51 protein-coding genes are annotated in these 50579 nt (G+C 74.0%); 29 read left to right on the top strand and 22 right to left on the bottom strand.

Annotation, left to right across the window (positions count from 1 at the left end):
- On the bottom strand, positions 1-488 hold a 488-nt coding region (locus ABH931_RS37325), incomplete at its 3' end, for a TIM barrel protein (RefSeq protein ID WP_370123919.1).
- Positions 489-620: 132 nt separating this feature from the next.
- On the opposite strand from ABH931_RS37325, the gene xylB reads away from it, so the two are divergent.
- Positions 621-2048: a xylulokinase gene (xylB, locus tag ABH931_RS37330; RefSeq protein ID WP_370123922.1), complete on the top strand. Its 1428-nt coding sequence runs from the start codon at positions 621-623 to the stop codon at positions 2046-2048.
- Positions 2049-2126: 78 nt separating this feature from the next.
- Here the strand turns inward: xylB and ABH931_RS37335 are convergent, their stop codons facing one another.
- Both ABH931_RS37335 and ABH931_RS37340 read right to left on the bottom strand, forming a co-directional pair.
- On the bottom strand, positions 2127-3380 hold the full coding sequence (locus ABH931_RS37335; protein WP_370123924.1) for an FAD-binding protein: 1254 nt from the start codon (positions 3378-3380) through the stop codon (positions 2127-2129).
- A gap of 32 nt (positions 3381-3412) precedes the next feature.
- Positions 3413-4429 (bottom strand): LacI family DNA-binding transcriptional regulator, encoded by a 1017-nt coding sequence (locus tag ABH931_RS37340; RefSeq protein WP_370123927.1) that lies wholly within the window; start codon positions 4427-4429, stop codon positions 3413-3415.
- Between the two features lie 273 nt (positions 4430-4702).
- Between ABH931_RS37340 and araB the strand changes: the two genes are divergently transcribed.
- From araB to ABH931_RS37360, 4 genes are all read left to right on the top strand, one after another.
- On the top strand, positions 4703-6424 hold the full coding sequence (gene araB / locus ABH931_RS37345; RefSeq protein WP_370123930.1) for a ribulokinase: 1722 nt from the start codon (positions 4703-4705) through the stop codon (positions 6422-6424).
- Positions 6421-7122: an L-ribulose-5-phosphate 4-epimerase gene (locus tag ABH931_RS37350; RefSeq protein ID WP_370123933.1), complete on the top strand. Its 702-nt coding sequence runs from the start codon at positions 6421-6423 to the stop codon at positions 7120-7122. Before araB ends, ABH931_RS37350 begins: the two co-directional genes overlap by 4 nt.
- Entirely contained in the window at positions 7119-8633 is a 1515-nt protein-coding gene (gene araA, locus ABH931_RS37355) for an L-arabinose isomerase (protein ID WP_370123936.1), read from the top strand. The genes ABH931_RS37350 and araA overlap by 4 nt, the downstream gene beginning before the upstream one ends.
- 233 nt (positions 8634-8866) lie before the next feature.
- The gene (locus tag ABH931_RS37360) at positions 8867-9991 is read left to right on the top strand and encodes an aldose epimerase family protein (RefSeq protein WP_370123939.1); all 1125 of its coding nucleotides are present in this window, start codon (positions 8867-8869) and stop codon (positions 9989-9991) included.
- 6 nt (positions 9992-9997) lie between these two features.
- On the opposite strand, the gene ABH931_RS37365 is transcribed toward ABH931_RS37360, so the two are convergent.
- A complete protein-coding gene (locus tag ABH931_RS37365; RefSeq protein ID WP_370123942.1) occupies positions 9998-10903 on the bottom strand; it encodes a hypothetical protein in 906 nt (301 codons plus the stop codon).
- Positions 10904-11120: 217 nt separating this feature from the next.
- Between ABH931_RS37365 and ABH931_RS37370 the strand changes: the two genes are divergently transcribed.
- Positions 11121-11654, top strand: coding sequence for a DinB family protein (locus tag ABH931_RS37370; RefSeq protein ID WP_370123945.1), 534 nt, complete (start codon positions 11121-11123; stop codon positions 11652-11654).
- A gap of 167 nt (positions 11655-11821) precedes the next feature.
- On the opposite strand, the gene ABH931_RS37375 is transcribed toward ABH931_RS37370, so the two are convergent.
- Positions 11822-12553 (bottom strand): SDR family oxidoreductase, encoded by a 732-nt coding sequence (locus ABH931_RS37375; RefSeq protein ID WP_370123947.1) that lies wholly within the window; start codon positions 12551-12553, stop codon positions 11822-11824.
- 94 nt (positions 12554-12647) lie between these two features.
- Between ABH931_RS37375 and ABH931_RS37380 the strand changes: the two genes are divergently transcribed.
- Positions 12648-13499 carry a LysR family transcriptional regulator gene (locus ABH931_RS37380; RefSeq protein WP_370123950.1) on the top strand — a complete coding sequence of 284 codons (852 nt, stop codon included), beginning with the start codon at positions 12648-12650 and terminating at the stop codon, positions 13497-13499.
- Between the two features lie 20 nt (positions 13500-13519).
- On the opposite strand, the gene ABH931_RS37385 is transcribed toward ABH931_RS37380, so the two are convergent.
- Complete coding sequence (locus tag ABH931_RS37385) at positions 13520-14098, bottom strand: hypothetical protein (RefSeq protein ID WP_370123953.1); 579 nt, start codon at positions 14096-14098, stop codon at positions 13520-13522.
- On the opposite strand from ABH931_RS37385, the gene ABH931_RS37390 reads away from it, so the two are divergent.
- Positions 14082-14696, top strand: a complete 615-nt coding sequence (locus tag ABH931_RS37390; RefSeq protein WP_370123956.1) for a DUF1707 domain-containing protein — start codon at positions 14082-14084, stop codon at positions 14694-14696. The two genes, ABH931_RS37385 and ABH931_RS37390, sit on opposite strands and share 17 nt — an antisense overlap.
- A gap of 160 nt (positions 14697-14856) precedes the next feature.
- On the opposite strand, the gene ABH931_RS37395 is transcribed toward ABH931_RS37390, so the two are convergent.
- The 3 genes from ABH931_RS37395 to ABH931_RS37405 form a co-directional block, all read right to left on the bottom strand.
- Complete coding sequence (locus tag ABH931_RS37395; RefSeq protein WP_370123959.1) at positions 14857-15447, bottom strand: hypothetical protein; 591 nt, start codon at positions 15445-15447, stop codon at positions 14857-14859.
- A 57-nt stretch (positions 15448-15504) separates the two neighbouring features.
- Positions 15505-16308: a hypothetical protein gene (locus ABH931_RS37400; RefSeq protein ID WP_370123961.1), complete on the bottom strand. Its 804-nt coding sequence runs from the start codon at positions 16306-16308 to the stop codon at positions 15505-15507.
- Positions 16309-16542: 234 nt separating this feature from the next.
- Positions 16543-18525 (bottom strand): putative Ig domain-containing protein, encoded by a 1983-nt coding sequence (locus ABH931_RS37405; protein WP_370123963.1) that lies wholly within the window; start codon positions 18523-18525, stop codon positions 16543-16545.
- 316 nt (positions 18526-18841) lie between these two features.
- Here ABH931_RS37405 and ABH931_RS37410 point away from each other — a divergent pair, with 316 nt between their 5' ends.
- Positions 18842-20179: a recombinase family protein gene (locus ABH931_RS37410; protein ID WP_370123968.1), complete on the top strand. Its 1338-nt coding sequence runs from the start codon at positions 18842-18844 to the stop codon at positions 20177-20179.
- A 3-nt stretch (positions 20180-20182) separates the two neighbouring features.
- Here ABH931_RS37410 and ABH931_RS37415 read toward each other — a convergent pair whose 3' ends face one another.
- Genes ABH931_RS37415 through ABH931_RS37425 form a run of 3 tightly spaced genes read right to left on the bottom strand, consistent with a single transcriptional unit; the run spans position 20183 to position 23556 of the window.
- Entirely contained in the window at positions 20183-20404 is a 222-nt protein-coding gene (locus ABH931_RS37415; protein ID WP_370123970.1) for a hypothetical protein, read from the bottom strand.
- 15 nt (positions 20405-20419) lie between these two features.
- A complete protein-coding gene (locus ABH931_RS37420; RefSeq protein ID WP_370123972.1) occupies positions 20420-22744 on the bottom strand; it encodes a putative bifunctional diguanylate cyclase/phosphodiesterase in 2325 nt (774 codons plus the stop codon).
- The gene (locus tag ABH931_RS37425) at positions 22741-23556 is read right to left on the bottom strand and encodes an SAM-dependent methyltransferase (RefSeq protein WP_370123974.1); all 816 of its coding nucleotides are present in this window, start codon (positions 23554-23556) and stop codon (positions 22741-22743) included. Before ABH931_RS37425 ends, ABH931_RS37420 begins: the two co-directional genes overlap by 4 nt.
- Before the next feature lie 123 nt (positions 23557-23679).
- Here ABH931_RS37425 and ABH931_RS37430 point away from each other — a divergent pair, with 123 nt between their 5' ends.
- The 5 genes from ABH931_RS37430 to ABH931_RS37450 all read left to right on the top strand — a co-directional run bounded on the left by ABH931_RS37430 (position 23680) and on the right by ABH931_RS37450 (position 27896).
- On the top strand, positions 23680-25488 hold the full coding sequence (locus ABH931_RS37430; RefSeq protein WP_370123977.1) for a glycoside hydrolase family 15 protein: 1809 nt from the start codon (positions 23680-23682) through the stop codon (positions 25486-25488).
- A 134-nt stretch (positions 25489-25622) separates the two neighbouring features.
- Entirely contained in the window at positions 25623-25814 is a 192-nt protein-coding gene (locus ABH931_RS37435; RefSeq protein WP_370123980.1) for a hypothetical protein, read from the top strand.
- 57 nt (positions 25815-25871) lie between these two features.
- On the top strand, positions 25872-26765 hold the full coding sequence (locus ABH931_RS37440) for a helix-turn-helix domain-containing protein (protein ID WP_370123983.1): 894 nt from the start codon (positions 25872-25874) through the stop codon (positions 26763-26765).
- Between the two features lie 48 nt (positions 26766-26813).
- Positions 26814-27260 (top strand): hypothetical protein, encoded by a 447-nt coding sequence (locus ABH931_RS37445; RefSeq protein WP_370123986.1) that lies wholly within the window; start codon positions 26814-26816, stop codon positions 27258-27260.
- 45 nt (positions 27261-27305) lie between these two features.
- Entirely contained in the window at positions 27306-27896 is a 591-nt protein-coding gene (locus ABH931_RS37450) for a GNAT family N-acetyltransferase (RefSeq protein ID WP_370123989.1), read from the top strand.
- A gap of 11 nt (positions 27897-27907) precedes the next feature.
- On the opposite strand, the gene ABH931_RS37455 is transcribed toward ABH931_RS37450, so the two are convergent.
- From ABH931_RS37455 to ABH931_RS37480, 6 genes are all read right to left on the bottom strand, one after another.
- Positions 27908-28537 carry a TetR/AcrR family transcriptional regulator gene (locus ABH931_RS37455; RefSeq protein WP_370123992.1) on the bottom strand — a complete coding sequence of 210 codons (630 nt, stop codon included), beginning with the start codon at positions 28535-28537 and terminating at the stop codon, positions 27908-27910.
- A gap of 137 nt (positions 28538-28674) precedes the next feature.
- Entirely contained in the window at positions 28675-29160 is a 486-nt protein-coding gene (locus tag ABH931_RS37460; RefSeq protein WP_370123995.1) for a Rieske (2Fe-2S) protein, read from the bottom strand.
- A gap of 82 nt (positions 29161-29242) precedes the next feature.
- Positions 29243-30034 (bottom strand): inositol monophosphatase, encoded by a 792-nt coding sequence (locus tag ABH931_RS37465; protein WP_370123998.1) that lies wholly within the window; start codon positions 30032-30034, stop codon positions 29243-29245.
- Between the two features lie 92 nt (positions 30035-30126).
- Positions 30127-30792 carry a GNAT family N-acetyltransferase gene (locus ABH931_RS37470; RefSeq protein WP_370124001.1) on the bottom strand — a complete coding sequence of 222 codons (666 nt, stop codon included), beginning with the start codon at positions 30790-30792 and terminating at the stop codon, positions 30127-30129.
- A gap of 82 nt (positions 30793-30874) precedes the next feature.
- The gene (locus tag ABH931_RS37475; RefSeq protein ID WP_370124004.1) at positions 30875-31810 is read right to left on the bottom strand and encodes an acyl-CoA thioesterase; all 936 of its coding nucleotides are present in this window, start codon (positions 31808-31810) and stop codon (positions 30875-30877) included.
- Positions 31811-31911: 101 nt separating this feature from the next.
- Entirely contained in the window at positions 31912-32388 is a 477-nt protein-coding gene (locus ABH931_RS37480) for a pyridoxamine 5'-phosphate oxidase family protein (protein ID WP_370124007.1), read from the bottom strand.
- 88 nt (positions 32389-32476) lie between these two features.
- On the opposite strand from ABH931_RS37480, the gene ABH931_RS37485 reads away from it, so the two are divergent.
- Positions 32477-33289 carry an enoyl-CoA hydratase/isomerase family protein gene (locus ABH931_RS37485; protein WP_370124010.1) on the top strand — a complete coding sequence of 271 codons (813 nt, stop codon included), beginning with the start codon at positions 32477-32479 and terminating at the stop codon, positions 33287-33289.
- 117 nt (positions 33290-33406) lie between these two features.
- Here the strand turns inward: ABH931_RS37485 and ABH931_RS37490 are convergent, their stop codons facing one another.
- On the bottom strand, positions 33407-33754 hold the full coding sequence (locus ABH931_RS37490) for a protein phosphatase (RefSeq protein ID WP_370124013.1): 348 nt from the start codon (positions 33752-33754) through the stop codon (positions 33407-33409).
- Positions 33755-34010: 256 nt separating this feature from the next.
- Here ABH931_RS37490 and ABH931_RS37495 point away from each other — a divergent pair, with 256 nt between their 5' ends.
- On the top strand, positions 34011-34775 hold the full coding sequence (locus tag ABH931_RS37495) for a class I SAM-dependent methyltransferase (RefSeq protein WP_370124015.1): 765 nt from the start codon (positions 34011-34013) through the stop codon (positions 34773-34775).
- Between the two features lie 350 nt (positions 34776-35125).
- Here the strand turns inward: ABH931_RS37495 and ABH931_RS37500 are convergent, their stop codons facing one another.
- The 3 genes from ABH931_RS37500 to ABH931_RS37510 all read right to left on the bottom strand — a co-directional run bounded on the left by ABH931_RS37500 (position 35126) and on the right by ABH931_RS37510 (position 37379).
- On the bottom strand, positions 35126-36379 hold the full coding sequence (locus ABH931_RS37500; RefSeq protein ID WP_370124017.1) for an MBL fold metallo-hydrolase: 1254 nt from the start codon (positions 36377-36379) through the stop codon (positions 35126-35128).
- Between the two features lie 167 nt (positions 36380-36546).
- Complete coding sequence (locus ABH931_RS37505; protein ID WP_370124020.1) at positions 36547-36999, bottom strand: MaoC family dehydratase; 453 nt, start codon at positions 36997-36999, stop codon at positions 36547-36549.
- A gap of 47 nt (positions 37000-37046) precedes the next feature.
- On the bottom strand, positions 37047-37379 hold the full coding sequence (locus ABH931_RS37510) for a pyridoxamine 5'-phosphate oxidase family protein (protein WP_370124023.1): 333 nt from the start codon (positions 37377-37379) through the stop codon (positions 37047-37049).
- A 297-nt stretch (positions 37380-37676) separates the two neighbouring features.
- Here ABH931_RS37510 and ABH931_RS37515 point away from each other — a divergent pair, with 297 nt between their 5' ends.
- The 13 genes from ABH931_RS37515 to ABH931_RS37575 all read left to right on the top strand — a co-directional run.
- Positions 37677-38468: a hypothetical protein gene (locus tag ABH931_RS37515; RefSeq protein WP_370124026.1), complete on the top strand. Its 792-nt coding sequence runs from the start codon at positions 37677-37679 to the stop codon at positions 38466-38468.
- A 139-nt stretch (positions 38469-38607) separates the two neighbouring features.
- Positions 38608-39246: a hypothetical protein gene (locus tag ABH931_RS37520; RefSeq protein ID WP_370124027.1), complete on the top strand. Its 639-nt coding sequence runs from the start codon at positions 38608-38610 to the stop codon at positions 39244-39246.
- Positions 39240-40193: a hypothetical protein gene (locus ABH931_RS37525; protein WP_370124030.1), complete on the top strand. Its 954-nt coding sequence runs from the start codon at positions 39240-39242 to the stop codon at positions 40191-40193. The genes ABH931_RS37520 and ABH931_RS37525 overlap by 7 nt, the downstream gene beginning before the upstream one ends.
- A gap of 80 nt (positions 40194-40273) precedes the next feature.
- Entirely contained in the window at positions 40274-41020 is a 747-nt protein-coding gene (locus tag ABH931_RS37530; protein ID WP_370124032.1) for an SAF domain-containing protein, read from the top strand.
- A complete protein-coding gene (locus ABH931_RS37535) occupies positions 41020-42837 on the top strand; it encodes a hypothetical protein (protein ID WP_370124034.1) in 1818 nt (605 codons plus the stop codon). Before ABH931_RS37530 ends, ABH931_RS37535 begins: the two co-directional genes overlap by 1 nt.
- Positions 42827-44290, top strand: a complete 1464-nt coding sequence (locus ABH931_RS37540; protein ID WP_370124036.1) for a CpaF family protein — start codon at positions 42827-42829, stop codon at positions 44288-44290. Before ABH931_RS37535 ends, ABH931_RS37540 begins: the two co-directional genes overlap by 11 nt.
- Positions 44287-45183 (top strand): type II secretion system F family protein, encoded by an 897-nt coding sequence (locus tag ABH931_RS37545; RefSeq protein WP_370124038.1) that lies wholly within the window; start codon positions 44287-44289, stop codon positions 45181-45183. The genes ABH931_RS37540 and ABH931_RS37545 overlap by 4 nt, the downstream gene beginning before the upstream one ends.
- Positions 45180-46061: a type II secretion system F family protein gene (locus ABH931_RS37550; RefSeq protein ID WP_370124041.1), complete on the top strand. Its 882-nt coding sequence runs from the start codon at positions 45180-45182 to the stop codon at positions 46059-46061. The genes ABH931_RS37545 and ABH931_RS37550 overlap by 4 nt, the downstream gene beginning before the upstream one ends.
- A gap of 18 nt (positions 46062-46079) precedes the next feature.
- Positions 46080-46322 carry a hypothetical protein gene (locus ABH931_RS37555; protein WP_370124044.1) on the top strand — a complete coding sequence of 81 codons (243 nt, stop codon included), beginning with the start codon at positions 46080-46082 and terminating at the stop codon, positions 46320-46322.
- Positions 46319-46708, top strand: a complete 390-nt coding sequence (locus ABH931_RS37560; protein WP_370124047.1) for a TadE/TadG family type IV pilus assembly protein — start codon at positions 46319-46321, stop codon at positions 46706-46708. Before ABH931_RS37555 ends, ABH931_RS37560 begins: the two co-directional genes overlap by 4 nt.
- Positions 46705-47151, top strand: coding sequence for a TadE/TadG family type IV pilus assembly protein (locus tag ABH931_RS37565; RefSeq protein ID WP_370124050.1), 447 nt, complete (start codon positions 46705-46707; stop codon positions 47149-47151). The genes ABH931_RS37560 and ABH931_RS37565 overlap by 4 nt, the downstream gene beginning before the upstream one ends.
- A 29-nt stretch (positions 47152-47180) precedes the next feature.
- The gene (locus ABH931_RS37570; protein WP_370124053.1) at positions 47181-47576 is read left to right on the top strand and encodes a hypothetical protein; all 396 of its coding nucleotides are present in this window, start codon (positions 47181-47183) and stop codon (positions 47574-47576) included.
- Between the two features lie 7 nt (positions 47577-47583).
- The coding region (locus ABH931_RS37575; RefSeq protein ID WP_370124056.1) for a LysM peptidoglycan-binding domain-containing protein at positions 47584-50579 on the top strand (2996 nt) is incomplete at its 3' end.

Consider the following 50579-nt stretch of genomic DNA (forward strand, 5'->3'; position numbering starts at 1 on the left):
TCCTTGAGCCGGTCCAGTGCGACGCGCACGTCCTTGGCGGCGCCGGACTCCGCGCCCTCGCGTCCGCCCCAGGCGACGTAGACGCCGGCGCCGAGCTCGGCGGCGAGGTCGATGTTGCGCAGGGTCTTGCGCAGGGCGTAGCGGCGCACGTCGCGGTCGTTGGCGGTGAACGCGCCGTCCTTGAAGACCGGGTGGGTGAACAGGTTGGTCGTCGCCATCGGCACCCGCAGGCCGCCGGCGTCGAGCGCGGCGCGGAACCGCTTGACGGTGGCCTCGCGCTCGGCGTCCGGGGCCCCGAAGGGGATCAGGTCGTCGTCGTGGAAGGTGACGCCGTACGCGCCGAGCCCGGCCAGCCGCTGGACCGTCTCGACCGGGTCCAGCGCCGGGCGGGTCGCGTCACCGAACGGATCACGCCCCTGCCAGCCGACGGTCCACAGACCGAAGGTGAACTTGTGCGCGGGGGTGGGAACCAGCGGGTCGCTGCTCATGGATGACTCCAGCCTCTATTCGTCATGGCAGAAAACAAATTAATATGCGCAGGTGCGTGAGGGGAAGCCCCTGTCGCACCCGATCGCCGTCCGGCGACCGGAAACGCAGGACACGGCAGCGGGAGAGCAAGCATGGGTGTGCCACGGGTCGTCATCGGGGTGGACAGCTCCACCCAGTCCACCAAGGCACTGGCTGTCGACCTCGACACCGGCCAGGTGCTCGGCCAGGGCCGGGCCGCCCACACGGTCAGCACCGGTCCCGGTCGGGAGAGCGACCCGGAGGAGTGGTGGCAGGCCCTGGAGCAGGCGGTCGCCGCGACCGGCTTCGCCGACCGGGCCGAGGCGGTCTCCGTCGCCGGGCAGCAGCACGGCCTGGTGACCCTCGACGCGGCCGGGCGGCCGGTGCGGCCCGCCCTGCTCTGGAACGACGTCCGCTCCGCCCCGCAGGCCGCCGGGCTCGTGGCCGAGCTCGGCGCAGACCGGTGGGCCCAGCGGGCCGGTACCGTCCCGACGGCCGCGTTCACGGCGGCCAAGTGGGCCTGGCTCCAGGCCAACGAACCCCAGGCAGCCGCACGGACGACAGCCGTGCGGCTGCCGCACGACTACCTGACCGAACGGCTCACGGGCGCCGCCGTCACCGACCGGGGCGACGCCTCCGGCACGGGCTGGTGGACCCCGGAGGGGTACGACACCGAGCTCCTCGACCGGATCGCACTGGACACCTCCCGGCTGCCTGTCGTGGTGCCGTCCGGCCAGGCCGCCGGCCGGACCCTGGCGGGCGGGCCCCTGCGCCCGGGGGTCCCCGTCGCCACCGGAACCGGCGACAACATGGCCGCGGCCCTCGGCCTCGGCCTCGAGGTCGGCACGCCCGTGCTCAGCCTCGGCACCTCCGGCACCGTCTACGCCGTCACCGCCGGCCGGCCCCAGGACCGCAGCGGCACGGTCTGCGGCTTCGCCGACGCGCTCGACGGCTGGCTCCCGCTGGCCTGCACGCTCAACTGCACCCTCGCCGTCGACCGGTTCGCCACCCTGCTGGGCCGCGACCGCCAGGCGGTCGAGCCCGGCGGCAGCGCCGTCGTCCTCCCCTACCTCGACGGCGAACGCACCCCCAACCTGCCCGGCGCGAGCGGCCTCGTCCACGGCCTGCGCCACGACACCACCCCGGGCCAGCTGCTCCAGGCCGCCTACGACGGCGCCGCCTACTCGCTGCTGTCCGCCCTCGACGGTGTGCTGAAGGCCGGGGGAGCGGCCGCGGACGAGTCGCGGCCGCTGCTGCTCATCGGCGGCGGCGCGCGGGGCCGCGCCTGGCAGCAGACCGTGCTGCGGCTGTCCGGGCGACCGGTACGGGTGCCCGCCGCTCAGGAACTGGTCGCGCTCGGCGCCGCCGCCCAGGCGGCGAGCCTGCTGACGGGTGAGCGTGCCGACGCCGTGGCCCGCCGCTGGCGCACGGCCGACGGTCCGCTGCTGGAGCCGGTCGCGAAGGACACCCAAACCCTGGACCGCATCGGTGACACGCTCCGGCATGCCGGGGGCCTGCTCGATCCGGATCGACTGGGCTGAGATCCGTGCGCCGTCGGCCCGGTCGAGGCGACCGGGCCGACGCGGGCCGTTCCGGGCAGGCTGCCTGCTCGGCTGTGCTCACCGCTCCGGGAACGCCGCCGCCACGAACGCGTTGCGGAACGCGGAACGCGGGTCCAGCGACTTCATCAGGCGACGGAAGTCCTCACCCCGCTCGTACAGGGCGCCGGCGGCCTCGGGGCGGAGCTCGAAGAGCTTGCCCCAGTGCGGGCGGCCGCCGAGCGGCAGCAGTTCGGCCTCGATCAGGGCCACCGCCTGCCGCACCTCGTCCGTGAGGGGACGCCAGGTGCAGTGCACGGCGACGCAGTCGCGGCCGTAGGCGGGGCTCAGCCACAGGTCGTCCGCCGCGACGGTGCGGATCTCGGACGTCAGCAGCAGCGGGGCGATGTCCGGGCCCAGCGCGCGCATCGCCGCGACGGCCTCGGGCGCCGCCTCGCGCGGCAGCAGGATCTCCGACTGGAGCTCCTCGCCGGCGCTGGGGGTGAAGTCGGGGCGGAAGTGCGGCAGCCGCTCGTGCCAGGGGCCGGGCCGGCCGAGCTGTTCGGTGCAGTGCCGCGGGGACATCCCCGGCACCGGGTGCCGGGGAGCGTCGGCGAGGCGGCCGTCCAGCCACCCGCGTCCCGGGTGTACCGCGTCGTCACGGTCGGTGCGGCGCTTGACCCACACGCTCGCGGTGTCGCCCGCCCAGTTCGTGAAGGCGCTCACGCTGTAGGCGGCGCCGAAGACCTCGTCGAACCCGTCGGCGATCCGGTCCAGCGGCACGTCGTCGTAGACCCACTGGGCCACCTCGAAAGCGGGCTCGACCGCGAGGGTGAGGCCGACGACGGCGCCGAGCGCCCCGAGGCCGACGACCGCTCCGGCGAAGCGGTCGGGGTCGTCGGCGCGGGAGAGGTCGACCAGCTCACCGCTGGAGGTGATCAGGCGCAGCGCGGACACCGCCGAGGCGAGCCCCTGCAACTGGTTGCCGGATCCGTGGGTCCCGGTCGCGCACGATCCGGCGACCGAGATGTGCGGCAGGGACGCCAGGTTGGGCAGTGCGAGGCCGTATGCCTGTAGCTCCCGGGCGAGCTCGGTGTAGCGCATCCCGCCGGTGACGGTGACGGTGCGCCGGTCGGCGTCGACCTCCAGGCGGCGCGGCAGCTCGTCCAGCACCACCAGGTCGCCGACGGTGTCCGCGACGCGGTTGAACGAGTGACCGCTGCCCACCACCTTGACCTGGTCGGCGGCCGCGACGACCTGGCACACCTCGTCGACCGACCGCGGCCGGTGGATCCGCGTCGCCCCGAAGACGATGTTGCCTGCCCAATTGCGCATAGCTGCGCCTCTCTTCGAACAGCCGACAGGCCCTAACGGCCGGCGGCAGCGGGTGGAGCCGTGCTGCTGCGCTCGACCAGGCTGGTGGCGAGGTCCACGCGCAGCGCGGCCGGTGGGTTGCCGCGGGCGAGGTCGATCACCATCCGGGTGGCGACCTCGGCCATCTCGGTCAGCGGCTGCCGGACGGTGGTGAGCGGCGGGCCGACCCAGCGGGCGATGGGCAGGTCGTCGAAGCCGACGACGCTGAGGTCCTCGGGGATGCGCAGGCCCGACTCCCTGGCTGCCTCGTAGAGGCCCAACGCCTGCAGGTCGTTGCCGGTGAAGATCGCGCTGGGCCGGTCCTCCAGGCGCAGCAGCTCCAGGCCCACGCGGTAGCCGGTGCTGTGGTGGAAGTCGCCCTCACGGACCAGCGCGGGGTCGAAGGAGATGCCCGCCGTCTCCAGCGCGGCCCGGTAGCCGTCGATCCTGGCGCGGCTGCACATCATCTGGCGAGGCCCGCCGATCACGCCGATGCGCCGGTGGCCGAGGTCGAGCAGGTGCCGGGTGGCGGCGAGGCCGCCGTTCCAGTTGGTCGCGCCGACCGCCGGCACGTCCTGGCCCGGGTCCCCGGCCGGGTCCATCACCACGAAGGGGATGTCCCGACTGGTCAACTGCGCCTGCTGGGCCCGGTCCAGCCCGGAGAGCACCAGGACCACGCCGGTCGGGCGGCGGGCGAGCACTCCGTCCACCCAGGACTGCCCGAGGCTGAGCCTGCCCGAGGACTCGGACAGGACGACGCTCAGTCCCTCCTCGCGCACCACGTTCTCCACGCCGCGGATGACCTCCATCGCCCAGGCGCTCTCGAGCTCGTGGAAGACCAGCTCCAGCAGTGGGCTGGAAGGGGCGCTGCTGCCTCGCCGCCGCTGGTAGCCGTGCTGGTGCAGCAGCGCCTCCACGCGCTCGCGGGTGGCGGGTGCGACGTCCGCGCGGCCGTTGAGGACCTTCGAAACAGTCGGTGTGGACACCCCCGCCTCGCGCGCGATCTCGGCAAGTGTCGCCGTCCTGGCCACGCGCCCTCCTGTTGCTGCTCTGCGCCCTGCTCGGCAGGTCCGAGCCGGGGCCCTGCGAACTCCTGACGGAGGTAGATCGTACGGCACGTTCCGCCATTTCAGTCGGCAAGATCTTCGAAAGTATCGAGAAATCGGCAGATGTCGCGGGCCGGTTCGTCCCGCGGTGGTGACGACGGTTGACGCGGTGCGTTGTGAGCGCTAACAATCCTTCTCGTCGTCACCGGGCAGGAGGGCTCGACCGGCGATTGTTAACGCTCACATAGGAGTCCGCCCGTGCCATCGCACACACCGCACGACGACGCCGTGACGATCGGCGTGGACTTCGGCACGCTGTCCGGGCGGGCCGTGGTCGTCTCCGTCGCCGACGGAACACAGTTGGGCGAGGCCGTCCACGAGTACCGTTTCGGCGCGGTGGAGCACGCCCTGCCCGCGACCGGGGAGCCGCTGCCGCCCGACTGGGCGCTCCAGGTGCCCGAGGACTGGCGCGACGTGTTGCGCCACGCCGTGCCCAGGGCGCTGGAGCAGGCCGGAGTCGGACCGGACCGGGTGGTGGGCATCGGCACGGACTTCACCGCCTGCACCGTGCTGCCGGCCACCGCTGACGGCACGCCGCTGAGCGAACTGCCGCAGTACGCCGACCGCCCGCACGCCTACCCCAAACTGTGGAAGCACCACGCCGCGCAGTCGCAGGCCGACCGGATCAACTCCCTTGCTGCGGCCCGCGGTGAGACCTGGCTCGCGCGCTACGGCGGGAGGATCTCCAGCGAGTGGGAGTACGCCAAGGCCCTGCAACTGCTGGAGGAGGACCCGGAGCTCTACGCGGCCGCCGAGCGATGGATCGAGGCGGCGGACTGGATCGTCTGGGAGCTCACCGGCGCCGAGAGCCGCAACCGGTGCACCGCCGGCTACAAGGGCATCCACCAGCCCGACCTGCTCGCGGGCTCCGGGCGCCCCGGGCCCGACTTCCTGCGCGCCCTGCACCCCGGCTTCGCGGACTTCACCGCCAAGGTGGACTTCCCGCTGTCCCCGCTCGGCGGACGCGCGGGAGGCCTCAGCTCCCGTGCGGCGGCCTGGACCGGTCTGCCCGAGGGCATCGCGGTCAGTGTCGGCAACGTCGACGCCCACGTCACCAACGCCGCCGCCCGCGCCCTCGAACCCGGCCACCTGCTGGCGATCATGGGCACCAGCACCTGCCACATCATGAACTCCGACCGCCTGGCCGAGGTGCCCGGCATGTGCGGGGCCGTCATGGACGGCGTCGTGCCGGGCCTGTGGGGCTACGAGGCCGGCCAGTCCGGTGTCGGGGACATCTTCGCCTGGGCCGTGCGGACCGCGCTGCCCGAGGACTACGCCCGTGAGGCGCGCGAGCGCGGCATCAGCCCGCACCAGCTGCTGACGGAGAAGGCCGCCGCCCAGCCCGTGGGCGCCCACGGCCTGGTCGCGCTGGACTGGCACAGCGGAAACCGCTCCGTGCTGGTGGACCACCACCTGTCCGGACTCCTCCTCGGGCTGACCCTGGACACCCGCCCCGAGGAGATCTACCGGGCGCTGCTGGAGGCCACCGCCTTCGGCACCCGCACCATCGTCGAGGCGTTCGAGCTCGCCGGGGTCCCCGTCACCGAGTTCACCGTCGCCGGTGGACTGCCCAAGAACGCCTTCCTCATGCAGATCTACAGTGACGTGCTGCGCCGCCCCGTCAACGTGATCGGCTCCGAACAGGGCGGCGCCCTCGGCTCCGCCATCCACGCCGCCGTCGCGGGCGGGGCCCACCCGGACATCCACGCGGCTTCGGCCGCCATGGGCAGCATCCGCCGCGCGGTCCACACCCCCGACCCGGACCGCGCCCGCGTCTACGACCTCCTCTACGCCGAGTACAAGGAGCTCCACGACCACTTCGGCCGTGGCGGCTCCGGCGCGATGCACCGCCTGCGGGGCCTGCGTGCCCAGGCCCGCTCGATCGCCACCCTCCCCGACCCCGACGGAGTTCCCGCATGAGCACCAGGACCACCGACACCTCGCTGGACACGCTCAAGGCCGACGTCTGTGCGCTGCACGCGGAGCTGATCCGCTGGGGCCTGGTCGCCTGGACCAGCGGCAACGTCAGCGCCCGGGTCCCGGGCCGGGACCTGATGGTGATCAAGCCCTCCGGCCTCGCGTACGAGGACCTGACCCCCGAAGCGATGATCGTGACCGACCTCGACGGCGCCGTCGTCGAGGGTGCGCACAGGCCCTCGTCCGACACGGCGGCCCACGCCTACGTCTACCGGAACATGCCCGAGGTCGGGGGAGTGGTCCACACCCACTCGCCCTACGCCACCGCGTGGTCCGCCGCCGGGCAGCCGATCCCCTGCGCGATCACGGCGATGGGGGACGAGTTCGGCGACGACATCCCCGTCGGGCCGTTCGCACTGATCGGCGACCACTCCATCGGCGAGGGCATCGTCACCACCCTCAAGGGCCACCGCTCACCCGCGGTCCTGATGCGCCGGCACGGCGTCTTCACCATCGGCAAGGACGCGAAGTCGGCCGTCAAGGCCGCCGTCATGTGCGAGGACGTCGCCCGCACCGTGCACCTGGCCCGTCAGCTGGGCCCGGTGACCCGCCTCGGCCAGGCCGACATCGACCACCTCCACGACCGCTACCAGAACGTCTACGGCCAGCAGGACGCCCCTACCTCCGGAGCCGGCGCATGAGCTTCTCCTCCACCCCGGCACGCGAGATCTGGTTCCTGACGGGCAGCCAGCACCTCTACGGCGAGGACACCCTCCGCCAGGTCGCCGACCAGTCCCGGGCGATCGCCCGCGAACTGCGCGCGAGCGGCGAGCTTGCCGCGGCCGAACTGGTGTGGAAGCCGGTCCTCACGGACGCGGCCGCCATCCGCACGGTGATGCTGGAGGCCAACGCTGCGGACTCCTGCGTCGGCGTCGTCGCCTGGATGCACACCTTCTCTCCGGCCAAGATGTGGATATCCGGCCTGGACGCCCTGGCCAAGCCGCTGCTCCACCTGCACACCCAGTCCCATGTCGCGATCCCGTGGTCGAGCATCGACATGGACTTCATGAACCTCAACCAGGCCGCGCACGGCGACCGGGAGTTCGGCTACATCCAGGCCCGCCTCGGCGTCGCCCGCAAGACCGTCGCCGGGCACGCCGGGGACCCGCGTGTGGCGCGGCGGATCGGCGTGTGGGCACGGGCGGCAGCCGGACGTGCCGAGCTGCGCAGCCTGAAGCTGGCCCGCTTCGGCGACAACATGCGCGACGTGGCGGTGACCGAGGGCGACAAGGTCGAGGCCCAGCTGCGCTTCGGCGTCTCGGTCAACACCTACGGCGTCAACGACCTCGTCGAGGCGGTCGACGCGGCCGCCGACATCGAGATCGACGCCCTGGTCGAGGAGTACGAGGACCTGTACACGGTCGCCCCCGGGCTGCGGGTCGGCGGCGAGCGGCACGCGTCGCTGCGCTACGCCGCCCGGATCGAGGCCGGCCTGCGCACCTTCCTCACCGAGGGCGGCTTCGGCGCCCTCACCACCAACTTCGAGGACCTCGGCGGACTGCGCCAGCTGCCCGGCATCGCCGTGCAGCGGCTCATGGCCGACGGCTACGGCTTCGGCGGCGAGGGCGACTGGAAGACCTCCGCCCTCCTGCGCACCCTGAAGGCCATGGCCGTCGGACGGCCGGGCGGCACGTCCTTCATGGAGGACTACACCTACCACCTGACGCCCGGGCAGGAGCTCATCCTGGGCGCCCACATGCTGGAGGTCTGCCCCACCATCGCGGCGGACCGTCCCCGCGTGGAGATCCACCCGCTGGGGATCGGCAGGCGCGAGGACCCGGTCCGCATGGTCTTCGACGCCTCCGCCGGGGCGGGCGTCGTGGTCGGCCTGGCGGACCTGGGCGACCGGTTCCGGCTGGTGGCCAACGAGATCGACATCGTCGATCCGCCGCACCCGCTGCCCGCCCTGCCGGTCGCCCGCGCCGTCTGGGCGCCCCGCCCGGGCCTCGCCACCTCGGCCGAGGCCTGGCTCACCGCCGGGGGGCCGCACCACACCGTCCTGTCCACCGCGGTCGGCAGCGACGAGCTGCACGACTTCGCGGAGATGACCGGCACCGAGCTGGCCCTGATCGACGCGGGCACCACCGTGCGCCGCTTCACCCGGGAGCTGCGCTGGAGCCAGGCCTACCACCGCCTGGCTCAGGGCTTCTGAGGGCCCGCGTTTCCGCCGCCGGGTGGCGTTCCCCCCGCTTGGCGCCACCCGGCGGCGGCAGTCGGCACGCCGCGAGACGCGGCAGGCCGGCGACGTAGGGGAAGCGCGTGCACAGGCGCACGCGGGTGCTTCCGCTACGGCGGCCGACACGTCCGGTGGCGTGTCGGCCGCACACCCGGGACGTGCGTGGATACCGGCGTCCGGTCGCGGACCGTGGACACGGAAGGAAGTCGATGCTGTACGTCACCAGCGAGCCCTTCGGGCAACTGCCCGACGGGAGAACCATCGAGAGGTGGACGTTCGGCAGCGACACCGCCGTGACCGCGAAGGTGCTCACGCTGGGCGCGACCCTCAGCGGTCTGCTCGTGCCCGACCTCCGGGGCGAGCGGGCCGACGTCGTCCTGGCAGCGGGCGACCTCTCCGGCCTGACGGGAGAAGCCCGCTACTTCGGGTCGACGATCGGCCGCTACGCGAACCGCATCCGAGGCGGTCACCTTCCCCTCGGCACGGACGCTCACCCGCTGCACGTCAACGAGAACGGGCGGACCACCCTGCACGGGGGACCGGACGGCTTCGACAACCGCGTCTGGCGCGCGGAGCCCGTCCAGGGGAGCGACCGGGTCGGCGTCGCCTTCCGTCTGCACAGCCCGCACGGCGACCAGGGGTTCCCCGGAGCGCTCGACGTGACCGCGACGTACACGCTGGACCGCCGCGGCTGCCTGACCGTTGACTACGAGGCAGTCACGGACTCCCCGACGGTCGTCAACCTGACCAACCACTCCTACTTCAACCTCGCCGGCGAGGCGTCCGGCGACATCCTCGACCACCACCTGCGGATCGAGGCCGATCGTTACCTGCCTGTGGACCCGGACCTGCTCCCGCTGCCGGGTCCGGGACTCCCCGTGGCCGGAACTCCTTTCGACCTCCGCTCGGCCCGGAGCCTGAGGCACCTCACCGCAGCCGACGACCCCCAGTTGATGCTCGCCGGCGGGGGCTACGACCACAACTGGATCCTGCGCGACGGCGTCAGCCGCGTCCCCACCCTGGCCGCCACGCTGTCGGATCCCGTCTCGGGGAGACGCCTGGAGTGCCTCACGACCGAGCCCGGCCTGCAGGTCTACACGGCCAACAACTTCGACGGAACCATCGGCGGCCCCGGTGGGCGGACCTACCCGGCGTTCGCGGGCATCGCCCTGGAGACGCAGCACTTCCCGGACTCGCCGAACAGGCCGGATTTCCCCAGCACGCTGCTGCGGCCGGAGCGGCGTTTCCGCTCATCGACCAGCTACAGGTTCTCGGTGGGTCGAGCTGAGCCCGCGGTCGACGCCGGGCGTGCCGTGGCCTTCGCCGCGTCGTAGGCGTCGTCAGGCGACGCCAGGCCGAGGACCTTGGCCGGGCCAGACGTCGGGGTGGTCGTCCCAGTGGACCTCGGCCGGGTCCCGGGGGTCGACGTCGGGGCGCTCGTGGGAGACCTGGCGGACGAACTCGGCGTGGGTGGCGCACGGGTAGGGCTGGCTGACGGAGCCGTTCGGACGCATGACGCGGACATAGCGGTGACGCAGGCCCGGGACCAGGGCGGAGACCTGGACGGGGCAGTCGGGGTTGGGCCAGGTGGTGTGCTCGGTCTGGGTCCTGGCGCGGACGCGACGCGCCGGCGCCGACGGGGGGAGGGGCAGGTCGCCGAAGCCGGCCGGCAGCAGGGCGGGCGCCTGCTCGGCGGGGGGATCGGGCCAGGTCACCTCGAGGAGGGTGGCGCTGCCGACGACCCGTTCCCCGTCGCGCATGGTGATCACATCGCCCGGCATGAGGTTCTGCCAGTGCGCGTCGTCCAGCGGGAGCAACCGCCCGAAGGCCCGGCCGCCGCCGCGGAGCGGCTCGTCGCCTTCCAGCCACAGCGCCGCCACGCGCACCGCGCGGTAGCTGCTGACCGCGTGCTCGCCCAGGTCCCACTGGGGTTGCAGACCTCGTCCCGGTGGGATCGGGGTGATGTCGGCGCCTGCGGCGAGGGTGAGGTCGATGCGCAGGTGCCCGCGAAGCGCCTCGGTGGTGCGCCAGCGGTACCACGCGGCGTCGGGCTCGCCAGGGAGCTGCTCGGCGGCGTCGGTGAGGAACTCCCAGAAGCGCGGCGGTGCGGGGTGCTGGTCCGCGGCCTCGGCGAGGGCTTTCAGTGCGGCGGCGTGGTCGCCCTTGGCGACGAGCGCGCGGGCGAACTCGACCCCGCCGCTCGGCAGCAGTTCGGCGGCGGATTCGAGGACGTCTTCGATGTGCACGTCCGGCCTCTGTTCGGTTCGGCTGCGGTCAGGGATCGGTCGTGGCCGGTGCCGGGACGCTGTCGGAGGGTTCCTCCGGCGGCGGGGGCGGCCTCGCGGTCACGGCTCAACCGTACAGGCGGCGGCAATCATGATCGGTTGTGCCCTGGCGGCATCTCGACGAAGGCTGGCGGACGTGTTGCTGGCGGCGGGGGCCGGGGCGGGCGATCCTCGCAGCATGATCATTCCTGACACCAAGGACTGGACCTGGGTCCTCGAGCGCCCGTGTGCCGAGTGCGGGCTGAACGCCGGGTCCGTGGGGCGGGAGGAGGTGGCCGGCCTGGTGCGGGCCAACGCCGCCTCCTGGGTGGCGTTGCTGGCGGGCGACGCGGCCGCGCTGCGCGAGCGGCCAGGGCCGGACGTCTGGTCGGAGCTGGAGTACGCCTGCCACGTCCGGGACGTCTTCCGCCTGTTCGCCTTCCGGCTGGACCTGATGCTGACCCAGGACGACCCGGTGTTCCCCAACTGGGACCAGGACGAGACGGCGGTCGCCGGGAACTACGGCGACCAGGACCCGGCCCGCGTCTCGGTCGAGCTTGCGGAGGCCGCCGAAGTCCTGGCCGGCGCGTTCGAACGGGTCGACGAAGCCGCGTGGGAGCGCGTGGGCAGGCGGAGCGACGGGGCGGGGTTCACCGTGGAGTCCTTCGCCCGGTACCTGCTCCACGACGTCGTGCACCACGTCTTCGACGTCACGGGTTCGCAGCAGGCGTGAGCCGGCTCGCCGAGTCGGCCTCCGGCGGCGGTGGCCACGAGCGCGCCGGGCCACCGCCTGCACGCTCGCGCGACCACCCCGGGCGCGCCCACCTCGCCGCCGGTCGGCCCCGGGTGGCCGGCCGGTGACGGCTGTGCCCTGTGCCTGTCAGCTGTGCCCTGTGCCTGTCACCAGGGCACCACGCCCGCGTCGTCGAAGAACTGGCCGGTCGGACCGTCGTCGGGCAGGGTCGCCAGCCTGATGGCGATCGCCGCGCCCTGTTCGGGAGTGCGGACGCCGCGGAAGCCGTTGAGGTCGGTCGCGACGTAGCCGGGGCAGCCGACGTTGATCAGGATGTTCGTGCCGCTCAGCTCCCGGACGTACTGGAGGGTCACCGCGTTCAGGAACGTCTTGGACGGCGTGTACGCCGCGGCCACCGGACCCGCGGTCTGCTCCGGAGCGGCTCCCGACTGGAGGGTGAGGGAGCCGACGCTGCTGGACATGTTCACGATGCGCGGCGAGGCGGAGCGGCGCAGCAGCGGCAGCATCGCGTTGGTGACGCGGATGACGCCGATGACGTTGGTCTCGACGACCGTTCGGATGGTGGCGGGATCGACCCGGGTCGGCTCCTGGGGCATGCCCCCGGTGATGGCGGCGTTGTTGACGAGCACGTCGAGGCGCCCGGCCCGTTCGCCGATCAGCCGGGCGGCCTCGGTCACGCTCGCGTCGTCGGTGACGTCCAGCGGCACGCCGAAGGCGTCGACGCCGGCCGCGCGCAGCTTCTCCACCGCCGCCCCACGGCGCTGCTCGTCGCGGGCCCCGACGCCGACGCGCCAGCCGAGGGCGCCCAGGCCCGCGGCGATCTCGTAGCCGATTCCCTTGTTCGCGCCGGTGACCAGCGCAGTCGTTCGTTCGCTCATGTGACCATGCTGCCCCGGAGCCTGACGCGGGGTCCAAGACCGATCAGGTGGGCACCGATACCGTCCGGGTATTGATCCGGGGTAGCGTGGACGGATGGAGACCCGGGAACTGCGCTATTTCGTGGCCGTCGCCGAGGAACTGCACTTCGGGCGCGCCGCGCAGCGGCTCGGGATCGCGCAACCGCCGCTGTCGCGGGCGATCCGGCAGCTCGAACGCCGGCTCGGGGCGGTACTGCTGGACCGGACCAGCCGGACGGTCGCGCTGACCGAGGCGGGCTCCGTGTTGCTGGTCGAGGGCCGCGCGGCCCTGGAAGCGGTCGACGCGGCCGAGCGCCGGACCCGCCGCGCCGGCGCCTCCCCCGCCGGTGACCTCGGCCTGGTCCTGGTGACGAAGGCCAGCGCGTCGCGCGACCTGCTGGCGAGGCTCCTCGACGCGTACGCCGGCGAGCCCGGCGCGGTGCCCGTCGAGGTCATCCTGTGCGGTCCTGCCGAGCAGGGGAGGCTCCTGCGGGAGGGGCAGGCCGACGTGGCGCTGCTGCACCTGCCCTTCGACTCGACGGCCGGGTTCCACACCGAGGAGCTGGGCACGGAGGGCCAGGTCGTGGTCCTGCCGGCCGGGCATCCACTCGCTGCCCGGACCCACGTGCACATGGCCGACATCACGGAGGTGCCCGGACTCCCGCTGCCGCGCTGGCCCTGCCCCGACGGCGCCTACCCGCCCGGTCCCGGCCCGCGTGTCCGCGACCACGCGCAGTTGTTGCAGCTCGTCGCGCTCGGCCGTGCCTGCGCGGTCTCGCCGGAGTCGTGCCGCGCCCAGCTGCCCGGCGATCTCGCCGCCGTGCCCGTGCTGGACGCGCCGTCCGTCACCACCGTGATCGCCTGGCCCCCGCACAGCCGGTCCAGGGCCGTCGCCGACCTCGTCCGGACAGCGACCCGTCTCGCGTAGGTGCGCCCACAGGCGGGGATCTACTCCGGGACGGGAACCCAGATCGCCGCGTGGAAGGGGCCGTTGGCGGTGACCTTGTCCGGCGGTGTCAGTGCCGCGCTGCCGGCGACGACGCCTGCGCGGTTGACCTGCGCGGCGTGGGAGTTGAGGCCCCCGAGGGACTGGAGGGAGGTGAACGCGCCCGTGTCGACGCGCTCGGCGAAGGCCAGGGAGTTGGGCGCGAAGTCGTCGCCGACCAGGTGGTTCCCGGCGATCGCGCTCACCTGGGTGACGCCGCTCCCCGGGCCGACCATGGCGGACGCCTGCGTCGTGAGGTCGACGGTGGTGGAGAGCATGCCGTCACCGCCGACCGCGGTCCCGCCACTCACGAGCTCCGCGGTCCGCAGGTGCCACCCGAGGTCCGTCCGGGCCCCGGTACGCAGGTCGTAGGCGTAGCCGCTGAGGGCGTTGCCGGCCGTCCGCGACTGGCCGACCACGACGGAGCCGCTGACGTCGGTGGCGGTGCTGGAGCTTCCGCCGAGCGTGCCGAGGTCGGTCATCGTCCCGGTGCGCAGGTCGTACGCGTAGCCGTGGGTGGTGCCCGTGGGTGCGTCGGGCACGCCGGCCCCGGCTTCGCCTCCTGGCCCAGCAGGTCTGCGGGCTTCCGACGTCGACCGTGAGCGGGCTGCGGCCGTCCTGCGGGCCGCCACGGCAGACGGGCGCATCTCCGCCGAGGAGCTCGACGGTCGACTGGAGCTGGTGTACCGCGCGAGGTCGCGCGGCGAGCTCGCGGCCGTCGTGGGCGACCTCCAGCCGGCATTGCCGCGGGCACCACTGGCCCCGGCCAAGGACACCGGCGTGCTGGCGAGTTTCTCCCGAGGCGGCCACTGGGTCGTCGGCCAGGAGTACCGGGGCACCGCCGTCATCAGCTCCGGCGTGGTCGACCTGCGTGAGGCGGAGTTCGCCGGCCCCGAGACGACGATCCACGTCAGCGCGTGGGTCGGCACGGTCCATGTGGTCGTTCCCGAGGACGTCGAAGTCCAGCTCGCCGGCAGCGGGGTCCTCGGCAACTTCACGCGCGACCGCCCGGGTACGGACCTCGCCCCGCTGCACCGGCTCACCGTCGCCGGTGTCGCCGTCCTCGGCAACGTGCTCGTGGTGCACGCCCTTCCGCCCGGCAAGGAGCGGCAGCTGCGCAGGCGTCAGCGGCGCAGCTAGAGGCCGATGCCCACCGGCCCAGTCCTGTCAGGGCGGATCAGGCATGATGCACGGGTGATGGCCATGCGGCCCGTTCTGGAGATCCTCGCGGCCGACGGCTTCGCGCTCTGGCCCGTCGGTCACTGCCGGGCTGACGGCCGGCGGATGGCCGCTGGGCCGTCTACGCCTGGGTGAGGCGCAGGTACGTGTCGGTGGTGGTGACGTCCGTGAGCGGTGAACTGGGCGCGCAGCCACCCGTCAGGCTGGTCACGGCCGCGGCCGTGGGACCGGCCACCGACAGGGTCGCGCCCTTGAACTGCCCCGAGGAGACGGTTCCGGCCAGCACGACGTTCCCGAGGTCCACCTGCTTCGCGGTCCACTGGATCTGGGAGGATCCGGCGGCCTCCCCGGTGGCCTTCTTCCAGCTGATGGTCATGGTGCCGCTCAGGTTCACGGTCTCCAGGCCGGTGTCGGTGAAACAGGTGGCCTGCCCCTTGCCGGTGAGTGTGGCGTCCAGCCCGGCGATCCCGGCGGTGGTGGCAGCAGCGGTCGTCGTGCAGGCGGGACCCGTGGTCGGGCCGGAGCCGTGGAGGACCCCGGTGACGCTCTGCGGAACGGACACCATCTGGACGCCGGGGCTGAAGTCCAGGTGGGAGCTGACGGCGCAGGAGAGGAGCTGCGTCGCCGCGGGGTGCGCGGGGGCGGTGAGGCCGAGGGCGGCCGGGGACGCGACCGCCAGGGCGGAGCCGAGGACGGCGAAGCCGCGGTGCATGGTGTTCTCCTTGGGAGGGCGGATCGGTGGCGGGCGGATCGCCGGGCGGGCGCAGTCTCAGGGGGCCACGGGTCGCAGCGGCTTCTCGAGCGGGCGGAAGACCTGCACGCTGGAGATCTGGGTGGTGATGGGCGTCAGCGTCGTCGGGGCCCGGCCCGGCTGCTGGGAGACGCTGAGGTTCGCGATCAGATACGCCCGCCAGCCCGCCGGCACACCCTTGTGGTCGCTGAAGACGGCCTTCAGATGCTGCGGAGTGTCGCCGAGGTACCAGGTGACGGTGTCGGTGCCGAGCCGCGCGGCGACGTAGACCCACTTTCCGAACCCGAGCAGGCTGCTGCGCACCAGCGCGCCGACGTCACCGTCCACGTGGTTGACGAACTCCGCGACGCCGGGCAGTTCGCTGTGCCACTCCAGGATGTCGATCTCGTTGTCGCCGTCCTTCCACGTCCACACGCCGGGCCAGGCGGCGTGCCCCCCGGCGTCGGTTCGGTTCGGCAGGCGCAGATGGACCACGACGTAGTCGTCGGGACGCACCATGAAACCGTCGCCCCCGCACGGGCCGCCGTTCCAGGGCTCGGTCGTGAGCAGACCCGTGGCCCAGGGGCCGAGCGGCGAGTGGGTGAGCGGGTGGGCGCGAAGCAGCACGCCCCCGCCCTTGACGAGCGACATCGCGGCCGTGGTGGTGCTGTCGAGCTTCCAGTCGCCGGGGTTGGTGCGGCCGTCCGGATAGGCGGAGGTGTACTGGCACCACACGGCGCCGGGTCTGCCCCAGTCCGCCTTGTGGAAGAGGTCGCTGAAGACCATGGGCGTCTGCGGGGGTGGGACGGCCCGGGCTGCCGCACCGGCCTGTTGCGGCGTCACGAGAGAGATCGTCACCAGCGGAAGGAGCCCGAGGAGCCATGCTCCGGGGCGCGGGCGTTTCTGGGGCACTCACCCAACAAACGCCCGCCCCGCGCGTGGCGCACGCCCCGCTGCGCCGTTCGGGTCCGACCTGACGACCCGACGGGGGAGCTGGGGCGTGCGCTCGCAGCCGCGAGCTCAGGCCCCTGCCGCGGTGCGCGGCAGGGGCCTGCGGGTGGTCCCGGTGCGGTGGGGTCAGGAGGCGTTCAGCGCCGTGTCGTCGACGACGAAGCTGGTCTGCAGGCTCGAGTCCTCGGTGCCGGTGAACTTGAGGGTGACGGTCTGTCCGGCGTAGGCGGACAGGTTGAAGCTCTTCTGGCTGTAGCCCGAGGCCGCGTTGAGGTTGGAGTAGGTGGCCAGGGTGGTGGAGCCGACCTGGACCTTGAGGGTGTCGAAGGCCGTGGTCTTGGTGGTCTCGGCGGTGTCGATGTGCAGCCAGAAGGAGAAGGTGGCGGCGCATCCGGTCGGGATGGTCACGGTCTGGGAGAGGGTGTCGGTGTGGGTGGTGCCGTAGCCGTCGAGCCACGCGTCCCAGGTACCGGAGTGGGCGGGCTCACTGGGGCCGTTCTGGCCGATGACACCGCTGGAGGCCGTCCAGGAGCCGGTGCCGGACTCGAAGCCGGGGTTGGCGAGCTTCTGGCCGGCGCCGGTGCAGCCGCCGCCACCGCCGCTGGTGCTGACGGTCCAGCTGAAGGAGGTCGAGCCGGAGGCGGTGCCGGAGGTGGCGGTGACCGTGACGTTCGAGGTGCCCGCCGTGGTCGGGGTGCCGGAGATCAGGCCGGAGGAGGAGATGGACAGGCCCGCCGGGAGGCCGGTGGCCGAGTAGGTCAGCGACTTGCCGGCCGAGTCCGTCGCGGAGATCTGCTTGGAGACGGCGGTGCCCACCGTGCCGGTCTGGTTGCCGGGGCTGGTGACGCTGACCGTCTCACTGCCGGTGCTGCCCGCCTGGAAGGCGGTCACGCCGTTGGGCGTACCCCAGCCGGTCGGGCCGTCGTAGCCGGTGCCGGCGGTGCAGAGGTAGCTCGGGGAGCAGGAGCCGTTGCTGCCCGAGGTGACGTCATTGAGCGCCGAGGTGTGCTGGTACGGGTACTTGGCCGGGTAGTCGCCGCTGCCCGGGGTGCCCGCGTCGGCGTAGACCGAGGCGATGATCGGGGAGGAGGCGCTGGTGCCGCCGTATTCCTGCCAGCCCGAGGCGCCGTAGCTGTCGTAGACCGCGACGCCGGTGGCCGGGTCGGCGACGGCGGAGACGTCGGCGATGGTGCGGTTGGAGCAGCCGGTGTCGGTCTGCCAGCTCGGCTTGGGGTCGTAGGCCGAGCAGCCGGAGCCGGTGCCCTCGGTGCTGCTGGTCTCCCAGACGCTCTCGCTCCAGCCGCGGCTGTTGGAGGCACGGCTCAGCGACGTGCCGCCGACCGAGGTCACGTACTGCGAGGCGGCCGGGTACTGCGCACCGTAGGCGGAGTCACCGGCGGAGACGGTGATGGCCACGCCCGGGTGGTTGAAGTAACTGCTGTCGGCGGACAGGTCGGTGGAGTCCTCGGAGCCGCCGTAGCTGTTGGAGACGTACTTCGCGCCCAGCGAGACGGCCTCGTTGACGGCGGTGCCGAGGTCGCTCATGTTCGCCGAGGTCGCCTCGACCAGGATGATGTGCGCGTTCGGGGCGATCGCCGAGACCATGTCGAGGTCGAGGGAGATCTCGCCGGCCCAGCCCGAGTCGGCAGTGGGGTAGTTGGTGCCGCCGTTCTCGTCGACCTTCTTGAAGCAGCCGTTGGCGGTGGTGCAGGCGGAGAGCCCGTACTGGCTGCGGTAGGTGGCCAGGTCGGACTCGGCGTTCGGGTCGTTCTGCGCGTCCACGATCGCGACGGTCGCGCCCGCACCGCCGCCGGCCGGCAGGTTGTAGGCGCTGATGAGGTCGGTCGGGCCGTAGCCGGACGGGGTCGCGTTCGGTGAGACCGCGTGGGCGGTGAACGCCTGGGGCTGCGTCACGTCGGTGCGGGCCAGCGCCAGGCAGGACATCATGTCCACGTGCTTGGGGGCCGCGCAGAGGTGCTTGACGTGCACCGTCTGCGTCGGGGCCGCCGCGGCGGAGGCGGGTGAAGCCGCGGCCATGGCGCCGATCAGCGCGGCGACGGCCAGTCCGGCCGAGGCGACACGCGGTCGGGAGATGTGGGCCTTGCCCATGGAGATCCTGGTTCCTCTCGGTCGACCGCTCTCAAGGCCGGTGGGCCCGTGGGCGGTTGGGAGACGTGCGGAGGAGCGGAGGTGGCGCCCGTGCACTGGTGTGGACATGCCAATTAAATGGCTGCATGTCACCACACGATGGGGTGTGCGTTGCCTGAAGTAGAGAAGCAGTGCGCCGCGCGGCCCGTCAATGAGCATTCAGAAGGTTTTCAGAGAAAGCGAGGTCACAGCCGGTCTGTTTGTCCCGATGACGGCCCGCGGAGCAGCCGCTAAGGTGAAACCTCTGAGTTTCTTCTGAGCGGGGGTGGGTCACCCGATGACGTGGTCCGGCGGCGGGGCCGCGTACCTCTGGGTGCCGGGCCTGCGGGAGGCGGACCAGACGGGCGTGGTCCAGCAGGAGCGGCTGGCGCGACAGGAGGCCGACCGGCTGGGCGTTCCGCTGCCGACGGCTCATGTCTTCGCGGACGTCCACCTCTCGGCCTGGGCGAACGGCGCGGTGCCGGGGGCGTGGCGGGCGATGATCGAGGCCGCCCGCGCGGGGCGCTTCGCCCACCTGTTCCTCCACCGTGCCGAGCGCCTGGAGCGGATTCCGCACGCCCTGCTGGAACTCCTGGACACGGCCGACCGGTTCGGCCTGTCGCTGCACGGCCACCCGCGCGACCTCGACGACCCGGCGGTGCGGTACGAGCTACGGGCCGAGGCGACGGCCGGCTGGGAGCGCCGCCGCAAGCAGTCCGACCTGATGCTGTCCGCCCATCAGAACGCCACGGCGGACGGGCGTTCCCACGGCGGCGGGCTGCGCCCCTACGGCTACACCCCGGGCATGGGCGGCCTGGTGGACCACGAGGTCGCCGTGGTCCGCGAGATCCACGCCCGCTACCTGGCCGGCCTCACCCGCCGCTCGACCGCGGTCGAGCTCATCGCCCGCGGCATCCCGACCGCCACCGGCAAGCAGTGGACCGTCTCGGGTGTCACCCGGATCCTCGACGCCCCCCGCTACGCGGGCCTGCTGGTGGTGCGCGGCGAGATCGCCACGGACGCCTCCGGCCGGTACCTGCGCGCCTCCTGGCCCGCCTGCGTCCCGGTCGAGGCCTGGGAGCAGGTCCGAAGGCGGCGGCTGCGGGAGTCCGAGGAGCGGGTGGCGAGCCAGCGGCCGCGACGGTTCTACCCGCTCACCACCCTGCTGGTCTGCGACCGTTGCGAGCGGGCCATGGTGGGCGACGCGATCGACGACTACCGCACCTACGCCTGCAGTTCCGCCTCCTCCCTGGCGCAGGGCGCGTGCTCCCGGCACATCGCCGCCGAGCCGTTGGAGGCGTTCCTGGCCGAGGAGGCGATCCGTCTGCTGGAGGGTCTCGACCGGGACCTCCTCGCCTTCGGCGGCCCGGCCACCGCCCGCCGCGGTGACCGCCACGGCGCGCACCTCGCGGATCCACGGGCCGCCCACCGCCGGGTGACCGCGCTGCCCACGGGCGTCATGGACGGGGTCGTCACCGGACCGGGTGCCCGTTTCGGCTGGCACCGGCTGCCCCGCGAGCGGCAGGCCGCGGTGCTGCACCGGCTCTTCGGTGCGGTGCGCATCGCCGCCTCGACCACGCCGCAGAGCGTCTTCGACACCACCCGCATCAGGCCCGTCGAGCGTGGTGCGAGTTGACTCTCACCAGGCCACGGCCGGGCAGACGCCGACGCCCGAGGAGGCGCTCGCGTCCGTCGCGGACTCCCGCGACCCGGTGGAGCGCGTCGCCGTCGCGACCGAGCACCTGCTGCGGACCGTCCTGGTCTGCCAGGAGGCGACGCGCGCGATGATCGCCGCCACCCGGGTCGGGCCCAGCCGGATCGACCCGCCGCCGTCCGGGCCGACCACCGATACGTCGGCCATGGTCGGTGCGGGTCGTCAGCCGGCGTGGCGGCGGTCGGGGCCGCCGGGAGGGCGGCGGTCCGGGCCCTGGGCGGTGCGGCGGTCCGGGCCGCGCATGGGTGCGCGCTCCGGCCCGGCGGCGTGTGGCGGGCTGCCCAGCATCAGCGTCTCCAACGTCGCCGCGGACGAGGGCCGGCCGAAGTACCAGCCCTGGCCCCAGTCGCAGCCCATGGTCCGCAGCCGTTCGGCGATCTCCGCCGTCTCCACGCCCTCCGCCGTCAGCGTGAGGCCGAGGCTGCGGGAGAGCGAGGCCAGCCCGCCGACGATGCGCCAGCCGATCTCCTCGTCGGCGGCGGGATCGGGGCTCGGGTCGATGATGAAGGAGCTGGAGAGCTTCAGTCCGGACAGCGGAAGGTCGCGCAGGTAGGCCAGGTTGGACCAGCCGGTGCCGAAGTCGTCGACGGCCAGCGTGACACCCTTGTCCACCAGCGCGTTCAGCACCCGCAGTGGCTCGTCGCGCGGGCCCAGCGCGGTGCCCTCGGTGATCTCCAGTTGCAGCAGGCCCGGATCCAGGCCGGTGTCGGCCAGGATCCGGCCGACGTCGGAGACCAGGGTCTTGCTCCGGGCCTGGCGAGCGGTGATGTTGACGTTCACCTGCGGCGCGCGGTCGCCGAAGCGGCGCTGCCAGTCGGCCGCCTGCGCGCAGGCCTGGCGCAGGATCCAGCGGCCGAGCGGCAGGATCAGGCCGGTCTCCTCGGCGGCGGGCACGAACTCGTCCGGTCGCAGCACGCCCAGCAGCGGGTGGCGCCAGCGCACCAGCGCCTCGACGGCGGCCATCGTGCCGTCGTCGAGCGCGCACAGCGGCTGGTACTCCAGGAAGAACTCGCCGCGGTCGAGCGCCAGCGGCATCCGGACCGAGACGGTGTAGCGGCTCACCGCCTCCGCGTTGGTGCGCGCGTCGTAGAGGGTCCAGCGGGCGCCGCCGGCCTCCTTGGCGCGGTAGAGGGTCAGGTCGGCGGCCCGGACGGCCGCGCCCGGCGTGATCGTGCCGACAGCCCGCTCGAGCACCCCGACGCTGGCACCGATGGCGAGCTGGTGGCCGTCGATGAGGATCGGCTCCCGCAGCGCGCCGAGCACCGCCCGGGCGGCGGCCACCGCGTCGTGCTCGCCGTCGCAGTCCTCCAGGAGCACCACGAACTCGTCGCCGCCGAGGCGGGCCACCAGATGGCCGAGGGGGGCCAGCACCGCGCCGAGCCGTCCGGCGACCTCGACGAGCAGCTGGTCTCCGGTGGTGTGGCCCAGCGAGTCGTTGACGATCTTGAACCGGTCCAGGTCGATGTAGCACAGGCCGAAGTGCGCGCTGGGTGCGGCGGTCGCGAAGAGCCTCTCCAGTCGCTCGAAGAACGCGGCCCGGTTGGGCAGCCCGGTGAGCGGATCGTGGGTGGCCTGGTGGTGCAGTCGCTCCTGGAGGCGGTAGCGGTCGGTGATGTCCTCCAGCATCGCCACCTGGTAGCGGGGGGTGCCGTCCTCGTCGCGGATCAGCGAGCAGGTCAGGTGCGTCCAGACCACCTCGCCGTCCTGCCGGTAGTACGGCTTGTCGCACTGGAAGCTCTCGCGCCGCCCCGCGATCAGGTCCTCGTAGGCCTGCCAGATCTCCGGAGTGTCCTCCGGATGCACCAGATCGGTCACCTGCCGTCCGCGCAGGTCCTCCATGCTCGCGCCGAACATCTCCAGCAGCGAGCGGTTGACCGCGAGGATCTCACCCTCCACGCTGCCCACGCCGATGCCGACGGCCGCGTGCTCGAACAGGGCGCGGAACCGCGCCTCGGAGGCGTGCAGCGCCTGCTCGGCCTCCTGGCGGGCGACGTCGGCGGCGGTCCGGATGGCCTCCTGCTGCCGCAGCGTCCGCTCCCGCAGCGCGAAGGCCCAGGCGGCGGCGAAGGCGCCCGCCGGGTCGGCCTCCTGCGAGGGCGCGAAGCGCAGCAGCTCCACGGCGCCGACCAGCAGGTCCGGGTCGGTGAAGTGCGCCCCGACCAGCGCGGCGGCCGCGGCACCGGGTCGGCCGTCGCAGATCATCGCCGCGGTCCTGGCGCTGAGCTCCTCCACCTTGGCCGGATGCAGCGTCGTCCCGTTCCTGCTCAGCAGCGCCGCCCAGCGGCCTTGGAACGCCTCCAGCGCCTGCGCGGCGTCCCGCGCTTCGGCCGGCGCCTGCGCCTCGGCCGCCTCCGCGCCGTTCTCACGGCTTTCGGCCCGGTCCCTGCCACCGAGGCGCGCAGCGGCCCCCGCCCCGGACCGCGCCCCGCCAGGGGCCTCGTTCCCGGCTCCCGTCGCGCCGGCGGGGCGGGGTTGATCGGCGGTCACGGCAACAGCCCCACCCCGACCAGGCCCGGGAGCCGTTCCGGGTGGGGGCCGACGGCGTCAGGGCGGTCGGGGCGCCACTGTGTCAGGTAGACCAGGCCAGGATCGACCAGAGCGAAGCCGTCGAAGAAGCGCGCGATCTCGTCGTGCCCCCGCATGGTCAGCGGCGTGCGGGTGCGGGCGTAGATGTCCTGGTGCGGTCTCACCTGGTCGGGGCGGCCGTCGCGGTCGGCATGGCACAAGGCCAGCGCGCTGCCCGGGGGCAGCGCGTCCCGCAGGCGCCGCACCAGCGCGTGCGGGCCGGCCTCGTCCGGGACGAAGTGCAGCACGGCGATCAGCAGCAGCGCCACCGGCTCCCCGGGTTCCAGCAGGGCGACGACGTCGGGCTGGGCGAGCAGCTCGTCCGGATCGGTCAGATCCGCATGGACGACACTGCTGAGCCGGTCGCCGTCCAGCATCATCTGGCTGTGCGCGACCGCCACCGGATCGCGGTCCACGTAGACGACGCGGGCCTGCGGCCGCAGCTCCCTGGCGACCTCGTGCACCGGTCCGAGTGTCGGGATGCCGGAGCCGATGTCCAGGAAACGGGTGAACCCCTCGCCCGCCAGGAACTGCACCGCGCGGCGCAGGAACGCCCGGTTGGCCCGCATGATCGCGGGCAGGTCCGGCCACTGCTCCATCGCCTGCCTGGCCATGCGCCGGTCGGCCTCGAAGTTGTGGCTGCCACCCAGGTAGTAGTCGTAGACGCGGGCGGCGTTGGGCGTCTCCAGATCGACCCAGCTCGGCGACCAGGTCTTCCAGGTCTGACGGGGCACGACGCGCTCCTTCCCGGTGGGGAGCGGCAAGTGGCGGCGATCTGTGGTCGCGGGTCACCATGTTATGACAAAAGCCGCATTCGCGGCCGGACTTCGCCGCGGAACGGGGGATCGGGCAGACCGATGGTGGGACGGATCGAGGACTACGCGCTCCTCGGTGACCTGGGCACGGCCGCCCTGGTCGCCGCGGACGGCTCCGTCGACTGGCTCTGCCTGCCCCGCTTCGACTCGCCCTCGTGCTTCGCCGCGCTGCTCGGAGAGGAGCGCCACGGTCACTGGGCCCTCGCGCCCGTCACGCCCGGGGCGGTGCTCGCGGGGCGCCGCTACCTGGGGGACACCCTCGTGCTGGAGACCCGCTGGCGCACCGCCACCGGCGAGGCCCGGGTGCTGGACTTCATGCCGCAGCGCTCCGACGAGCGCGGGCGCGAGCCGCCGCGGCTGGTGCGGCTGGTCGAGGGGCTGACCGGCCGCGTCGAGCTGTCCAGCCGGCTGCGGGTGCGGTTCCACTACGGCCGGGTCGTGCCGTGGGTGCGGCGCACCGGCCACCACCGGGTGGCCGTCGCCGGGCCCGACGCCGCCTGGCTGTCGGTGCCGCGCGGGGTGCACACCTACGGCGCCGGGGAGGGCGCCGACGGCTGCACCCGCTCCGACTTCGCCGTCACCGAGGGCGAACGCCTGGCGTTCGTGCTCACCTGGCAGCCCTCCCACCAGGACGGGGCCCACCGGTTCGACCCCGAGCGAGGCCTGCGCCAGAGCCTGGACGCCTGGGAGGACTGGTCGGCCCGCTGCCGTTACCGGGGCCCCTGGCAGGCCCCGGTGCTGCGCTCGCTGCTGACGCTCAAGGCGCTCAGCTACGCGCCGACCGGTGGCATCGTCGCCGCACCCACCACCTCGCTGCCCGAGTGGCTGGGCGGCCCGCGCAACTGGGACTACCGCTACTGCTGGCTGCGCGACGCCAGCCTCACCCTCGCGGCCCTGCTGCGCGGCGGCTACCGCGAGGAGGCCGCCTCCTGGCGGCGCTGGCTGCTGCGGGCCATCGCCGGCGAACGCTCGGGCATCCAGGCCCTGTACGGGGTCGCGGGAGAGCGCGCCCTGCCGGAGACCCTCGCCGACTGGCTCCCGGGATACGAGGGCTCGCGGCCCGTCCGGATCGGCAACGCCGCCGTCGGGCAGGTGCAGCTGGACGTCCAGGGGGAGGTGGCGGACATGCTGTTCCGGGCACTGGAGGCGGGCATCCCCATGGAGCGACAGGTTTGGAGCCTGCTCCGGTCGCTGATGGACACCGTCGCCGCCCGCTGGCGCGAGCCCGACGAGGGGCTGTGGGAGATGCGCGACGGGCGACGCCACTTCACCCACTCGAAGGTCATGTGCTGGGTCGCCGCCGACCGGGCCGTGCGGATGGCCGAGCGCACCGGCCTGCCCGCGCCGCTCGCCGAGTGGCGCGCCCTGCGCGACGCCGTCCACGCCGACGTCTGCGCGCACGGCTACGACGCGGCGCGCGGCGTCTTCGTCCAGTCCTACGGCGCCACCGGTCTCGACGCCGCCACGCTGCTGCTGGCCCAGTCCGGCTTCCTGCCCGCGGACGACCCGCGCGTGGTGCGCACCGTCGACGCGATCCGCGAGGAGCTGGACCTCGACGGCTTCGTGCGCCGCTACGACCCCGCCGTGACCGAAGACGGCCTGCCCGGCCCCGAGGGCGCGTTCCTGGCCTGCAACTTCTGGCTGGCCGAGGCCCTGGCGCTCGGCGGTCGTCCCGACGAGGCGACCGAGGTCTTCGCCCGGACGGTGGCCGTCGCCGGACCGCTGGGACTGCTCAGCGAGCAGTGGGACCCGGTGGCCGGCCGCCAGCTCGGCAACGCGCCGCAGGCGTTCACCCACGTCGCGCTCGTCAACGCCGCCTTCGCGCTGGACGCTCCGCTGAACGGAGGGTGAGGGGCGCCCGAGGAGTGGTGCGCGCCCGCCGCGGTCTCTGATGCGCCTCACGATATGTCACGCTGCTTGCGCGCTCTGTCATGAGAGTGCTAGCAATTGTCACTGAACGCACCTGCCAAGGGATTCCCCTGACCATGCGGCTCACCTTCCTCGGGACCACCTCCAACAACGGCAACTGCCCCACTCTGTACGCGACCGACCGGGGCACCCTGGTGGTCCAGGGGTACGCGGTCACCGATCCGCACGCGCGCGAGCAGTTGCGGAACCTGTTGCCGGGGGAGGACGCGGTCGAGATTCCGAGGGAGCTCCTGCGCTTTCTGGGGTGACGTCGCCCGACTCCGCTGACGACGCCTGCCCGGCCGCGCCCTGGGGAGGGATCGGGCATGACGGACTTTCAGCGCGAACGCGAGGCGCTCGGCGCCTGGCTGCACCGGCTGCGCCGGGACGCGGGGCTCAACGGCAAGGAGCTCGCGCAGCGGCTCGGCTGGGCGCCGTCCAAGGTCTCGCGCATCGAGCACGGCCGGCAGACCCCGGCCTCCGCCGACCTGGCCGCCTGGGCCCGGGCCTGCGGCCAGCCGGAGGCCGCGGCGGAACTGACCGCCCGGCTCCAGGCGCTCGACAGCCACTACGTCACCTGGCGCCGCTCGTTGCGGGCCGGCCACGCGCCGCGTCAGCGCGTCGGCATGGAGCTGGACCGGGCCACGACGGTGCTGCGCGTCTTCGAGCCCGGCATGATCCCCGGGCTGCTCCAGACCGCGGAGTACGCGCGCGCGCTGTTCACCGCGCTGGTCGCGCTCCAGGGCACGCCCGACGACGTGCCGCAGGCCGTCGAGGCCCGGATGGAGCGCCAGCGCGTGCTCTACCACGCGGGCCACGAGTTCCACTTCGTGCTGACCGAGGCCGCGCTGCGGGCCCGGCTCTGCCCGCTGGACGCGCACCGCGGCCAGCTGGACCGCCTGCTGGCCGTCGGCTCGCTGCCCGGCGTCCGGCTCGGTGTCGTCCCGGACAGCGCGGCGCTGCCGCTGGCGCCGCTGCACCCGTTCTGGATCTTCGACGACCGGCTGGTGCAGGTGGAGACGTGGACCGCGGAGGTCAACGTCACCGAGGCGGTGGAGATCGCGCTCTACCGCAGGGTGTTCGACCGGTACGTCTCGGTGGCCCGGTACGGGTCCGCGGCACGGCACCTCGTCTCGTCCGTGCTGGCCGGGCTGTCCGGGCTGTCCGACGAGATGATTGATGCGTCCGTGCCACCACAACTGGGACGAGATTCGCAATAACGCGCAATCGGACTCCACGGCGGGCCGGCCAGGCCCTACCCTCCTGCCATGGCGGACAGCTCGGGCGCGATCGGCTGGCTGCTGCGCGCGGCGCCCGTTCCCGGCTTGACTCTCGCCGAGTGGAACGGCCGCCCGGACGGCAGCGCCGAGCTCGCCGTGGGCATCGTCTGGGACGTGGTCCGGGCCGAGCTCGAGCTCGGTCTGGAGGCCCTGGACCGCCTCCGCCTCGCCGGCGGGGCGGGCCCGGCGCTCTGCGCCGTCGCCGAACGCCTCGTCTCCGTCCTGGTCCCCGTCGGCACGTCGGCCGCCTGGTCACCCCAGATCCGCGGCGTCACCACCGCGGGCCGGGGCCAGCCGCTGCGCGTGCCGTTCCCGCGTGTCTCCCACGGCCCGTACCACTGGCTCATCCCCCCGGACGGCTCCGGCTTCCTCACCGACCCGGGCCACCTGCGCACCGCCCTCCATCGCGCGGAACACGTCTACGCGGCGCTGTGAAAATCGTGCGGCCCGGGGGTGTCGACGTCCGGCACAATGCGCGGCATGGACACACCCGATCTCGCGCTCGAACCCGTGGAACTCCTCGCCGGCGGCTACCGGCTCCGGCCCCCTTCGCCCCGCGAGGCCGAGGACGTGCTGGCGATGGCGCAGGACGCCGACATCCGGATCTGGAACGCGCTGACCAGTGTCACCGACAAGGAGACGGCCCTGGCCTGGTGCGAGCGTTGGTCGGACTGGAACGCACGGGCCTCGGCGCAGTGGTGCGTCCTCGACGCCGCGGAGGGCAGGCTGCTCGGCGCGATATCCCTGTTCGAGATCGACACGCAGCACTCCGCCGCGGAGATCGGCTACCGGGTCGCGCCGTGGGCGCGTGGCCGGGGCGTCGGTACGGCGGCGCTGCGGGCGGTCGCCGACTGGGCCTTCGGCGAGCTCGGGCTGACCCGGCTCCAGCTCCTGCACGCACTCGGGAACCCCGCGTCCTGCCGCGTCGCGACGAAGGCCGGGTTCGTGCTGGAGGGCACGCTCCGTTCCTCCTACCGGTACGGCGACGGCGAACTCCACGACGAGCACCTGCACGCGCGGCTCGCGAGCGACCGGCTCCCACCCGCCGGGACGGGCGCCGGGTCGTCCTGAGGCGTGTGCGCTCAGACCGCGACGGAGCCGGCTGCGTACGGGGCGAGGACGAGGCGGATGACCTCCTCCAGACGGGCGAACGCGTCGGCGATGGTGGTGCGCCCGGTGACCCAGGCGACGAGTTCGCTCTGCCACGCCGCGTCGATCAGGTGCGGTACGACCTCCCGCGCCGCCGGCGGGACGTCCGGCATCAGCGCCAGCAGCGACGCGCGCCCCGTGGCCGCCATCGCGTCGACGACCTCGCTCGCGAAGGGGTCCGTGGACACCGAGACGGTGACCAGCAGCCGTGCCAGGTTGGGCTGGCGCTGGAACGCCCGCATGCCGCGGCGCACGAACCGCACCACGCGGTCGCTCCCGCGCGCGGGTGGGACGGAACCGCGCAGCTCCGCCGCCAGGTCGTCCATCAGCTTGGCGCGCCAGTCCGACGCGGCCGCCGCCAGCAGATGCTCCTTGGACGAGAAGTAGCGGTACGTCGTCCCGAGGGCGACCCCCGAGCGCTCGCTGACCTGCTTCATCTGCAATCGTTCGACGCCGGTTTCCGAGACCAGCGTGAGGGCTGCGTCGATCAGGTGCTTCCGGCGCTCCAACTGGCGGGGAGACATGGTCTCGACCGGCCTGGGGGACAGGTCTACCTTGGACACGCCGCCATGGTACCGGGAACCGCGTTGCACGTGTATGACGCCTCGTCAGCGATGATGTCCGGGCGTACGGCCCCGCGACACGCTCCCGCGGGCTGGGCGGGGCCGCTGCCCCGCCCAGCGGTGGAACGACGTTCTCGTTAGGTCAGGGTGATCTCGCCGCCGTTGACGGTGATCTGCTCGGGCGCCAGCGCGCGCGGCGCCGGACCACCCGCGACCGTGCCGTCGGTGATGTGGTACTGGCTGCCGTGGCACGGGCAGTTGATGGTCCCGCCGGAGACACTGCCGACGGTGCAGCCCATGTGTGTGCACACGGCCGTGAAGCACTTGAACGTCCCGGCCGTGGGCTGGGTGACGACGACCTTCTGCGCGGCGTAGATCGTGCCGCCGCCCACCGGCACCCCCGAGGTCGGGCCGAGCACGGTGCCCGATCCGCCGCCCGACCCACCGCTCGCGGCGCTGGGCGTGGCACCGTCGCCGCCCGCGTTCTGGGACGGTGCCGCGGCCGTCCCGGTCCCACCGCCGCTCGCACAGGCGGCGAGCACCGCCGCCGCACCCACCGCACCGGCACCGGCGAGCACGGTGCGGCGGGTGGTGGTCTGGTTGTCGTCGGGCGTCGTCGTCATCGGTTCTCCCGGTGAGGTGGGTTCGCTTTCGACCCCTCCTACGCACCGCCCGTCACTTCGGTTCAACCGCCGCCCGGTGATGTCACGCCAGCAGTGTGCGGAGCCGCTCGAAGGACGCCGGGTCGGCCGCCGCGAGCAGGCCGGTACGCTGCTCGCCCGGCAGGTAGGGGGAGCCGTCAGGGCGCAGGGCGCAGCCGCCGGCCTCGTTCAGGAGCAGGGTGCCCGGTGCGTGGTCCCAGGGCAGCGTGCGGTGGTACAGCACGAAGTCCCGCTCGCCCTCGACCAGACGCGGGTAGTCGACTCCGGCGCAGCTCGCGCCGCGTCCGAGCGAGGCGAAGCGCGGGGCCAGCCCGGCCAGGCGCGCCCGCTGGGCGTCGTCGAGGAAACGCGTCATCACGTCGCCGTGCAGCGCGGCGGGATCGGCGGGCGCGGGCTCGCGCCGCAGCCGCGTCCCGTCCCGCCAGGCGCCCGAGCCGCGCTCGGCGACGTAGGCCGTGCCGGAGACGGGTCGCAGGATCCACGCCGCCACCGTCTCGCCGTCGCGGACCAGCGCGGCCATCACCGCGAACTCGGGGCGCCCGGCGACGAAGTTGCCGGTCCCGTCGATCGGGTCGACGACCCAGGCGGCGGGCGACTCGACGAGCGCGCGCGGCAGGGACGGATCGGCGGCGGTCGCCTCCTCGCCGACGACCGGCGCGTCCACCAGCTCCCGCAGCCGACGGCTGATCAGCGCCTCGGCCTCCCGGTCGGCGACGGTGACCAGCTCCCCAGGCGTCTTCTCGACCACCTCACCCGCCGCGAGCGCCCCGAACCGGGGCAGGATCGCGACCTCGGCGGCCTCGCGCAGGATCCCGGTGACGTCCTCGATCTTCATACCCGCCACCCTAGGCCCTCCGGCCTGCGCCCCCGCTGCGCGGCCGGTGGCGCGGCTCCGTTCGCGGCGCCGCCGCCGGTTCCGGGGGGGCGTTATCGGCCGGCCGAGCGGGCTGCGCGGGCGGTGGCGGTGGCGACGCGGGCCTGGAGGGCACGCTTACGGGCGGGCCACTCCTCCGCGACGATCGAGAAGATGGCAGCGTCGCGCAGGCGGCCCGTCTCGCCCGGGGCCCAGGAGCGGGAGGACTGGCGCAGGACGCCCTCGAAGGTCGCGCCGACGGAGGCGATCGCCGCGCGGGAGCGGGCGTTGCGGGCGTCCGTCTTCAGGTCCACCCGGGCGACGTCCCACCGTTCGAAGGCCTGCGTGAAGAGCAGCAGCTTGGCCTCGGCGTTGATGCCCGTACCCTGGGCCGACGCGGTGAGCCAGGTGAAGCCGACCTCCACCGCGAACAGCGCCGGTTCGGCGGACCAGTCCGCCCACCGCGGCTCCCAGTACGCGGTGCAGCCCACGGCCCGCCCGGTCTCACGGGAGATCTGCGCGTACGGTGCGAGCCGGCCCGTCGCCCGGCGGCCGTGCTGGGCCTCGATGTACGCGGCGACCTCGTCCGGCTGGGGGACCATGGTGAACCCGTAGCTGTCGCGTTCGCCCGCGGCCGCTGCCGCGAGGTCCGCGGCGTGCCGCTGCTCCAGTGGTTCGAGCCGCACCAGCGACCCCTCCAGCACCGGCCCGTCCAAGCGCCCCTCGCGTGTTGCCGCCATCCGGTTCCCCCAGGGCTCGTTCGACGCACTGTCACCAGCCGCCGACGTTAGCGCTCCGGCCGCTCCGGCACACGCGGATATCTCAGCCGTCGCCCTTGGGGCGGCGGACGCGGATCAGGGCCTCCTGGACGACGTTGGCCACCAGGCGGCCGTCGCGGGTGTAGAACTCGCCCTGCGCGAGCCCGCGCCCGTCCGAGGAGGAGGGGCTTCGCTGCGCGAACAGCAGCCACTCGTCGGCGCGGAAGGGTCGGTGGAACCACATGGCGTGGTCCAGCGAGGCGAGGTTGATCCGGGAGGGCTCGGTCCGCTCGGCGCGGGGCACCTGCATGTGCAGCGCGGCGGTCGAGGCGAGCGTCAGGTCGGAGAGGTAGGCCAGCGCGCACACGTGCATCAGCGGCTCGTCGTCGGGCAGCGGCTGGGCCGCCTTGAGCCAGACGAACTGCTGTGCCACACCCGGGAGTTCGATAGGCAGGCCGGGGTGGTCGCGGGGGATGATGCGCATGTCGAGGGTGAGTCGGCCGGTGGTGCCCCAGTAGCTCTCCGGGCCGCCGGCCGCCCAGGCCGCGTACGGGTCCGGCAGGTTCTCCGGACCGGGCAGGTCCGGGATCTCACGCTGGCGGTCGGCGCTCTCCTCGGGCACCTTGAACGAGGCGGAGAGGGTGAAGACGGCCTCGCCGCGCTGGATCGCGGTGACCCGGCGGGTGGTGTAGGAGCCGCCGTCCCGCAGCGCCTCGACCTCGTAGACGATCGGGCGGCGCGGGTCGCCGGGGCGCATGAAGTAGCCGTGCAGCGAGTGGACCAGCCGTCCCGGGCTCACCGTGCGGCCCGCCGCGACCAGCGCCTGTGCGGCGACCTGCCCGCCGAAGGCGCGCAGCGGCGCGCCCGCGTGACACCAGCCGCGGAACAGGCCCTGATCGATCTCGTCGAGGCGCAGCAGGTCGTCGAACCCGTTGATCTCGGTCGGGGCGGAGGCCCCCAGGGGGGCGTCGTCGGGCTTGGGCGGTGTCGCGGCTGTCACCGGCCCATCGTTTCAGACGCCAACCGCCTGATCGTTGTGATCTGCGCAACCTTGCCCGCGTCGCTGCCCACGTCGCTGCCCGGGTCCGGTCCGGGCGCCGTTCAGCGGCGGAACTCGCCGCCCAGCTTGCGGAAGTCCCAGGAGCTGAGCGTCTCGGGGGTGAGCCGCAGCCAGGCGTGGCGGCCGTCGTGGAACATCTGTTCGCCGAAGCCGTACTTGACCGCGAAGACCTTCTCGGCGAGCTCCAGGCCGTCCACCTGCCGCTCTCCGGTCCGCGGCGCCTCCCCGACCGGCTCGACCGAGCCGGTCAGCTCCACCCCGCACAGCTCGCCGTACTCCTCGCCGGCGTCGACCACGACCGCGACGCGCGGGTCGGCCGCCAGCTCGGTCCAGCGGCGGCTGCGCACGATGGAGTACAGCCACAGCGCGGAGCCGTCCCAGGCGAACCAGAGGGGGGTGACGTGCGGCCGCCCGTCGCCGGAGACGGTCGCGACCCGGCAGACGCGCTGCTCGCCGAGGAAGGCGTCACGCTCCTCGGTGGTCATCATGATGCGGCGGCCGTGACGTTGTTCGCGCATGCCCTTCCCCCTCCCGCGCCGATGCCTGACGATGGGGCACCAGTAGAACGTGTTCTCATTCCATGCACCAGAGGGCGGAGGAACATCCGTGGGCCGCTTTGAGACCCTGGACTACGAGGCGGGCGAGGACGGCGTCGCCTGGGTGACGCTGGACCGGCCCCAGGTCCACAACGCCTTCGACGCCCGGATGCTGCGCGAGCTGCGCGACCTGTGGCGCGCGCTGCGCGAGGACGACGCCGTCCGCGTCGTCGTCCTCACCGGCGCGGGCGACCGCGCCTTCTGCACCGGCGTCGACCGCAACGCGCTGGCCGACCCGGAGCTGCGCGTCGGCACGCGCGGAGGCACCCCGCTGCACTTCGACGACCCGGGCGACTGGATCAGCCCGAAGACGGCGGGCGACCTGTGGAAACCGGTCGTCGCCGCGGTCAACGGGATGGCCTGCGGCGGCGCGTTCTACCTGCTGGGGCAGGTCGAGTTCATCATCGCGGCGGAGCACGCGACCTTCTTCGACCCCCACACGACCTACGGCATGGCCTCGGTCTTCGAGTCGATGGCCATGCTCCAGCGCATGCCGCTGGGCGAGGTGATGCGGATGCAGCTGCTGGGCAACCACGAGCGGCTCAGCGCGCAGCGCGCCTACGAGATCGGCCTGGTCCAGGAGGTCGTCCCGGCCGACGAACTCCACGACGCGGCGGCGCGCGTCGCCACGGCGATCGCCTCGCAGCCGCCCCTCGCCGTCCAGGCGACGCTGCGCGCGGTCTGGTACGCCCAGGAACTGGGCTACCGCCAGGCCCTGGAGGTGGCCAAGACCCTGATCCAGGTCGGCAACGACCCGACCGCCCTCGCGGAGGGCCAGGCGTCCTTCGCCTCCGGCACCCGGACGCCGTGGCGGCTGCGCTGAACGGCACCACGGTCCGTCGGCCGGGGCAGCTCAGGCGCGGCGTCGCGGATCCCTGAGCAGGCCGGTCCGGACGGCGCCGCCCGCCAAGCGGGGCCACCCGCAGCTCGCGCCGCACGGTCAGGCGGGGGACTCCAGGCTCGTCAGCAGGACGGCCACGTCCAGGCCGGCGCTCAGGTAGTCGACGAAGGTCGGGTTGTTGAGGGCCCACGGGGAGCGCCGGCGGCGGATGAGCGCGACGGCCGCGGCCGGGGTCAGGCCCGCGAGGAGGAGGGTCTGGGCGACCACGAGGCCGGAGCGGTTGTAGCCGGAGTGACAGCGGACGAGGACGGTGCGGTCGTCGCGGAGCGCGTCGCGGGTGGCGAGGGCGAGGCGTTGGACCGACTGGAGTTGGGCGGCGGTCAGGGGGCCCGTCCGGCATCTCGGCGACGAGGTGGTCCACGTGCCGGGCCGGGCCGTGGCCCGCACGGGTGAAGAGACTGACGACGAGGTCGAACTCCTCGCCGACGACGGCCGCCCGGAGTTCGCCCGCGGCGTCCGTCCACTGGTGGCCGCCCATCCACAGGCCCGGCACCACCTCGTCCCAGGGGGACCGGGGGCCCTCGACGTCGCGGTCCTTCTGGCGTGTCCTCATCCGACCCCCTCCTGGGCATGCGAACGAGCCGGTCCCGGGCCGGGTTCCCGAGGGGTGACGGACGATCATGGCCCGCGTACGCTGCCGGGCATGTCGACGACGAAGTTCTCCTGGGAGACCGAGGCCGCGCGCTACGACGAGTCGCGCGGTGGGGAGGTGCGCGCGCAGGCGGCCGCGGAGGGGCTGGAGGCGCTGCTGCCGCAGGGCGTGCGGCGGCTCGCGGACGTGGGCGGCGGCACCGGGATCATCGGGCGGCGGTTGCGGCGCGATGACCGCGAGGTCGTCGTCGTGGACCTGACCCACGCCATGCTGAGGCTGGCGCACGAGCGGCTGCCGGGGCGCGCGGTCCGGGCGAGCGCCGAGCGGCTGCCGTTCCGTGACGGTTCGCTGGACGCGATCACCAGCGTCTGGCTGCTGCACCTGCTGTCGGACTCGCGGCCCGTGGTCGCCGAGTTCGCCCGCGTGCTGCGGCCCGGCGGCACGCTGGTGTGCACTGTCGACAAGGACGCCTGCCACGACGTCGGCAGCGACATCGACGAGGTGCTCGGTGACCTGCGGCCCCGGCGCGGCAACGCGGTCGGCGCGGCGGAGCAGGACGCGACCGAGCGGATCGTGGCGCACGGCGCGGAGTTCGGGCTGGTGCCGGTCGGGGAGGGGGCGTTCACAGCCCACCTGCGCGGCACCACGCCCGCGTCCCTCGCGGACCTGATCCGCGAGGACCGCTACCAGTTCTGGGCCCGCCGCCTCGCGCCCGCCGCCCGCCGGCGCATCCTCGACGGCCTTGCCACCCTCCCTGACCAGAACCGCAAGCGCCCCGACCCCCACTTCCGCCTCCTGGCACTCCGCCGCGCTTGAGCGGCGGGCTTGGGAGGTGCGCCTGGGGGCGCGCTTGAGCGGCGGGCATGGGCCGCGCGCCTGGGGTGCGCTTGCCCGAGCCGCGTGCCTGGGCCGAGTGCTTGGGCCGCGCGCCTGAGCGGCGGGCTTGAGCCGCGGGCCTGAGCGGCGGGCCTGAGCGGCGGGCCTGAGCGGCGGGCCTGGGAGGTGCGCCTGACCGGCGTGCCCGAGCCGCGTGCCTGGGCTGTGCGTTTGCGCCGTGTGCCTGGGCCGTGCGCTTGAGCGACGAGGCTGGGCCGCGCGCCCCGGCCGCCCGCCCGAGTCGCCCGCCCGAGTCGCCCGCCCGAGTCGCCCGCCCGGGTGGGCGCGCGTCAGGCGGGGGCGCCGACCGCGTCGTCCTCGTCGGGGCGGTCCGCCTCCGCGCCCGCCTCGGGCACCTGCTCGGCCGGGACCGGCAGCAGGGCCTGGGTGTCGCCGTCGACGTCCTCGTGCGCGCCCGGGGCCGCGATGACGCGCCACCAGGCGCGCTGCGGCAGCGGCTCGGCCGGCTCGAACGGCTCGCCCGGACGCGGCGTCGCGACCGGGACGTCGTGGGCCAGCGCCGCCGCGAGCGTGCGCTCGATCGGCTCCTCCCACGGGTGCGGGGCCAGGTCGAAGGTGCACCAGTGGATCGGCAGCAGCACGCCGCCGCCGAGGTCGAGGTGCGCCCGCACGCCCTCCTCGGGCGTCATGTGGACCTCGGGCCAGAAACGGCTGTAGGCGCCGATCTGGATCATCGCCGCGTCGAACGGGCCGTGCTGCGCGCCGATCCCGGCGAAGCCGGGGAAGTAACCGGTGTCGCCGCTGTGGAAGAGCCGGTGCCCGCCGCCGGTGACCACCCAGGACGCCCAGAGTTGGTAGCGGCTGGTGCGCGGGCCGCGCGAGCAGTAGTGGCGGGCCGGGGCGGCGGTCAGCGTCAGTCCGGCGACCTGCGCCGACTCGTGCCAGTCCAGCTCGACGATCCGCTCCGGCGGCACGCCCCAGAACTCCAGGTGCGCGCCCACCCCGAGCGGCACGGCGAACACCGCGCCGCCGGCGCCGAGCGCGCGGACGGCGGTCAGGTCCAGGTGGTCGTAGTGGTCGTGGGAGACGACGACCACGTCCACCGGACCGAGCTCGGCCAGAGGGATGGGGCTGGGGTGCAGCCTGCGCGGGCCGAAGCCGGGCATGGGGGAGCAGCGCTCACCGAAGACGGGGTCGAACAGCACCCGGCGTCCGCCGATCTCGGCGAGGACCCCGGCGTGGCCGAGCCAGGTGAGCCGCAGCCCGCTCGCGGCGGGCAGGGCGAGCTGCTCGGCGGTCAGCCGGTGCACGGGGACCGCGCCGGCGGGGCGGCGGCGGTCGCGGTGCTCGGTGAGCCCGGCCTGGAGTGCGGCGAGCGTGGCGCCGGGCAGGATCCGGCGGGTCCGTACGGGGTTGCGGAAGGCGCCGTCCACGAACTGCGGCGAGCGATGGATCCGCTCCAGCCGCTCGCCCGCCGGCTCGGCGGGGCAGCCGAAGCCCTCCGGCCGCACCCGGCCGAACGCTGTCCCGAGGGCAGTGAGGGAGAGGGATGAGGTCGACTCGGGGCGGGCACGGCCGGGCACGGCACCTCCAGGAGACGCGGTGAACTGCGCGACGATCTTTCGCAGCCTACCCGCGCACCCTGCCGCTCGCCGGGCAGCGACGGCACCCGGACGACGAGGTGGCGGGGCGCCACCCCGTCGTCCGGGTGCCGTGCTCGGGCGTGACCCGGGCGGGATCCGGACGTGTCTCAGGCGTAGAAACGCGTGATGGTGTCGGCGACACAGTGCGGCTTGCCGCCCTGCTCGCCCGCGATCGTGAACCGGACGACGACCTGGAGGCCGCCGGGGACCGGATCGGCGGAGACCAGTTCGGCGGTCGCCCGGACGGACGAGCCGACCGGCACGGGTGCCGGGAAGCGCACCTTGTCCGAGCCGTAGTTGACCGCCATCCGCACGCCCTCGACGGCGTAGCACTCCTTGGCGAGCACCGGGATCAGCGACAGGGTCAGGTAGCCGTGCGCGATCGTCGTCCCGAACGGGCCGTCCTTGGCGCGCTCCGGGTCGATGTGGATCCACTGGTGGTCACCCGTCGCCTCGGCGAACAGGTCGACCCGGCGCTGGTCGACGACGTGCCAGTCACTGGTGCCGAGCTCGGTGCCGACGGCCGCGGCCAGGTCTTCAAGGGTGGCGAAGGTGGTCATGGACCGGAGCGTAGCCGCCGCCCCGCTCCTCCTGAATGTGGCGCAGGTCACGCCATCGTGTCGGCGAGGACCCGTCCGCTGATCAGCTCCGGGTGGAGCCGGATCAGCGCGCCGGCGGTGCCGGACTCGGCCCGCCCGTGGACCAGGACCGAGCGCCCGGTGAGCGTGCCCGGGTCGAGCTCCTCGACCTGAAGGGCGACGACGTTGCCGTCGACGGACGCGGCCAGGCGCGAGCCCCGCGGTGCGGGGATGCGGATGGTGCCGCTGCCGCTGTCGTAGGCGAAGTGGACCGGCAGCACGTCCGGAATGGCGTGCCGGGTGAAGACGACCCTCCCGACGGAGTTGCGGGAGAGCAGGTCGACGCAGTCTTCGTGGCGCATGGCTTCCTCCTCCGGTATCTCCCCGTTCGCTGTCATGACTCAAGCCTGGATCATGAACGGGTGAACAGATAGGGAAGTAGGTCCTTTGCCAGGAGGCGCTTCGCCTGGCCCGATGGCCTCCCCGACGTGTGGTTTTCCTGCGCCGCAAGGGGGTACAGGGCCGGGGCGAGCAGGTGGGGCGCGGGGGACGGCCGGTTCCCGGGCATGCCGCACCGGAACGCGACCGGGTGCGGGAGTCGGTCCCGCCCCGGGAGGCCGGCGGGTGTGTCGGTGGTTGGGGGAACGGTGGATCTCGGGGTGGAGCTCGTGCTCCTCGGTGTGGAGTGTCCCGACGAGCGTGCGTTCGGTGGCTCGCTCGGTGCGGCGGCGGGCGCGCAGCGCTTCTGGCGCGCCGTGACGGCCACGCTGCTGGACGCCGGGCCGGGACGCTGCCGGGTCACCACCGTGCACCCGGAGACGGACGCGAACGCGATCCTCGCCGCGCTGCAGCAGGCGGCGGGGCGCGAGGGCCGGCTGCTGCTCGTCTATCTGGCCGGGCAGCTCGCCTGGGACCAGCGGCGTCGCAGACCGGTCGTGGTGGTGGCGGGCAGCCTGCGGGAGAGCGCGACGCGGCGCGGCCTGCCGTGCGACTGGGTGACCAGCGCGATGGCGCACGGCGCGGCGGCCGAGTCGCTCCTCGTGCTGGACCTGGCGGCGGAGCCCGAGGCCTGGCCGGAGATCCCGCAGTGGGTCCGGACCCTCCCGGCCGCCGTTCACGCCTGGGGGCGCGTGGCGCGTTACGAACCCTCCCGCCGTGGCCGCACGCCCCCTCCCGCCCTGGCCGGGACGCTGGCGCAGACACTGGGCGGCCTGCTGGAGGCGGGCCTGCCGGGAGCTCCGGCGGTGCTTGACCCGTTCACCCTCCATCCGGCCCTGACCGCGTCGGACCCGGACGCGGCGCCGTCCGAGCCGTCGCCGCAGTCCGCCGTGCACTGGGTGGAGCCACCGGAACGGAGCCGCCTGCTGCTGCGCAACCGTTCGGTGCTCCGGGGTCTGCTGTCGGGTGGGAAAACCACTGTTCGACGCGGATTCGTGCCCCCGGGCTATTGACTTCGGCATATTCCTCCGATTGCCGTTGACGTGAGCATTACGTTGGGGAGAATTTCAGCCACAACCCGGGACACCGGGCTGTGCGAGGCATATGGTGCTGAACACCGTCAACTGGGGAATGGACGGCAAGGGGGGAGCCATGCGGCGCCTGGGACCTACGTTCCTGAACCACCCTTTACGTGACACCGCGCGCTCGGCCGCGGTGCGCGGCATGGTCGGAGTCGTCGTCCTCGCCGTCCTCGGCGCGGTGCTGACGGCCTGTGGGAACGGCGGCAACGCCCAGACCCTCGACGGCGCGCCCGCGTCGACCTACAGCCCGCCACCGCCGACCGTGCGCGACGTGCGCGCGCTCGGCGGCCCGACCGCGACGGTCGTGCTGTGGGTCTACCGCAGCTACTGGGACGCCCAGATACGCGCGATGTCCACCGGCCAGGCGGACGGCAGCAACCTGTCGACGTACGCCACCGGCGCGGCCCTGAGCGAGAGTTACGCGGACGTCGTCCGCCTGCTCGGCGACGGGTTGCTGATGGCCGGCCAGCCGGTCAGCCACCCTGTCGTCACCGCGATCGGAGCCCTGCCCGGCGATCCGAAGGAGAGTCAGGCCACCCTCCAGGACTGCCTCGATGTCTCCGGCTGGCACCAAGTGAGCGCCCACGGCGGCCGGATCACCGACCCGGGCAGTCGGCTGACCAGGTACCCGCTCATCGTGACGGCCCGAACTGTCCAGGGAGCCTGGATGATCAGCGAGATCACCCGTGAGACGGGGCGGACGTGCTGAGCCGGACGCGTGCGTCGGCACGCTCGTTGGCCCGGGCCGGACTCGCCCTCGCCCTGCTGCTGGGCGGCCTCGTCGTCGGCGGCAGCGGCACCGCGTACGCGGGCGTGACCCCCTGCGACAACCTCTACGTCTGCGTCAGCGTCGGCCGCGGCGGAGGGGGAGGCGGTGGCGGAGGGGGCGGCGGAGGCGGCGGGGGAGGAGGCGGCAACGCCTGCTCGTACCAGAACACCCCGATGGCCTGTTACATCCCCGGCGTCGGCTGGCTGTCCGCTGCGGACGGCTGCTACTACATGCAGATGCAGCCCCAGCCGCCGGCGGGCGACCCGCTGTGGCAGGGGCATCAGCCCGGTGACGGCGCGGTGTACATCCGCACCTGCCCGCTCGTCTTCGGCGGCGGCACCGTCAGCGTGTGGATGGCCGCCCAACCTCCGCTGCCCCCGCACATGACGGCCGCGGAGGTCGCAGCGTACGCGTTCAACCGGCTCAAGCGCGGCCAGGTGTTCATCCTCAGCGCGCCGCACAGCGGTGGGTGGGGGCTGGTCAACTCGCCCGTCATGCTCTGGCTCTCCACCCACGATCCGGACCACGGCATCGCCTGGGTGACTTACGCCAGGCGGTTGCGGGCGACGGCCAGCATCCCCGGACTCTCGGTGACCGCGTCGGCCTGGAGCAAGCAGGTGAACTACACCGTGTCGGTGGGCCTGGGCGGCACGGCGGTCGGCGGTGAGACGTGCGCGGGCCCCGGCGTGCCCTTCACCAAGGTGTTCGTGGCCGGGTGTTCCCACGTCTTCTCGAAGGCCGACGACGGCTACGTGGTCACCGCCACGGTCACCTGGACGGTCTATTGGACGGCCAGCGACGGCGAGTCCGGCTACCTGAAGGTGGACGACGTTCAGGCCAAGAACAGCATCCCGCTCGAGATCAAGGAACTCCAGGTGCTCAACTGACGCGCCGCGCAGGTGACACGGCACGCGGCGCAGCAAGACAGCCAGGAACGGAAACGGACGAAAGAAAGAGGCGAACCCCGGTGGAAGCCCCCGCGTCGCCGACGCTCACGGCCGCACAACGCCCGGCCACCGCACCCGCCCGCGCCCCGCAGCGCCGCAGGCGCCGCCCCGCCGTGCTCGCCCTCGGCGTGGCCCTCGTCGCCGCGGGCGGCCTCGGCGGAGCCGCGCTCTACCTGACCACGGGTCACCGCGTACCGGTGCTGGCCCTGGCCCACGACGTGCCCGCCGGACAGCCTCTCACCGCCGACGACCTGACGCAGGTGCAGATATCGCTCGACCCCGCCCTGCACCCGCTCTCCGCCGACAGCCACGTGCTGAACATGCGTGCCACCACGGACCTCAAGGCCGGTCAGCTGCTGACCGCCGCCGACCTCACCAACGACCCGCTGGTCCAGGCGGGGCAGGAGGTCCTCGGGGTCTCCGCCAAGCCCGCGCAGCTGCCGGGGTCGGGCCTCCAGCCGGGCACCTGGGTGGTCCTGGTCTACACGCCCTCGGCGGAGGGGAACGGCGGGGGCAACGGCGCCGAGAGCCTGCCGAGCGCCGGCGCCTCCGGCAGCGCGGCGGGCGGTGCGGCGGGTGGCGCCGGAACCGTGCTGCAGGCCGTGACCGTGCGCGTCGTCGCCGTGAGCGCCGCCTCGCAGAGCGACGGGACGGTCACCGTCGACGTCGCCGTGCCGCAGGCGCAGGCGAACCCCGTCGCGGACCTCGTCGCGAGCGGGAAGTTCGCCGTGCTGCTCGCCGCCCCCGGCACGAACGGGGGTGGCTGATGGCGGTAGTCGCGATCACCGGCGGCCCCGGTGCACCCGGCGCGACCAGCGCGGCCCTCGCGCTGCTGCTGAGCTGGCCGCTGACGGAGCATCGCCGGGTGCTGCTGATCGAGGCCGACCCGGACGGCGGCGCGGTGCTGGCCGGCGCCCTGCAGGGCGAGGTCCAGGCGAGCAAGGGTCTGCGCCACCTGGCCCTGTCCGACCGGCGCGGACGGCTGCTGGAGGAGATGTGGGACCAGTGCATCGACCTGTCCCCCAAGGGGACCGGTGACCGGCTGTTGCTCCCCGGGCTCACCGACCCGGCCCAGGCCACGGCGCTCCACTACACCTGGGAGCCGCTCGCCGAGGCGTGCCGGCGGCTCGACGGCTACGGCTGTGACGTCATCGTCGACCTCGGCCGCTCCGGTGGTCACGGCGGCTCCGCGGTGCTGGCGCACCGGGCCGACGCGGTGGTCGCCGTCGTCCGTACGACGCTGCGCGGGCTCAGCGGTGCCCGCCCCCGCGTCGCTGCCCTGGCCGCGGAGCTGACCGCGGCGGGGGCCGCGGACGCCCTCACCCTGTTGCTCGTCCGTGAGGGCCCCTACGCCGCGGCGGAGGTCTCCCGCTCGCTCGGGGTGCCCGTCGTCGGCCTGTTCCCGTTCGCACCGAAGGACGCCCGCGTCCTGTCCGACGGCGGTGGCCGCACCGGCGACCGCCGCTTCCAGCGCTCGGAACTGATGCGCGCCGCCCGCTCCACCGGCGACGAACTGCGCGCCCTGACCTCCCGCCGTCGTCTCGTCGCCCGGCCGCCGCAGGCGGTGCCCGCACCGCCCGTCGCGGGCGTGGTGCCGACGCCGGACGGCGCGGCGGACACCGCAGTGGTACCCCACTCCTACGGCGGGCTCACGCCGGACCCGGCTCCGGGGCCGATACCGAACCCCCCTGGTGCGTCGACGGGTCACGGCGCGGCCGCGCCGTACCCCTACGTTGTGCCCGCCGCCGCGCCGGTACCTGCCCCGCTCCGCGTCGTCCCGGCGCCGCCCGCCCCCGGGACGCCGCCCGGCGTGCCCCTGGCACCGGTCGCGGACACCACGCACCTCGGCTACCGAGGGGCCCACTCGGCCCCGCCCGCCGACCGCCCGTGGCCCGCGGCGGCGCAGGGCGGAGCGCCGGGGCAGCCCCCGCGCAGGGTGCCGGTGCCGCGCGTGGACGGGCTGACCCCCTCCGTCGGCCCGTGGCCCAACCCCTCGGCGGAGCCACCGGTCCCGGTCCAGCCCCGGCCTGCCGCGCCACCCGCGGCGGACCCCGGACCCGCCCCTGCCGCGGCGCACCCCTGGCCCAATCACGCGCCCGTGCCCGCCTCGCAGCCGCCCGGCACGGCGTGGCCCGCGGCGGAGCCCGCAACCGCCCCTGCCGCGGCGCACCTCTGGCCCAACCACGCTCCCGCGCCCGCCTCGCAGCCGCCCGGCACGAGACGGGCCGGGGGGCACGGGGAGGTTCCCGGGCCGTACCCGCGGTCGATCCGCGAGGTGCTGGACCTGGCCGCCGCGTCCGAGCTCGGGGTGGATCCCGCCGGGCCCAGCGGGCCCGTCGCCTCGCCGATCGGGCCCGTGACACCCGGACAGGCGGCGCGGCTGCAGGCCGTGCACACCGAGCCCACGGCGCCGACCGCGGGCGAGGAGTCCGCGAACCCGTTCAACCCGCCGCACATGGTGGCGATGCCGCCGCTCGCCGAGCACGCGCCACGCCCGCCCGCGCCGGAGGAGTTCCGGCCGAGCGAGGACGCGCCGCACAACGGTGGCGACGGACCGTCAGGGGAGGTCGCCCGTGTCCGTTGAGCCGATGGAACGTATGGCCGCGGCCCTCGTCGTCGACGTGAAGGTCGCCCACGAGCTCAAACGGCAGGTCGCCGCCGAGCTCTACGAGCAGCTCAGCAACACGCCGGGGGTCGGTTCCAGCGACGCGGCGGGGCAGCGGCAGCGCGGGCGCGCGCTGATCGAGGAGGCAGTGGCCCGCTGGTCGGACGCGCACGCCGTCGCGCGCGGCACCAGCCCGACCAGGGAGCAGGACCGCGCCCTCGCCGAGGTCGTCTTCGACCTGCTCTTCCGGGCGGGGCGGCTCCAGCCCTACCTCGACGACCCCGACATCGAGAACATCCTCATCAACGGGTGCGACGACGTCTGGATCTCCAAGGCCAACCAGCCGTTGCGCCAGGTCCCGCCGGTCGCCGACAGCGACGAGGAACTCGTCGAGCTGCTCCAGGACCTGGCGCGGCGTCACGGCGGCGGCGAGCGCAGCCTCTCCACCGCCAGCCCGATGCTGGCGCTGCGCCTGGAGGGCGGCATGCGCCTCCAGGCCATGACCAGCGTCACGCCTCGCCCGTACGTGGCGATCCGCCGCCACCGCGTGCAGAACGCGACCCTCGGGGATCTCGTCCAACTCGGCACCGTCGACTCGACGATGGCCTCGTTCCTGGCCGCCGCGATCCGGGCTCGCAAGAACGTCATGATCACCGGCACCCAGGGGGTCGGCAAGACCAGCCTGCTGCGCGCGATGGCGGGGGAGATTCCGCCGGACGAGCGGGTCGGCACGCTGGAGTCGGAGTTCGAGCTGTGGCTGCACACGCTCGGACACCTGCGCCAGGTGGTGCCGATGGAGGCCCGCGAGGGGAACGGCGAGCGGGTCGACGGGCGCGCGGCGGGGGAGTTGAGCATCGGCGAGCTGATCCCGGCCGCGCTGCGGATGACGCTCAGCCGGATCATCGTCGGCGAGGTCCGTTCCGGTGAGGTCGTGCCGATGCTGCGGGTCATGACCAACGGCGAGGGCGGCTCGATGTGCACGCTCCACGCGCGCACCCCGCACATGGTCGTGGATCGCATCGCCGAACTCTGCCTGGAGTACGGCGCACAGATGACCGACCAGCTCGCCTACCGGCTCACCGCCAACGCGCTCGACTTCGTCGTGCACGTGACGATGATCGACGAGACCGGCATCGGCGGCCGCCGCCACCGCTTCGTCTCGCACATCCTGGAGGTCGCCGGCCTCGGCGAGCAGGGGCGGCCCGCGCTCAACACCGTCTTCGGGCCGCGCAAGGGCGGCACCGACGCCCAGGGTCGCCCGGTGTGGGCGGAGCCGCGCGCGGTACCGCAGACCCCGCCGGCCTGCCTGGACGACCTGCGCCGCGCCGGCTTCGACGCCGCGCTGCTGCGCAACCCCTACGGCACCTGGGCCGCCCCGCTCAGCCTGCGGGTCAACGGCGGGGCGGACCAGGGCGTGGGAGGGGTCGCATGAGCCTGCTTCTCTGGGTCGGCTGCGGCGCCGTCCTGCTCGGCGGCGTGGTCGCCCTCATCGCCTACGGCCGCGGCTCCGACGCCCCGGAGGCGGCACCGCGGCGAGCGGTGGGGCTGCCGCGCGGCGTCGCGGAGCAGCGCCGGCTCCAGACCGTCCTCGCGGTCGTCGGGGGCGCCCTCGGCTGGCTGCTGAGCGGGTTCGTGGTGTCGCTGCTGATCGTCCCGCTGCTCGTGTTCGGCCTGCCGTGGTTCCTGCGGGCCACCATGGCGCAGAAGCAGGGCATCGACCGGCTGGAGGCGTTGTCCGAGTGGACCCAGCGCCTCTCGGACGTGCTGCTGCTCGGCCTGGGGGTCGAGCAGGCGCTGGTAAGCAGCCTGCGCACGGCACCCGCCGCGATCGAGGCGGACATCGCCGACCTGGTCGGCCGCATCCAGGCGCGGCAGAGCGCCGAGGAGGCGCTGCGGATGATGGGTGACCGCTTCGGCGACGCGACGGCCGACAAGGTGCTGGCCACGCTGCTGCTGCGGATCAGCGACCGCGGCCCCGGACTGGCCCGCGCGCTCACCGACATGGCGGATTCGGTCCGCGAGGAGGTGCGTCAGCGGCGCGTCATCGAGGCGGACCGGGCCAAGCACCGGGCCACCGTCCGCTGGCTGGTGATGATCATGCTTGCGGTCTCCACGGTGATCGCGGTCAACCCCTCCTACGCGGCCCCCTACGCCACGCCCACCGGACAGGTCGTGCTCGCGGTCGTCGTGTTGAGCCTGGTCGCGATCGTGGGCTGGATGGCGTCCATGGCCACCCACCGCCCGGTGCCGCGCTTCCTGGAGCCCGACCGCAGGACACGGGCCGGTGGCGTGGTCACGACGACGGCGCAGGAGGAGGACGCGTGATCACCTGGCTGGTCGTGACGGGCTGTCTGGCAGGCCTCGGCCTCGCCCTGTTCGTCGCGGAACTGCGGCCCTCCCCGCCGGAGTTGGGCGTCGCCCTGGAACGGCTCCACCCTGATCCCGCGCTGCCGGGAGAGGCGGTGACCGACCGCGAGCCCGACGGCGCCTACGAGGCGCTCGGCAGGCGCCTGCGCAACTTCCCCGGTGTCACGGTCCCGCAGCGTGAGCTCGCCCTGGTCGGCCGCAGCCCGGAGCGTCACCTGGCCCAGAAACTGCTCAGCGCGCTGCTGGGCCTGGTCGCCTTCCCCTACGTCGCCTTCATGGGCTCCCTGGTGGGGGTCTCCATGCCGGTGCTGGTGCCGGCGGTCGCCTCGCTGGCGCTCGCGGCGGGGATGTGGTTCCTGCCGGACCTGCTGCTGCGCAGCCAGGCCGCGGAGGCCCGGGTCGACCACCTGCACGCCGTCGCCGCCTACCTGGAGCTGGTGGCCCTGGAGCGGGCCGGCGACCGCGGCCCTGCCGAGGCCCTGCTCAGCGCGGCCCGGGTGGGTCAGGGCCCGGTGCTGCGGCGCATCTCGCTCGCCCTCGACCGCGCGCTGCTCGACCGGCGCCCGCCCTGGGACGGCCTGTCCGACCTCGCGAGCGAGCTGGGGCTGACACCGCTCCAGGACCTCGCCGACACGATGCGCATGGCCGGCACCGACGGTGCCGCCGTCTACAAGACCCTCCGCGCGCGGGCTGCGAACCTGCGCGGGGAGTTGCTCTCCGACGAACTGGCCCGAGCCAACGTGGTGAGCGAACGCATGGTCCTGCCCGGCACCGCACTGGTGATGGTCTTCACCCTGCTGGTCGGGTTCCCTGCGGTTTCCCGGATGATGCAATGAGCGAAGGAGAGATGACGGATGTTCCGTGGCCGACGCGTGCCGGACGAACTGCTGCCGGTGCTCATGATGTGGACCTGGGTCGAAGCTCGCGGCCACCGGGTCAAGTCCCGGGCGCGGCAGGTGCACAGCACGAAGGACCTGGGTGCGCTCAGCTTCGAGGCGGTGGCGCTCGCGATCGGGCTGTGCGCGGTCGCCATCGCGCTCACCCTGTTCCTGAAGGGGTTCGTGACCACCCAGGCCAAGCAGATCACCACGAAGTGACCGCGGTCGGCGGCGATCGCGGCTCGCTCTCGGTCGAGCTGGTCGCGCTCTTCGGGGCGCTGCTGCTGCTCGTCCTGCTCGTGGTGCAGGGCGCCTCCTGGTGGTTCGACCGCCAGGTCGCGCTCGGCGCCGCGCGGGAGGGTGCCGCGGTCGCCGCCGACACGCAGAGCGGCGGCCAGGACCCGCAGACGGTCGCGCTGGCCTTCATGCAGCGGGGCGGCTGGCTGGTGGGCGGCGCCTCGGTCGAGAAGCCGCACAAGAACCCGGACCACACCGTGACCGTGGTGGTCCACGCGCGAGTTCGGTCCGTGCTGGGGACGCTGTCCTTCCCGATCAGGGTCGCGGTGACCGTGCCGGTGGAACGGTTCGTGGGAGCGGGCGGATGAGTGGCGGCGGTGGCCGACGGTGGGCGGACGAGGCGGGCTCGCTGTCGCTGGAGACGGTGGCGGTGATCCCGGTCTTCCTCGCCTTCTTCGCCTTCGTCATCGTGGCGGGAACCATCCAGAACGACCAGGGCACGATGGACGCGGCCGTCCAGGCCGGGGCCCGGTCCGGTTCGCTCAGCAGGGACCCGGCCGCCGTGGACGGCGCCATCCACTCGGCGGCCGACGAGGTGTTGAGGAAAGCGGGGTTGGGGCAGTGCGTGGGGACGGTGGGGCTCGCACCCGGGACCGACGGGGTCGGAGCGGGGGTGCCGCCCCTGGGGGACTACAACGTGGTGACGGCGACCGGAAGTTGCGAGGTCAGGATCGACTTCGGCCTGATCAGCGTCACCGAGAAGGTGCAGAGCGACTTCACCTCGGTCGTCGACGCCTACCGCGGCCGGTGAGCCCGCCGGGCCGGAAGGAGCAGGGCACGGTGTCCTTCTTCGTCGTGGGCTGCATCCTGGCCTTCTTCGCGCTGGCCGGACTCACCTTCGACGGCGGCGGAAAGATCCGCGAGGCGGCGCGCGCCGACGCGGTCGCCCGCGAGGCCGCCCGGGCCGCGTGCGAGCAGATCAACCAGGTGACCGTGCTGAGCAAGGGCACCTACGTGCTCGACCGGCGGCACGCCCAGCGGGCGGGCAGCGTGTACGCCAACGCGCAGCACATGCAGGGGTTCCACCTGATCTTCCCCAGGCCGGACACCTGCCTGGTCACCCTGACGGCCACCTACCGGACCCAGCTGCTGGGTCTGCTGGGCGTCGACACGCTGAAGGTCAGTGGCACGGGCCAGGCCCAGTTCGTCTACGGCGTCACCGGCATCGAGGGGTGAGCAGAACATGGTGCGTACGTTCCTGAGGGCGTTCGGCGCGTTCGTCACGCTGCTTGCCCTGCTCGTCGGCCTGCCGGGCGTACTCGGTTACGGCACCTGGGCGATCGCGGTGCACGCGCGCCCCGAGCAGTCGTCGCTGACGCAACTGCTGACCAGACCGGACAACGGCAACCTCTTCCTGTGGGCGCTGGTCGCCGTCGGGTGGATCGCCTGGCTGGCGCTCGCGGTTTCCGTGCTGGTTGAGATCCCTGCTCAGCTGCGCGGGCGGGTGGCGCGGCGGCTGCCGACGCTCGGCTGGAGCCAGCGCCTGGCCGGCGGGCTGGTCGGCGCGATCCTCGCGCTGCTCCCCATGGCCGGCGGCGCCCTCGCGGCCACGGGTGCGCCCGCGCCCCGACTCGCCGTCACCGCGCCGCACATACCCGAGTCCGCCACCGCCGGGGCCGGCGTCACCGCGCCGGACGCGGCCCCGGTCCGGGCCTCCGCCCACGCGCGCCTGCCGCACTACACCGTCCGCGCCACCCGACCCGCCGAGACCCTGTGGGGCATCGCGCAGCAGACACTCGGCTCGGGCGAGCGGTGGCGTGAGATCGCCAAGCTGAACGAGGGCCGGGTGATGGACGCCCACCACCGGGTCTTCGACGCCGAACGGCCGATCCAGCCGGGCTGGGAGCTGCTGCTGCCGCCCGAGGCGCACGTGCCGCACGGAACCGGGGCAGCGGCCGGGCACGGCGGCGCGAGCGGAGAAGCCGTCGCGTCGACCGCGCGGCACGCCCACGCGGGCTCCGCGGCGCGAGACGACGACTCCGCCGCGCCCGGCGGCCATGGCACGCACCGGGCCCCGGCCGCGCACGGCGCCGTCCACACCGCCACCACGGCCTCGGCCGCGCACACCGCCCCCTCGGGCGGCGTGTCGCACGAGGGCGGGCGAGTGGTGACGGTCCGGCATGGGGACACGCTCTCCGCGATCGCCGAGCGGGAGATGGGCAGTGCGGCCGCGTGGCCGCGGCTCTTCGCGGCGAACCGGGGCGCTCTCGCTCCCGACGGCCGCAGGCTGACGGACCCGAACCTGATCGAGCCCGGCATGCGCCTGACCATCCCCGCCGCCGCGCCCGGCACCGACGGCGGGAGCCGGGGCGGGGGAGTCCCCGCGTCCGGTGGTTCGGGCGCTGGCGCTGGCGCGGGAGGCAGCGGCACGCCGACTGCCGCGCCCACTCCGGGCAGCAGCGCCTTCACCCAGGGCGGGAGCAGCACGCCTCCGGCGTCCGGGGCGCCGTCGTCGACCCCGGCGCCGACGCGTGTCCCCGGCCAGACCTCCGGGCAGACGCCGGTGCCCGACTCCGTCGGCTCCGGTGCCGCGCACGGCGGCCACCAGTCGGCGGGGCAGTTCGCCGTCGCCGCCGGGACGAGCGTGCTGGGTGCGGTGCTCGTCGGCACGGTCGCGCTGCGGCGGTCCCGGCGCCGGACCGTGCCGCCGCGTCAGGCGCCGCAGCACCGCGCGTCGGGCCGTCCGCCGAAGCCGCCGACCCCCGCCCCGACACGGGCCGGCTCCGGCCTGCCGCCGCTGGAACCGGCGGCGGTCCCGCTGCCGCCCGTCCCGGCGCCGCTCGCGTCGCCGCTGCCCCCCGCGCCCGGCCCCTACGTGCCGACACTGGCGACGCCGCAGGCCGTGCCGGAGCTCCTCGGGGTCACCCCGGCCGAGCAGCAGTCCGCGCGGGACCTGGACCTGCTCGGCCGCGCGCTGCGCAGCATGGCCCGCAACGTCGCCCGGGAGGGTCGTCGGCTGCCGCCGATCAACGTCGTGCGGGTGACCGCCTCCCACACCGTCGAGCTGCACCTGGTCGCGCCCGCCCCGCCGGTGGCGCCCTTCCGTGCCGCGCACGCGTCGACGGTCTGGTGGTGCACCCCCGACGCGCCCGGCCTGCTCGGCCCGGAGGCCGCCGCGGTCGTGCCCTCGCCCTACCCGGCGCTGGTCAGCCTCGGGGAGACGATCGACGGCGCGACCGTCCTGGTGGACCTGGAGGCGATCCGGCTGCTGCACGTCTCCGGCGAGCCGCACGACATCGCGCGCGTGCTGCGCACCCTCGCCCTGGAGTTGACCTTCACGCCGCTGGCGGACCGCGTCGGCGTCCACGTCGTCGGGATCGCCCAGGAGCTCGCGGCCGTCGCCGACGACCGGCTCGTCGTCCACCCCGGCCTGGAGCAGGCCGTCGCGGCACTGCAGCGCCGCGACGCGGCGGTGCGTTCCGCGCTCGTCCAGGCGGGCGCGGCGACGCCGCGCGAGGCACGGAGCAGAGGGCTCGGTGGCGACGAGTGGGCCCCGGAGGTGGTGCTCTGCGCCTCGTATCCCACGGGCGACGTGCCCGAGGCCCTCGGCCGCCTGCTCGACGCCCGTCCGCGCGGCAGCGTCGCCGTGATCACGGCCGCGCCGCCGCAGGGCAGCGGCCCCGTCGCCCGCTGGACGCTGCCGGCCGATGGTCACGGGGTGGTGCCGGGGCTGGAGATGGAGATCCAGCTGCAGAAGCTGGACGACGACACCTACCATCACTGGCTCCGCCTCCTCGGCGCGGATCTCCAGCCGCCGGTACCCGCGCCTGCGGCGGCCCCCGCCCCGTCCTGGCCCCCGACGGGCCCGCTCGCCGATCCCGCCACGAACCCGCTGGACGCCCCGGCGGTCTCCGCGTCCCGCTTCCCCGAAGCCGGCACGCCCGCGACGACCTCGAGCTTCCCCGTGCCGGGCACTCCGGTCTCGGGCCGCTTCCCGACGCCGGGCGGCGTCGGCGCGACCCAGCAGGGCCTCCGCGTGGTCGGCTCCGCCACCCCACCGCCCGCCTCGGACGCCTCCCTCGCCGGCCGCTTCCCCACCCCCCGCGGCCCGGTGCCCCCACCCCTCCCCGCACCGACGCCCGCCCCCGTGCCGCGGGTGGACCCGCGGTTCGGTGCTTCGGCGGGTGGGCAGTTCCCGGCGGAGCCGGGCGTGCCGCAGGTGGACCCGCGGTTCGGCGT

The organism is Streptacidiphilus sp. MAP12-33, from assembly GCF_041261265.1.
In the GTDB taxonomy this organism is placed as follows: Bacteria; Actinomycetota; Actinomycetes; order Streptomycetales; family Streptomycetaceae; genus Streptacidiphilus.

Excerpts from the sequence above, each read along its gene's own strand:
- ABH931_RS37380 (WP_370123950.1), top strand. The coding sequence starts at position 12,648 with ATGGAGACCCGGGAACTGCGCTATTTCGTGGCCGTCGCCGAGGAACTG.
- ABH931_RS37450 (WP_370123989.1), top strand. The coding sequence starts at position 27,306 with ATGGACACACCCGATCTCGCGCTCGAACCCGTGGAACTCCTCGCCGGC.
- ABH931_RS37520 (WP_370124027.1), top strand. The coding sequence starts at position 38,608 with ATGCGGCGCCTGGGACCTACGTTCCTGAACCACCCTTTACGTGACACC.
- ABH931_RS37470 (WP_370124001.1), bottom strand. The coding sequence starts at position 30,792 with ATGGCGGCAACACGCGAGGGGCGCTTGGACGGGCCGGTGCTGGAGGGG.
- ABH931_RS37350 (WP_370123933.1), top strand. The coding sequence starts at position 6,421 with ATGAGCACCAGGACCACCGACACCTCGCTGGACACGCTCAAGGCCGAC.
- ABH931_RS37360 (WP_370123939.1), top strand. The coding sequence starts at position 8,867 with ATGCTGTACGTCACCAGCGAGCCCTTCGGGCAACTGCCCGACGGGAGA.
- ABH931_RS37495 (WP_370124015.1), top strand. The coding sequence starts at position 34,011 with ATGTCGACGACGAAGTTCTCCTGGGAGACCGAGGCCGCGCGCTACGAC.
- ABH931_RS37395 (WP_370123959.1), bottom strand. The coding sequence starts at position 15,447 with ATGCACCGCGGCTTCGCCGTCCTCGGCTCCGCCCTGGCGGTCGCGTCC.
- ABH931_RS37465 (WP_370123998.1), bottom strand. The coding sequence starts at position 30,034 with ATGAAGATCGAGGACGTCACCGGGATCCTGCGCGAGGCCGCCGAGGTC.
- araA (WP_370123936.1), top strand. The coding sequence starts at position 7,119 with ATGAGCTTCTCCTCCACCCCGGCACGCGAGATCTGGTTCCTGACGGGC.
- ABH931_RS37445 (WP_370123986.1), top strand. The coding sequence starts at position 26,814 with ATGGCGGACAGCTCGGGCGCGATCGGCTGGCTGCTGCGCGCGGCGCCC.
- ABH931_RS37430 (WP_370123977.1), top strand. The coding sequence starts at position 23,680 with ATGGTGGGACGGATCGAGGACTACGCGCTCCTCGGTGACCTGGGCACG.
- ABH931_RS37440 (WP_370123983.1), top strand. The coding sequence starts at position 25,872 with ATGACGGACTTTCAGCGCGAACGCGAGGCGCTCGGCGCCTGGCTGCAC.
- ABH931_RS37555 (WP_370124044.1), top strand. The coding sequence starts at position 46,080 with ATGTTCCGTGGCCGACGCGTGCCGGACGAACTGCTGCCGGTGCTCATG.
- ABH931_RS37335 (WP_370123924.1), bottom strand. The coding sequence starts at position 3,380 with ATGCGCAATTGGGCAGGCAACATCGTCTTCGGGGCGACGCGGATCCAC.
- xylB (WP_370123922.1), top strand. The coding sequence starts at position 621 with ATGGGTGTGCCACGGGTCGTCATCGGGGTGGACAGCTCCACCCAGTCC.
- ABH931_RS37435 (WP_370123980.1), top strand. The coding sequence starts at position 25,623 with ATGCGGCTCACCTTCCTCGGGACCACCTCCAACAACGGCAACTGCCCC.
- ABH931_RS37545 (WP_370124038.1), top strand. The coding sequence starts at position 44,287 with ATGAGCCTGCTTCTCTGGGTCGGCTGCGGCGCCGTCCTGCTCGGCGGC.
- ABH931_RS37510 (WP_370124023.1), bottom strand. The coding sequence starts at position 37,379 with ATGCGCCACGAAGACTGCGTCGACCTGCTCTCCCGCAACTCCGTCGGG.
- ABH931_RS37375 (WP_370123947.1), bottom strand. The coding sequence starts at position 12,553 with ATGAGCGAACGAACGACTGCGCTGGTCACCGGCGCGAACAAGGGAATC.
- ABH931_RS37480 (WP_370124007.1), bottom strand. The coding sequence starts at position 32,388 with ATGCGCGAACAACGTCACGGCCGCCGCATCATGATGACCACCGAGGAG.
- ABH931_RS37370 (WP_370123945.1), top strand. The coding sequence starts at position 11,121 with ATGATCATTCCTGACACCAAGGACTGGACCTGGGTCCTCGAGCGCCCG.
- ABH931_RS37505 (WP_370124020.1), bottom strand. The coding sequence starts at position 36,999 with ATGACCACCTTCGCCACCCTTGAAGACCTGGCCGCGGCCGTCGGCACC.
- ABH931_RS37565 (WP_370124050.1), top strand. The coding sequence starts at position 46,705 with ATGAGTGGCGGCGGTGGCCGACGGTGGGCGGACGAGGCGGGCTCGCTG.
- ABH931_RS37535 (WP_370124034.1), top strand. The coding sequence starts at position 41,020 with ATGGCGGTAGTCGCGATCACCGGCGGCCCCGGTGCACCCGGCGCGACC.
- ABH931_RS37405 (WP_370123963.1), bottom strand. The coding sequence starts at position 18,525 with ATGGGCAAGGCCCACATCTCCCGACCGCGTGTCGCCTCGGCCGGACTG.
- ABH931_RS37410 (WP_370123968.1), top strand. The coding sequence starts at position 18,842 with ATGACGTGGTCCGGCGGCGGGGCCGCGTACCTCTGGGTGCCGGGCCTG.
- ABH931_RS37415 (WP_370123970.1), bottom strand. The coding sequence starts at position 20,404 with ATGGCCGACGTATCGGTGGTCGGCCCGGACGGCGGCGGGTCGATCCGG.
- ABH931_RS37460 (WP_370123995.1), bottom strand. The coding sequence starts at position 29,160 with ATGACGACGACGCCCGACGACAACCAGACCACCACCCGCCGCACCGTG.